This window comes from Geodermatophilus sp. TF02-6 (assembly GCF_003319115.1).
GTDB lineage: Bacteria > Actinomycetota > Actinomycetes > Mycobacteriales > Geodermatophilaceae > Geodermatophilus.
In genome coordinates this window covers 1-54,896 of the sequence record NZ_QOHF01000021.1, presented here as the reverse complement: position 1 = coordinate 54,896, position 54,896 = coordinate 1, and the positions used below count along the sequence as shown (strand labels likewise).

Sequence of the window (54,896 nt, the reverse complement as noted above, 5' to 3'; positions counted from 1 at the left end):
TGGCCAAGTCCGGCGGGAAGAGCGGGGAGTGGCGACGGTGAGCTCCGAGCTGCCCGCCGGCGCGCGCGCCGTCGTCGTCACCGCATCCAACCGCGCCGCGGCCGGGGTCTACGCCGACCGCAGTGGGCAGGCGCTGGCCGAGGGGCTGCGCGCGCTCGGGTTCACCGTCGAGGGGCCGCACGTGTGCCCGGACGACGTCGCCGAGCTCGAGGTGGTGCTCCAGCAGGCGACCGCCTCCGGCGCGGACGTCGTGCTGACCACCGGCGGCACCGGGCTGTCCCCCACCGACGTCACCCCCGAGGCCACCCGCCGGGTGCTCGAGCGCGAGGCCCCGGGGATCGCCGAGGCCGTGCGCCGGTACGGCGAGGGCAAGGTGGCGACGTCGGTGCTCTCCCGCGGGCTGGCCGGCACCGTCGGCCGCACGCTGGTCGTGAACCTGCCCGGCTCCACCGGCGGGGTCCGCGACGGGCTCGCCGTGCTCGGCCCGCTGCTGCCGCACGTGGTCAGCCAGCTGCGCGGCGGCGACCACTGAGCGCGGGCGTCGTCGGCCCACCGGACGACACCGCCTCGCGGGGGGGGGGAGCGCGCACTCGCCTTCCGCAGGAGCACCTCGACATCCGCGTCGACGACGTCGAGGCGCCCCCTGCAGGGTCCCGCCGCGGCCACTCACCCCGGCAGGACGATCCGCTCCGGGCAGGTGTAGACGTTGCAGCCGTCGCCGCGGAGGAAGCCGACCAGGGTGATCCCGACGTCGGCGGCGAGCTCCACGGCCAGGGACGACGGCGCCGACACCGCGGCCAGCACCGGGATGCCGGCCATCGCCGCCTTCTGGGTCAGCTCGAAGCTGGCCCGGCCGCTGACCATGAGCACGTGCCCGGCCAGGGGCAGCCGACCCGCACGCACCGCGTCGCCCACCACCTTGTCCACGGCGTTGTGCCGGCCCACGTCCTCCCGGAGCGCGACCAGCTCGCCGCCCGCGGTGAACAGGCCGGCCGCGTGCAGCCCGCCGGTCCGGTCGAACACCTGCTGGGCGGCGCGGAGCCGGTCGGGCAGCGCGAGCAGCGTCGCCAGAGGCAGCCGGGTGCCGTCGCCGGAGACGTCGTGCCGGGTCTTCGTGCGGAGGGCGTCGATGCTCGCCTTGCCGCAGACGCCGCACGAGCTCGACGTGTAGAAGTGCCGGTCCAGCGCGGTGTCCGGGGGTTGCACGCCGGGGGCGAGGTCGACGTCGACGACGTTGTAGGTGTTGCGCCCGTCGGCGTCGACCGAGTCGCAGTAGCGCAGCCCCAGGACGTCGTCGCGGCCGGAGATCACGCCCTCGGTGGCGAGGAAGCCGTGCACCAGGTCGAAGTCGTGCCCCGGCGTCCGCATGGTCACCGCCAGCGGGCTGCCGGACAGCCGGATCTCCAGTGGCTCCTCGGCCGCGACCGTGTCCGGGCGGTTGCTGTGCGCCGCGCCACGGATCCGCAGCACCGGCGTCCGGCTGGTCACTCGTCCCACGGGGCGACGTTACCCACGTCCGGCACCTACGGTCGGAGGGTGCCCGCGCTGCCGCCCTACGCCGCCGTCGTGCTGGCCGGGGGACGGGCGGCGCGGATGGGCGGGCAGGCCAAGCCGCAGCTCGACGTCGGCGGCCGGACGATCCTGGCCGCGGTGCTCGCCGCCGTCCCCGACGCCGCGCCGCGGATCGTCGTCGGCCCGCCCCAGCCGGTGCCGCCCGACGTCGTCGTGGTGCGGGAGGACCCGCCCCGCGGCGGCCCGGTGGCGGCGATGCGGGCCGGGTTGGCGCAGGTCCCCACCGAGGTGGTCGCCCTGCTCGCCGGCGACCTGCCGTTCCTCACCACCGGAGTGGTCCAGGCGCTGCGCGAGCGGCTGACCGGCGACGGCGTGCTCGTCGTCGACGACACCGACCGCGACCAGCTGTTGCTCGGGATCTGGCGCACCGCGGCCCTGCACGCCGCCGTCGCCGACGTCACCGGCCCCACCTCGGTCCGGAAGGCGTTCGCCCCGCTGGCGGTGCGCCGGCTGCACCCCGCGGTCGAGCCCGGCCGCCCGCCGCCCTGGACCGACTGCGACACCCCGGCCGACCTCGACCGCGCCCGGGCCGCCGCGGCTCGGCTCGGGACGCGCCGGGTACCGCGCCACCCCCGGGGGTAACCCCGCGCCGTGCGCGTCGCCATCGCCGGAGCCCACGGACAGGTCGCCCGCAGGCTCGGCTGCCTGCTGGCCGCCCGCGGGGACACCGTGGTCGGCATCGTCCGCAACCCCGCCCACGCGGCCGACCTGCGGGCCGACGGCGTGGAGCCGGTCGTCCTCGACCTCGAGCAGGCCACGGTCGACCAGGTCGCCGAGGTGGTCCGCGGCGCCGACGCGGTCGTCTTCGCCGCGGGCGCCGGGCCGGGCAGCGGCGCCGCCCGCAAGCACACCGTCGACAAGGGCGCCGCCCTGCTCCTGGCCGACGCGGCCGAGCGGGCCGGGGTCCGGCCCTACCTGCTGGTCTCCTCGATGGGCGTGGAGCAGGCCCGTCAGGGCACGCCCCCCGGCATGGACCCGGTCTTCGCCGTCTACCTGCAGGCCAAGCTGGCCGCCGAGGACGCGATCCTGCCCCGGCCCGGGCTGGGCACCGTCGTCCTGCGGCCCGGGCGGCTCACCGACGACCCGGGCACCGGACGGGTCACCCTCGCCCACGGGGTCGAGTACGGCGAGGTCCCTCGGGACGACGTCGCCGCCGTCCTGCTCGCCCTCCTCGACCGCGGCAAGACCGACGAGGTCGTGGAGCTCGTCAGCGGCGACACCCCGATCGACGAGGCGGTCGCCGCACTGCCCTGAGAAAGGACCCCGTCCCTCTCACCGCTCGCAAGCTCGCGGCAAGCCTCCGGACGGGGCCGTGCGGCGGGCGCGGGTGACCCGGGCCCGAGCCGCCAGCTCGGCGTCGGGCGGGTAGTCGACCGCGACGAGGGTGAGTCCCGCGGCCGGGGCGACGACCACCTCGCCGGCGCGGTCGGTGCGCGTCAGCAGCGTGGCCGGCCACTCCGGCGGACGGCGCCCCTCCCCCACGGCCAGCAGGGCGCCGACGAGGCTGCGCACCATCGAGTGGCAGAAGGCGTCGGCCGATGCGCGGATCGTGACCAGGTCGCCCTCCCGCGCCGCGGAGAGCGCGAGCAGGGTGCGCACCGTGGTCGCCCCCTCCCGCCGGCGGCAGTAGGCGGCGAAGTCGTGCTCACCGAGCAGCGGCCCGGCGGCGAACCCCATCGCCTCGACGTCCAGGCGCCGCGGCCAGCCGACGGTGTCGACACGGCGCAGGGGCGGAGGTCCGGAGGCGGCGTCGCTGCACCGGTAGACGTAGTGGCGGCGCAGGACGCCGAAGCGGGCGTCGAAGTCGGCCGGCGCCTCGTCGACCGCGGAGACCACGATGTCGGGCGCGAGGACGCCGCGCAGCCGGCGGACCAGTCCCCGCTGCTGCTCCCACGCCGGCCGGGGGACGTCGGCGTGGGCGACCTGCCCGGTGGCGTGCACGCCGGTGTCGGTGCGCCCGGCGACGGTGAGGTCGACCGGGCAGCGCAGCACGGTGGCCAGCGCCGCCTCGAGGTCGCCCTGGACGGTCCGCTGCCCCGGCTGGCGGGCCCACCCGTGCAGGGCCGTGCCGTCGTAGGCGATGCTCAACCGGAGACGGACGAGCCCGCCACCGGGGACGGTGACGGGCTCGTCGGTGCCGTGCGTGGTGCTCAGCCCAGCTTGGGGTCGGGTGCCGCGTCACCGCCCGGGGCGTGCGAGCCGGCCGTGGCAGCGTCGCTCAGCTCCGCGGCCTCCACCTCGGCCGCGGCCGCGGCGGCCAGCTCCGGGGAGAGGGCCGGGTCGTCGACGACCGCGAGGTTCTCCGCGGTCGGCTCGGGCGTGACGTCGCCGTCGTCCTGCCGCTCACCGTCGGGGGTGAAGACGTCGGTGACGATCTGCTGGGCCTCGGGGTCCACGTCGCCCGCCACCACGGCCGGGGAGGTGTCCCCGCCGGGGCCGGTGCTCTCGTCGTCGGGCTGGGCGGGGTCGGACTCGGTGTCGGTGACCGGGGTGGCGTCCTCGTCGGCGGTGTCGGCCGACTCGAGCGCGTCGGCGGTGACCTCGCCGGAGGCGGCCGCGGCACCGGCGCCGGGCACGAAACGCGTGCCGCGGGCGCGCTCGGCCTCACCGACCGCCTGCTGAGCCACGGTCAGCCCCTCCACCAGCTCGATGACCGCCATGGGCGCGTTGTCCCCCTTGCGCGAGCCCACCTTGGTGATCCGCGTGTAGCCGCCGGGCCGGTTCTCGTACCGGGGGCCGATCTCGGCGAACAGGTGGTGGACGACGTCCTTGTCCCGGATGACGCTCATCACCTGGCGACGGGCGTGCAGGTCACCCCGCTTGGCGAAGGTCACCAGCTTCTCGGCGAACGGGCGCAGCCGCTTCGCCTTGGTCTCGGTGGTGGTGATCCGCCCGTGCTCGAACAGCGCCGTGGCCAGGTTGGCCAGCATCAGCCGCTCGTGCGCGGGGGACCCGCCGAGACGGGGGCCCTTGGTCGGGGTGGGCATGTCGGTCCTTCCTCAGGCGGCCGGCGATCGGTGCACGGCTGCGGTTCCTTCTGCGTCCAGTGTGGCGGTGAGGCCTGAGCGGCCCCGCTGCAGGATCCCACGGCGAGCGTGCGAGTCATGGGGGGCGGCGGGGTCCCTTCTCAGAGCTGCTCGGTCTCCTGGTAGGACCCGTCGCTGTACTCGATGTCGCTGTACTCCGGGGTCCCGTGGTAGGCGTCGGTCTCGTAGCCCTCGTCGTAGCTCTCGACCGAGGTGGGGATGAACCCGGGCGGGCTGTCCTTGAGCGCGAGGCCCATCGCCGCCAGCTTCATCTTGACCTCGTCGATCGACTTGGCCCCGAAGTTGCGGATGTCCAGCAGGTCGGCCTCGGACCTGGTGACGAGCTCACCGACGGTGTGCACACCCTCGCGCTTGAGGCAGTTGTAGGACCGGACGGTGAGGTCCATGTCCTCGATCGGCATCGAGAAGTTGGCGATGTCGGCGGCCTCGGCCGGGCTCGGGCCGACCTCGATGCCCTCGGCGTCGACGTTGAGCTCGCGCAGCAGGCCGAACAGCTCGACCAACGTGGAGCCGGCGCTGGCGATCGCGTCGCGCGGGGCGATCGATGGCTTGGTCTCGACGTCGACCACCAGCCGGTCGAAGTCGGTGCGCTGCTCGACGCGGGTGGCCTCGACGCCGTAGGTGACCTTGAGGACCGGGGAGTAGATGGAGTCGACCGGGATCCGGCCGATCTCCTGACCCGGCTGCTTGTTCTGCGGCGCCGGGACGTAGCCGCGGCCCCGCTCGACGACCAGCTCGATCTCCAACCGGCCCTTGCCGTTCAGCGTGGCGATGTGCAGGTCGGGGTTGTGCACCTCGACACCGGCCGGCGGCGCGATGTCGGCGGCGGTGACCTCACCGGGGCCCTGCTTGCGCAGGTACATGGTCACCGGCTCGTCGGAGTCGGAGCTGACGACCAAGCCCTTGAGGTTGAGGATGATCTCGGTGACGTCCTCCTTGACCCCGGGCACGGTGGTGAACTCGTGCAGGGTGCCCTCGATCCGGATGCTGGTCACGGCAGCACCGGGGATGGAGGAGAGGAGGGTGCGGCGCAGCGAGTTGCCGAGGGTGTAGCCGAAACCGGGCTCCAACGGCTCGATGACGAACCGCGAGCGCTGCTCGGAGATGGTCTCCTCGGTCAACGTCGGACGCTGGGCGATGAGCATCGTGGTGTTCTCCTTGGGGTCCTCCGGCGCCCGCCATATGACGCCGTGAGGGGGTGGTGCAGGCCCCGGCGGACATCGGTCCGCCCGCCGGAGCCGTCGGCCCCTGCAGGGTCCGCCCCGTCCAGGGTCCCATCCTGAGCTTGCGAAGGGTGGGGAGGACGGGGTGTTTCACCGAGCGGGGGGCAGGGGGTCCTTCTGCTACTTGGAGTAGAGCTCGACGATCAGCTGCTCCTGGACCGGGGTGTCGATCACCTGGCGGGCCGGGATGTCGTGGACGAGCACGCGCAGCTGGTTGCTGATGACCTCCAGCCACGGCGGCACGGGGCGCTCGCCGGCGCGGGCCTGGGCGATCTGGAACGGCACCAGCGCCTTGGACTTCTCGGCGACCTCGATGATGTCGTTCCGGCTCACCCGGTAGCTCGGGATGTCGACCTTGCGGCCGTTGACCCGGATGTGGCCGTGGCGCACCAGCTGGCGGGCCATGTCGCGGGACTCGGCGAAGCCGGCCCGGTAGACCACGTTGTCCAGCCGCGACTCGAGGATCTGCAGGAGGACCTCACCGGTCTTGCCGGTCTTGCGGTTGGCCTCCTCATAGTAGCCGCGGAACTGCTTCTCCAGCACGCCGTAGATACGGCGGGCCTTCTGCTTCTCCCGCAGCTGCAGCAGGTACTCGCTGTCCTTGCTGCGTCCCCGGCCGTGCTCGCCCGGCGGGTACGGCCGGATCTCGATGGGGCACTTCGGGGACTCGCACTTGCTGCCCTTGAGGAACAGCTTCATCTTCTCGCGCCGGCACATCCGGCAGTCGGCTCCGGCGTAACGGGCCACGGTTCTCTACCTCGTTCGTCTCGTCAGTGGCCGGTCAGACCCGGCGGCGCTTCTTGGGGCGGCAGCCGTTGTGCGGCTGCGGGGTCACGTCCTGGATCTGGCCCACCTCCAGGCCGGTGGCCTGCAGCGACCGGATGGCGGTCTCGCGGCCGGAGCCGGGGCCCTTGACGAAGACGTCGACCTTGCGCATGCCGTGCTCCTGCGCCTTGCGGGCGGCGTTCTCGGCGGCCATCTGCGCGGCGAACGGCGTGGACTTGCGCGAGCCCTTGAAGCCGACGTGGCCGGCGGAGGCCCAGCTGATCACGTTCCCGTTGGGGTCGGTGATCGACACGATCGTGTTGTTGAAGGTGCTCTTGATGTGCGCGGCGCCGTGGGCGACGTTCTTCTTCTCCTTACGGCGGACCTTCTTGGCACCCGCCGCGGTACGAGCCCTGGGAGGCATGAGTCTGTGTCGTTCCTTATCTTTCGTGGCCTGGTGGAACGGCCACCCTTCAGGGGCCCTCCGCCTGAGCGTGCGGGGCGTGGGGGGAAGGGTGGTCCTTCTACTTCTTGCCGGCCTTCTTCTTGCCGGCGATGGTCTTGCGCGGGCCCTTGCTCGAGCGCGCGTTGGTGCGGGTGCGCTGACCGTGCACCGGTAGCCCGCGGCGGTGGCGCAGGCCCTGGTAGCAGCCGATCTCGACCTTGCGGCGGATGTCGGCGGCCACCTCGCGGCGCAGATCGCCCTCGACGCGGAAGTGCTCGTCGATGTAGTCGCGCAGCTTCAGCAGGTCCTCGTCGGTGAGGTCCCGGGCGCGCAGGTCGGGGCTGACCCCCGTCGCGGCCAGGGTCTCCTTGGCGTGGGCCTTGCCGATGCCGTAGATGTAGGTGAGCGCGATCTCCATCCGCTTCTCGCGGGGCAGGTCCACGCCGGCCAGTCGTGCCATGTCTCGGTACTCCCTCAGCCCTGCCGCTGCTTGTGGCGGGCGTTGTCGCAGATGACCATGACCCGGCCGTGCCGGCGGATCACCTTGCACTTGTCGCAGATCTTCTTCACCGACGGCTGGACCTTCACCGGTGCCGCCCCTCATTCCTGTCGCTCGTGTGCCGCGCGCGCCGGCGCCGTCCGGGCGCCGCGCAGCGGCGGTTACTTGTACCGGTAGACGATGCGACCGCGGGTCAGGTCGTAGGGCGAGAGCTCCACGACCACGCGGTCCTCGGGCAGGATGCGGATGTAGTGCTGGCGCATCTTGCCGCTGATGTGGGCGAGCACCCGGTGCCCGTTCTGCAGCTCCACCCGGAACATCGCGTTGGGCAGCGGCTCGACGACGCGACCCTCGACCTCGATGGCCCCGTCCTTCTTCGCCATGCCCGACACGGCCTCCCTGACTCGATGGTGCTGGTCGTCCTCACGCGGCCACACGGGGACTCGGCGGGCGCGCTCGGTTGTGTGCAGAACTGGTGGTGCGGACATCCGCGAGAGGGCGCCCTGCGTCGTACGGCCACAGCACGGCAACAGGACGGCGCGAACGCCAGCGGCTACTGTACCCCGCTCCCGCGCCCCTCTCCAACCGCCCGCGGTGGGGAAGGACCCCCGTGCTCCCCGCCACGCCTGAAAGGACCCCCTCCTCCCCTTGAAGGACCCCCTCGCCCCCGCCACTCGCAGGCTCGCGGCGGGACCCTGCGAGGGGACCATCAGGGCTCGGAGCGGGGCCCTGCACGGGACCCGCCGTCCGCCCTGGTCGCCGCAGGCTCAGGACCGGGTCGTCCGGGATCGGCTCCTCAGGTGCGCGGGGTGATCCCGTAGGGAGCCAACCCCGCGACGCCGCCGTCCTCGGCGGTGAGCACCCACGGGCCCTCGGGCGTGACGGCGACGGTGTGCTCGAAGTGGGCCGCGCGCGACCCGTCCTTGGTCACCACGGTCCAGCCGTCCTCGAGCTCGACGGTCGCCGGGTCCCCCACGGTGACCATCGGCTCGATGGCCAGGGCCAGGCCGGGCACCAGCCGCGGCCCGCGGCCGGGGCGGCCGTAGTTGAGCACGTGCGGGTCCTGGTGCATCTCGGTGCCGATGCCGTGCCCGCCGTAGTGGTCGACGATCCCGTAGGGGTGACCCTCGGCGGTGACGGTCCGCTCGACCGCGGAGCTGATGTCGGTCAGCCGGCCTCCGGCCACGGCCTTGGCCAGACCGGCCCACATGGACCGCTCGGTCACGTCGTTCAGTGCGGCGTCCGCGGCCGACGGCGGACCGACCGTCACCGTGACGGCGGAGTCACCGTGCCAGCCGTGCAGGATCGCGCCGCAGTCGATGGAGATGTTGTCCCCCGCGGCCAGCACTCGCCTGCTGGTGGGGATGCCGTGCACGATCTCGTCGTTGATCGACGCGCAGATGCTGCCGGTGAAACCGTGGTACCCGAGGAACGACGGGACGGCGCCGGCGCTGCGGATGTGGTCCTCGGCGATGGCGTCGAGCTCCCCGGTGGTCACCCCGGGCCGGACGGCGGCGCGGACCGCCGCGATGGCACCGGCCACGACGAGCCCGGCGGCACGCATGAGCTCGAGCTCGTGCGGCGTCTTGATCTGGATCATGCGTCCACTCCACTTCGCCAGCAGCGGGAGGCGGCCGAGGATGCCGGCGGCCGTCATCTGCGCCGCCCGTCCTCAGCCCGCGCTCGGCTGCCCGGTCGGGTCGGACCTCTCGGGCCCGGGCTGACCGAGGGCCGCCAACGCCCGCGCGGTGACCTCCTCCACCGAGCCGACGGCGGCGATGCGGGCCAGCAACCCCGCTGTCTCGTAGAAACCCGACAGGGGCGCGGTCTGTTCCTGGTACACGTGCAGCCGGCGCCGCACGGTCTCGGGATCGTCGTCGTCGCGCTGGACCCACTGCCCGTCGACCAGCATCCTCCGGCTCGACAGCCGGCGGACCAGCTCGTCCTCGTCGACGACCAGCTCCAGGACGCGGTCGAGGCCGTGGCCGAGCTCCTGCAGCGAGGAGCGCAGCCGTTCGGCCTGGGGGATCGTCCGGGGGAAGCCGTCGAGCAGGAAACCCACCTTGGCGTCGGGCTCGGCCAGCCGGTCCCTGACCATGGACACGGTGATCTCGTCGGGCACCAGTTCACCGGCGTCCATGAAACCCTTGGCCAGCAGGCCCAGCTCGGTCTGTCCGCTGACATTGGCGCGGAAGATGTCGCCGGTCGAGATCGCCGGCACGCCGCGCCGGCCGGCGATGATCTGCGCCTGGGTGCCCTTGCCCGCCCCGGGGGGGCCGAGCAGCACGACGCGCACTACTTCAGGAACCCTTCGTAGTTGCGCTGGTTGAGTTGCGTCTCGATCTGCTTCACCGTCTCCAACCCCACTCCCACCATGATCAGTACCGCGGTCCCGCCGAACGGGAAGTTCTGGTTCTGTCCCTGCTGCGTGATGGAGAGGAACAGGTTGGGCAGCACTGCCACCAGGCCCAGGTAGATCGACCCCGGCAGGGTGATCCGGGACAACACGTACTGCAGGTACTCCGCGGTCGGCCGGCCGGGACGGATGCCCGGGATGAAGCCGCCGTAGCGCTTCATGTCCTCGGCCCGCTCCTCGGGGTTGAAGGTGATCGACACGTAGAAGTACGTGAAGAAGACGATCAGGCCGAAGTAGATGGCGATGTGCGCGGGGCTGCTCTGGTTGATGACGTAGTTCTCGAAGAAGCGGCGGACCGGCCCGGTCTCGTCCCCCTGCAGCTGGGTGATCAGCTGCGGCAGGTACAGCAGCGACGAGGCGAAGATGACCGGGATGACGCCGGCCTGGTTGACCTTCAGCGGCAGGTAGGTCGACGTCCCGCCGTACATGCGGCGGCCGACCATGCGTTTGGCGTACTGCACCGGGATGCGCCGTTGGGCCTGTTCGACCCAGACCACGGTGCCGATGATGACGACGGCGATGACGCAGACGACGGCGAAGACGAAGCCGCCACGGGTCTGCAGGATCGAGCCGCCCTCGGCGGGGATCCGCGCGGCGATCGAGGTGAAGATCAGCACGGACATGCCGTTGCCGATCCCCTTCTCGGTGAGCAGCTCGCCCAGCCACATGATCACGGTGGTGCCGGCGGTGAGGGCGACGACCAGGACCACCGTCGTCCAGATGGAGCTCGACGGGATGATGTCCTGGGAGCAGCCCGGGAACAGCTGGCCGCTGCGGGCCAGGGCGATGATCCCGGTGCTCTGCAGGATGGCCAGCGCGATCGTCAGGTAGCGCGTGTACTGGGTCAGCTTCTGCTGCCCCGACTGCCCTTCCTTCTTCAGCTGCTCGAAGCGGGGGATCACCACGACCAGCAGCTGCACGATGATGCTCGCCGTGATGTAGGGCATGATCCCGAGCGCGAAGACCGACAGTCGCAGCAGCGCGCCGCCGGAGAAGAGGTTCACCAGCGAGTAGAGGTCCCGCTGGTCGGAGGCCTGGGCCTGCTCGAGGCAGCTGTTGATCGCCTCGACCGAGACGCCCGGGCCGGGGACCGCGGCGCCCAACCGGTAGACGGCGATGATCCCCAGGGAGAACAACAGCTTGCGCCGGAGGTCTGGCGTCCGGAACGCCGCGGCGAACGCCTGCAGCACGTGCCCTCCCCTGCTCGATCGGATGAGGTTAGCAACGGTGGGGTCGGCCGCGGCCGGGTCCCCGTCCGGACGGGCGTCGCGCTCGCGCCGTCCTCTGGCGGCCGGCGCCGGACGTCGGTCCGGACAGCAGAAGGCCCCCCTGCGGCCTCCTCCCGGGTCCCGCCCCGAGCCTGCGAGGGGTGGGGAGGAGGAGGTCCTTCTACAGAGGGGTCCTTCGTCAGATGCGGGTGGTGCTGCCCCCCGCAGCGCCGATCTTGTCCACGGCGGAGGCCGAGAAGGCGTGCGCGTGCACGTGCACCTGGACGCCGCCCAGGTCGCCGGTGCCGAGCACCTTCACCGGCTGGCCGCGGCGCACCGCGCCGGCCTCGGCCAGGGAGTCGGGGTTCACCGAACCGCCCTGGGGGAACAGGGCCACGATCCGGTCGAGGTTGACGACCTGGAAGACGACCTTGTTCGGGTTCTTGAAGCCCGAGAGCTTCGGCAGCCGCATGTGCAGCGGCGTCTGACCACCCTCGAAGCGCGCAGAGGTGGAGCTGCGCGCACCGGTGCCCTTGGTGCCGCGACCGGCGGTCTTGCCCTTGGAGCCCTCGCCGCGGCCCACGCGGGTCTTGGCGGTGCGGGCGCCCGGGGCCGGACGCAGGTGGTGGACCTTGAGAGTCATGGAAGCGTCCCTACTCAGCCGCAGTCCGGCTGATCTCTTCGACGGTCACCAGGTGCGGCACCGTCGCGATCATCCCGCGGATCTCGGGGCGGTCCTCCTGCACGACCGAGTCGTTGATCCGCTTGAGGCCCAGCGAGCGCAGCGTCTGGCGCTGGTTGGGCTTGGTCCCGATGGCCGACCGGATCTGGGTGACCTTGAGCTGCGCCACGTCAGGCCCCCTGACCCGCACGCGCCCGAAGCATGGCCGCCGGAGCGACGTCCTCGAGGGGTAGACCGCGGCGGGCCGCGATCTCCTCGGGGCGCACGAGCTCCTTCAGCGCCTGCATGGTGGCGTGCACGATGTTGATCGGGTTCGAGGACCCGAGGCTCTTGGACAGCACGTCGTGGATGCCGGCGCACTCCAGGACGGCGCGCACCGGGCCACCGGCGATGACACCGGTACCGGGGCTGGCCGGCTTGAGCAGCACGACGCCGGCGGCCGCCTCACCCTGCACCGGGTGCGGGATGGTGCTGCCGATGCGCGGCACCCGGTAGAAGTGCTTCTTGGCCTCCTCGACACCCTTGGCGATCGCCGCGGGCACCTCCTTGGCCTTGCCGTAGCCCACCCCCACGGTGCCGTCGCCGTCGCCCACGACCACCAGGGCGGTGAAGCTGAAGCGCCGGCCACCCTTGACGACCTTGGACACGCGGTTGATGGCCACCACGCGCTCGATGAAGTTGCTCTTCTCGGCAGGCGCGCTGCCGGGCCCCCGCCCGCCGTCACGACGGTCGCGGCGGTCGTTACCGCCACCGGCGCCGCCGCCGCGTCGCTGTGGTCCTGGCATCAGACGTCCCTCTCGATCTTCATCGTCTCGTGAACCCGTGTCGGCACCGAGTTCGGCTTGCGGTTGCTCGCGTCCATCAGAAGTCCAGACCACCCTCGCGGGCGCCGTCGGCCAGCGCCGCGATGCGGCCCTGGTAGCGGTTGCCGCCACGGTCGAACACGACCGCGGTGATGCCGGCGGCCTTCGCACGCTCGGCGACCAGGGCGCCGACCTGACGGGCCAGGGTGGACTTGTCGCCCTCGGCACCCCGCAGGCTGGCGTCCAGCGTCGACGCGCTGACCAGGGTCCGGCCGACGGTGTCGTCGACCACCTGCACGTGGATGTGCCGCGAGCTGCGGTTGACCACCAGGCGCGGCCGCTCCGGCGTGCCCCCGACCCGCTTGCGCAGCCGGTTGTGCCGGCGCAGGCGGGCGGCGCGTCGCGCGGTGCTGATGTCGGTGCCGACGGGCTTGTGCACCCGAGTAGGCGCCCCGCCCCGCGAAGTCGTTGTCTGTGCCATCACTTACCCGTCTTCCCGACCTTGCGCCTGATGGCCTCACCCTGGTAGCGCACGCCCTTGCCCTTGTAGGGGTCCGGACGGCGCAGTCTGCGGATGTTGGCCGCGACCTGTCCGACCTGCTGCTTGTCGATCCCGGTGACCGTGAGGCGGGTCGGGGTCTCGACGGTGAAGGTGATGCCCTCGGGGGCCCGCACCGGCACCGGGTGGCTGTAGCCCAGGGCGAACTCGAGGTCCGAGCCGCGGGCCTGCACGCGGTAGCCCACGCCGACGATCTCGAGGGTCTTGGTGTACCCGTCGGTGACGCCGGTGATCATGTTCGCGATGAGCGTGCGCGACAGCCCGTGCAGTGCGCGGCTGGACCGCTCGTCGTTGGGCCGCTGCACCGAGAGCGTGCCGTCCTCACCGCGCTCGACGGTGATCGGGGACGCGACGGTGTGCGCCAGGGAGCCCCGGGGGCCGGTCACCCGCACCATCTGACCGTCGATGGCGACGTCCACGCCACCGGGCACGGGGATCGGGAGTCGTCCGATCCGTGACATCTCACTCGCTCCTCACCAGACGTAGGCGAGGACTTCCCCACCCACGCCCTTCTTGTTCGCCTGCCGGTCGGTCAGCAGCCCGGTCGAGGTGGAGATGATGGCCACCCCGAGGCCGCCGAGCACCTTGGGCAGCGCGGTGGACTTGGCGTACACCCGCAGACCGGGCTTGGACACGCGCCGGACGCCGGCGATGCTCCGCTCGCGGTTGGGGCCGTACTTGAGGTCGACCACCAGCTCCCTGCGGGTGGCGCCGTCCTTCTCGACCTCGTTGACCTTCCAGCCGGCGATGTAGCCCTCCTGCTGGAGGATCTCGGCGATGTGCGTCTTCAGCTTCGACGACGGCATGGTCGTGGAGTCGTGGTACGCCTGGTTGGCGTTCCGGATCCGCGTCAGCATGTCCGCGATCGGGTCGGTCATCGTCATGGGTGTCGTGCCTCTCTCGCCGCGGTTCCTCGCGCGGTGCCGCGCGGGCCTCTCGGCGATCAGTAACGGAATGGAACGGCCCGGCTCAGGGCCACCGTGTGGCCCCGTCCCGGGTCCCGCCCTGAGCTCGCGAAGGGTGGAGAGGACGGGGTCCTCTCACCAGCTGGACTTGCTGACGCCCGGCAGCTCGCCGGCGTGGGCCATCTCCCGCAGGCAGATGCGGCACAGGCCGAACTTGCGGAAGACCGAGTGCGGGCGGCCGCACCGCTGGCAGCGGGTGTAGCCGCGAACCGCGAACTTGGGCTTGCGGGCCGCCTTGTTGATCAGCGCCTTCTTGGCCATGGAGTGTCTCCTCCCCCGGCTCAGCGGGTGGTGGTCACGACGGGCTGGCCGGCGAACGGAAAGCCCAGCAGGCGGAGGAGCTCGCGACCCTCCTCGTCGGTCGTGGCGGTGGTGACCAGCGTGATGTCCATGCCGCGCGGCCGGTCGATCTTGTCGACGTCGATCTCGCGGAACATCGACTGCTCGGTCAGGCCGAACGTGTAGTTGCCGTGCCCGTCGAACTGCCTGGCGTTCAGGCCGCGGAAGTCACGGATGCGGGGCAGGGCCAGCGACAGCAGCCGGTCCAGGAACTCCCACATGCGGTCACCGCGCAGGGTGACCTTGGCACCGATCGGCATGCCCTCGCGGAGCTTGAACTGCGCGATGGACCTGCGGGCCCGGACCACCGCCGGCTTCTGCCCGGTGATCGCGGTGAGGTCGCGGACCGCGCCGTCCATCAGCTTCGCGTCGCGGGTCGCCTCGCCGACGCCCATGTTGACGACGATCTTGGTCAGCCGCGGGATCTGCATGACGTTGGCGTAGCCGAACTCCTCCTGCAGGGCCGGCACGATGTCCTCGCGGTAGCGGGCCAGCAAGCGGGGCAGCTCACGGGTGGGTGCGCTCTCGGTCATCGACGACATGTCTCAGAGGTCCTTCCCGGTGCGCCGCGAGACCCGGATGCTGCGGCCGTCCTCGTCCTTGCGGTAGCCGACCCGGGTCGGCCTGCCCTCGGAGTCGATCACCATCACGTTGCTCACGTGGATGGGAGCCTCCTGGGTGACGATCCCGCCCGACTGGGCACCCCGCTGGTTGGTGCTGATCCGGGTGTGCTTCTTCACCCGGCCGATGCCCTCCACGAGGACCTTCTGCAGCTTGGGGTAGGCGGCGATCACCCGGCCCTTGGCGCCCTTGTCCTTGCCGGACAGCACGACGACGGTGTCGCCCTTCTTCACCTTCATCGACGGCGTCCTGGCGGCAGCCTTCTTGTTCGTCTTCGTCGCCATGGTCTAGAGCACCTCCGGAGCGAGCGAGATGATCCGCATGAACCGCTTGTCGCGCAGTTCACGGCCGACCGGGCCGAAGATGCGCGTACCCCGCGGGTCTCCGCTGTCACGGATGATGACGGCGGCGTTCTCGTCGAAGCGGATGTAGGAGCCGTCGGGACGACGCCGCTCCTTCGCCGTGCGGACGACGACGGCCTTGACCACGTCGCCCCGCTTGACCCCGGCACCGGGCAGTGCGTCCTTGACGGTGGCGACGATGACGTCGCCGATGCCCGCGTAGCGTCGCCCGGAACCGCCGAGCACCCGGATGCAGAGGATCTCCTTCGCACCCGTGTTGTCGGCGACCCGCAGTCGCGACTCCTGCTGGATCACGTCCTACTCCCAGATCTCTGTGTGACAGCCGGGCCGGATCGGTGAACCGGCTGTCCGGCACCCACGCGCGGACGCACCGACAGCAGGTGCCGCCGATGCGTCCGAAGCACGGGTACCGGGATGGGGCGCGCACCCGCGGGGCGCGCCAGTCGTCCAGGGTACTCGCTCCTGGACCCGCCCCGGAGGGGCACTGGTGTCACTCGGCGTTCTCTGCTACTCGGCCCTCTCGAGCTCTGTTACTTGGCCCTCTCGAGGACCTCGACCAGCCGCCACCGCTTGGTGGCCGACAACGGCCGGGTCTCCATGATCTGCACCCGGTCACCGATGCCGGCGACCTGCTGCTCGTCGTGGGCCTTCAGCTTGCTGGTGCGCCGGATGACCTTGCCGTAGAGGCCGTGCTTCACCCGGTCCTCGACCTCGACGACGATGGTCTTCTCCATCTTGTCGCTGACCACCAGGCCCTCCCGCACCTTGCGGTAGCCGCGCCCACCGGGGGCCCGGCCGGCGACCTGGCTGTTGGACCCCTGGCGCTCGTCGACCGCACCCTCGCTCATGCCACACCCTCGTTCGGGGCGACCGAGAGACCCAGCTCGCGCTCGCGCATGATCGTGTAGATCCGCGCGATGTCGCGGCGCACGGTCTGCAGCCGCCGGTTGTTGTCCAGCTGGCCGGTGGCCACCTGGAACCGCAGGTTGAACAGTTCTTCCTTGGACTCGCGCAGCCGCGTGGCGAGCTCCTCGGCGGAGAGCTCACGCAGCTCGGGAGCGGTCAGACCGGCGGCCATCACACCTCTCCTTCACGCGTGATGAAGCGGCACTTCATCGGCAGCTTGTGGATCGCGCGGCGCATGGCCTCGCGGGCCACCGGCTCGGCGACGCCGGACAGCTCGAACATGATCCGGCCGGGCTTGACGTTGGCGACCCACCACTCGGGCGATCCCTTGCCGGAGCCCATGCGGGTCTCGGCCGGCTTCTTGGTGAGCGGGCGGTCCGGATAGATCGAGATCCACACCTTGCCGCCGCGGCGGATGTGGCGGGTCATGGCGATACGAGCCGACTCGATCTGCCGGTTGGTCACGTACGCCGGCTCGAGGGCCTGGATGGCGTACTCACCGAAGTTGATCTCGGTCCCACCCTTGGCCCGACCCGAGCGGCTCGGGTGGTGCTGCTTGCGGTGCTTGACGCGCCGTGGGATCAGCACGGTGTCAGACCCCCTGCTCGGTCGACGTGGACTGGTTCTCGGTGGCCGTGGTCTCGGCGGAGCCGGCCTCGGCGCTCGTCTCGGCGGCTGCGGTCCCCTCGGGACCGGCGGCCTCGGCGACGGTCTGCTCGGGCGCGACCTCGCCGGAGGTCTGCACGAGCGTGTCGGTGGTGTCCGGGGCCGGGCCGGTCGAGGACTCGGCGGCGGCGCGCCCGGCCTCGGTCCCGCCGGCGGTCGTGCCGGAGGAGCCGGACCGCCGGGGGCGCTGGGACCGCTCGCGACGCTGCTGGCGGGCGGCGAGGGCCTCGAGGGCCTCCCGCTCGGCGCGCGAGCCGCTGACATCGCCCTTGTAGATCCAGACCTTGACGCCGATGCGGCCGAAGGTGGTCCGGGCCTCGTAGATGCCGTAGTCGATGTTCGCGCGCAGGGTGTGCAGCGGCACGCGACCCTCGCGGTAGAACTCCGACCGGCTCATCTCCGTACCGCCCAGCCGGCCGGAGCACTGCACCCGGATGCCCTTGACCTGCGGGCTGCGCTGCGCCGACTGCATCGCCTTGCGCATGGCGCGGCGGAAGCTGACCCGGCTGGACAGCTGCTCGGCGACGCCCTGGGCCACCAGCTGCGCGTCGGCCTCGGGGTTCTTGACCTCGAGGATGTTCAGCTGGACCTGCTTGCCGGTGAGCTTCTCCAGCTCGCCGCGGATGCGGTCGGCCTCCGCGCCGCGGCGGCCGATGACGATGCCCGGGCGGGCCGTGTGGATGTCGACGCGGACGCGGTCGCGGGTACGCTCGATCTCCACCTTGGAGATCCCGGCCCGTTCCATCCCCTTGCTCATCAGCTTGCGGATGGCCACGTCTTCCTTGACGTAGTCCTTGTACAGCTTGTCGGCGTACCACCGGGACTTGTAGTCGGTGGTGATGCCCAGTCGGAACCCGTGCGGGTTGACCTTCTGACCCACTAGCGGGTCCCTCCCCTCGTGTTGTTCTTCTGCTGGACGGCGTTCAACCGGCTGGCGCTGCCGGACCGGCCGGTGCGGCGGCGGGCTGACCGGGACTTGCCGGCCAGTTCCGTGCCGGACGAGACCTCGGTGACCTCGACGGTGATGTGGCAGGTCCGCTTGTTGATGCGGTACGCGCGGCCCTGGGCGCGCGGGCGGATCCGCTTGAGCGTCGGGCCCTCGTCCACGTAGGCCGCGCTGACGACCAGCGCGGCCGGGTCGAGGCGCAAGTTGTGCTCGGCGTTGGCGACCGCGCTGGCCACCACCTTGGCGACCGGCTCGCTGGCGGCCTGCGGCGCGAAGCGCAGCAGGGCCAGGGCCTCGTCGGCCGGCAGGTAGCGGACCAGGTCCACCACCCGGCGTGCCTTCATGGGGGTGACACGGACGAACCGGGCCGTGGCCCGGGCGACCGGCACCTCCTGTCCCACCTGGGATGTCATCGACGATCTCTCTCTACCTGGTCAGCGCTCTGTCAGCCCCGGCGGGACCGGCGGTCGTCCTTGACGTGCCCACGGAAGGTGCGGGTGGGCGCGAACTCGCCGAGCTTGTGCCCGACCATCGCCTCGGTCACGAAGACCGGGACGTGCTTGCGGCCGTCGTGGACGGCGATGGTGTGCCCGAGCATGTCGGGGATGATCGTGGAGCGGCGCGACCAGGTCCGGATGACGGTCTTGGTGCCCCTCTCGTTCTGCGCGTCCACCTTCTTGAGCAGGTGGTCGTCCACGAACGGGCCCTTCTTCAGGCTGCGTGGCATGTCTGTCGGACTCCTTGTCAGCCGCCGGGATACCCAGCTCAGCGCTTCTTGTTGGTGCGCCGGCGGCGCACGATCAGGGCGTCACTGGCCTTACGCCTGCGCGTACGGCCCTCGGGCTTGCCCTTCGGGTTCACCGGGTGGCGACCACCGGAGGTCTTGCCCTCACCACCACCGTGCGGGTGGTCGACCGGGTTCATGGCGACACCGCGGACGGTCGGGCGCTTGCCCTTCCACCGCATGCGGCCGGCCTTCCCCCAGTTGATGTTCGACTGCTCGGCGTTGCCCACCTCGCCGACGGTCGCCCGGCAGCGCACGTCGACGTTGCGGATCTCCCCCGACGGCATGCGCAGCTGCGCCAGCCGGCCCTCGCGGGCGACCAGCTGGACGCTGGTCCCCGCCGAGCGGGCGATCTTCGCGCCGCCACCGGGGCGCAGCTCGATGGCGTGAACGACCGTGCCGACCGGGATGTTCCGCAGCGGCAGGTTGTTACCCGGCTTGATGTCGGCCGAGGGACCGCACTCCACCGTGTCGCCCTGCTTGAGACGGGCCGGCGCGATGATGTAGCGCTTCTCCCCGTCGGCGTAGTGCAGCAGCGCGATGCGCGAGGTCCGGTTCGGGTCGTACTCGATGTGCGCGACCTTCGCCGGCACGCCGTCCTTGTCGGCCCGCCGGAAGTCGATCACCCGGTAGGCGCGCTTGTGCCCACCACCCTGGTGACGCGCGGTGACCTTCCCGTGGACGTTGCGCCCGCCGCGACCGTGCAGCGGCCGGACCAGCGACTTCTCGGGATGGTCTCTCGTGACCTCTGCGAAGTCGGCGACGCTTGCGCCTCTACGACCCGGCGTCGTCGGCTTGTACTTGCGGATAGCCATTGGAACTGGATCCCTTTGTCTTCTGTCTCTGGTCCGTCGATCGGTGCGCTCAGGCGCCCGGGCCGCCGAAGATCTCGATGCGGTCGCCCGGGGCGAGTGAGACGATCGCGCGCTTGGTGTCCTTGCGCTTGCCCATCCGGTTGCCCCGGCTCCGCTTGCGCTTGCCCGGACGGTTGACCGTGTTCACGCCGAGGACCTTCACGTTGAAGATCTGCTCGACAGCGATCTTGATCTGCGTCTTGTTGGCCTCGGGCAGGACGACGAACGTGTACTGGTTCTCGTCCAGCAGCCCGTAGCTCTTCTCCGAGATGACCGGGGACAGCAGGACGTCCCGGGGGTCGCGGACGCTCATGCCCTCTCCTCAGCGTCGTCGGTGGTGGTGTCGACGTCGACGGTGCCCTCACCCTCCGCCGGCGCGATCGACGGGACGGCACCCGGGATGTCCGGCGTGGTCAGGTCCGGCTTCACGGCGTCCACGTGCCTGCCCCTGGTCGGTCCGGCGACGAACTCGGCGAGGGCGGCTTCGGTGAAGACGACCTCGTCGGCGACCAGCACGTCGTAGGTGTTGAGCTGGCCGGCCTCGATGAGGTGCACCTGCGGCAGGTTGCGCAGGCTGACCCAGTTGAGGACGTCTGCGCGGTCGAGGACGACGAGCACTCGCTTGGCCTGCGTCACGGTGTTCAGCGCGGCGAGCGCGGCCTTGGTCTTCGGGGCGTCCCCGTCGACGAAGGTGCTCACCACGTGCACGCGGTCCTCGCGGGCCCGGTCGGAGAGTGCACCGCGCAGCGCGGCGGCCTTCATCTTCTTCGGGGTCTTCTTCGTGTAGTCGCGCGGCTGCGGGCCGTGGACCGTGCCACCGCCGGTGAACTGCGGAGCGCGGGTCGAACCCTGGCGCGCCCGACCGGTGCCCTTCTGCCGGTACGGCTTGGCGCCACCGCCGCTGACCTGGCCGCGGGTCTTCGTCGCGTGCGTGCCCTGGCGCGCGGCGGCCAGCTGGGCCACCACGACCTGGTGCATGAGCGCGACGTTGGCCGAGGCGTCGAAGAGCTCACCGGGCAGCGTCACGCTGCCGGCGACCTCTCCCGCCGGGGTCCGGACGTCGACCTGCCGGTCGGCCCGGGCCGGGATCGACCCTGCACGCGTAGACCCTGCACGCGTAGACCCTGCACTCGTAGACCCTGCACGCGTAGACGCTGTCACTGGTTGTCACTCCCCACGGGGCCGGCCTTGACGGCCGAGCGGACGAGCACGAGGCCGCCCTTCGGGCCGGGGATCGCGCCCTTGATCAGCAGCAGGCCCCGCTCGGTGTCGACCCTGTGCAGGTTGAGCGAGAGGGTCGTCGTCTTGACCGCGCCCATGCGGCCGGCCATGCGCAGGCCCTTGAAGACCCGAGCGGGGGTCGAGGCCCCACCGATGGAGCCGGGCGACCGGTGCTTGCGCTGGGTGCCGTGCGCGGCGCCGAGACCACGGAAGCCGTGGCGCTTCATGACGCCGGCGGTGCCCTTGCCCTTGCTGGTGCCGATGACGTCGACCTTGGCGACGCCGTCGAAGACCTCCGCGGTCAGCTCTTGGCCGACCGTGTAGTTCGAGGCGTCCTCGGTGCGCAGCTCCACCAGGTGTCGCCGCGGCGCAACCCCGGCCTTGGCGAAGTGCCCGCCCTCGGGCTTGTTCACCTTGCGGGGGTCGATCTCCCCGAAGCCGAGCTGGACGGCGGAGTAGCCGTCGACCTCGGGGGTGCGCACCTGGGTCACCACGCACGGACCCGCCTTGACGACGGTCACCGGCACGATGCGGTTGTTCTCGTCGAAGACCTGGGTCATGCCCAGCTTCTCGCCGAGGAGACCACGGAACGTGCTCGCCATGACTCCCCCTTACTGGATGTTCACGTCGACCGAGGCCGGCAGGTCGATGCGCATGAGCGCGTCGACCGTCTTCGGCGTCGGGTCGAGGATGTCGATGAGGCGCTTGTGCGTCCGCATCTCGAAGTGCTCCCGCGAGTCCTTGTACTTGTGCGGGGACCGGATGACGCAGTACACGTTCTTCTCCGTCGGCAGCGGCACCGGGCCGACGACGCGCGCACCGGTCTTGGTCACCGTGTCGACGATGCGCCGCGCCGAGGCGTCGATCGCCTCGTGGTCGTAGGCCTTCAGCCGGATGCGGATCTTCTGTCCCGCCATCGCTGTCCTCTGCTCCTGCCGATCGGTGTCTGTTCCTGGCTGGGGTGAACGCCGGGAGGTCCGAACCGTCATCCGGTCTGGCCCCAGCGGGGTGGGTGGCGGCGCGCACAGAGCACGGCCACCCGGGGACGGGCGGCGGCCGGGTCGACCGCCGCCCGTCGCGGGGTGCTACTTGATGATCTTCGTGACGCGACCGGCGCCGACGGTGCGGCCACCCTCGCGGATGGCGAACCGCAGGCCCTCCTCCATGGCGATCGGCTGGATCAGCTCGACCGTCATCTCGGTGTTGTCACCCGGCATGACCATCTCGGTGCCGGCTGGCAGGGTCACGACGCCCGTGACGTCCGTGGTCCGGAAGTAGAACTGCGGACGGTAGTTGTTGAAGAAGGGCGTGTGACGGCCACCCTCGTCCTTCGAGAGGATGTAGACCGAACCCTCGAAGTTGGTGTGCGGGGTGATCGAACCCGGCTTCACGACGACCTGACCGCGCTCGACGTCCTCGCGCTTGATGCCGCGCAGCAGCAGACCGACGTTGTCACCGGCCTGGCCCTGGTCGAGCAGCTTGCGGAACATCTCGACGCCGGTGACGGTGGTCTTGGTCGAGGACGGACGGATGCCGACGATCTCGACCTCCTCCGACACCTTGACGACGCCGCGCTCGACGCGACCGGTGACGACGGTGCCGCGACCGGTGATGGTGAAGACGTCCTCGACCGGCATGAGGAACGGCTTGTCGACCTCCCGCTGCGGCTCGGGGATGGCGGTGTCGACGGCGTTCATCAGCTCCATGAGCCGGTCGCCCCACTCCGCGTCGCCCTCGAGGGCCTTGAGCGCCGAGACGCGCACCACGGGGACGTCGTCACCGGGGAACTCGTACTCGGACAGCAGCTCGCGGACCTCCAGCTCGACGAGCTCGAGGATCTCCTCGTCGTCGACCATGTCGGCCTTGTTCAGCGCCACGACGATGTAGGGGACGCCGACCTGGCGGGCCAGGAGGACGTGCTCCTTGGTCTGCGGCATCGGGCCGTCGGTGGCGGCGACCACCAGGATGGCGCCGTCCATCTGCGCCGCACCGGTGATCATGTTCTTGATGTAGTCGGCGTGCCCGGGGCAGTCGACGTGCGCGTAGTGCCGGTTCTCGGTCTGGTACTCGACGTGCGCGATCGAGATCGTGATGCCGCGCGCCTTCTCCTCGGGCGCCTTGTCGATCTGGTCGAAGGCCGACACGGCGTTGAGGTCGGGGTACTTGTCGTGCAGCACCTTGGTGATCGCCGCGGTCAGCGTGGTCTTGCCGTGGTCGATGTGCCCGATGGTGCCGATGTTGACGTGCGGCTTGGTCCGCTCGAACTTGGCCTTGGCCACTGGTTCCTCTCCTCGTGGTCTCGCGTCGTGCGCGAACTCTGGGGTGGGCTTGCTGGGGGCCCGGGCGGGGCTGCCCCCGCCCGGCAGGTCACTCGCCGGTCGCCTCCGCGATCTGCACGGCTCGGCTCCGGACGAACTGCGCTCCTCGGTCGCTGACGCTCCCTGCGGTGCTCATTCGCCCGTCGCCTTCGCGATGATCTCCTTGGCGACGTTCTGCGGGACCTCGGCGTACGAGTCGAACACCATGGTGTAGCTCGCCCGCCCCTGGGTGCGGCTGCGCAGGTCGCCCACGTAGCCGAACATCTCCGAGAGCGGGACCAGGGCCCGGACGACGCGGGCGCCGGAGCGCTCCTCCATCGCCTGGATGATCCCGCGCCGGGAGTTCAGGTCGCCGATGACATCGCCCATGTAGTCCTCGGGCGTGACGACCTCGACGGCCATCATCGGCTCGAGCAGGGCCGGGTCGGCCTTGCGCGCGGCCTCCTTGAAGACCATCGAGCCGGCGATCTTGAAGGCCATCTCCGAGGAGTCGACCTCGTGGTACTGGCCATCGACGAGGGTGGCCTTCACACCCACCACCGGGTAGCCGGCCAGGATGCCGTACTGCATGGCGTCCTGGATGCCCTGGTCGACCGAGGGGATGTACTCCCTCGGGATGCGACCACCGGTGACGGCGTTCTCGAACTCGTAGGTGGCCGAGTCGCCGCTGACCGCCAGCGGCTCGAGGGTGACCTGCACCTTGGCGAACTGGCCGGACCCACCAGTCTGCTTCTTGTGGGTGTAGTCGACCTTCTGGACGGCCCTGCGGATCGTCTCCCGGTAGGCCACCTGCGGCTTGCCGACATTGGCCTCGACCTTGAACTCACGCCGCATGCGGTCGACGAGGATCTCCAGGTGGAGCTCACCCATGCCGGAGATGACCGTCTGACCGGTCTCCTCGTCGAGCTTGACGCGGAAGGTCGGGTCCTCCTCGGCCAGCTTCTGGATGGCCGTGGAGAGCTTCTCCTGGTCACCCTTCGTCTTCGGCTCGATGGCCACGTCGATGACCGGGTTCGGGAAGGTCATCGACTCGAGGATCACCGGGTTCTGCGGGTCGCAGAGGGTGTCACCCGTGGTGGTCTGCTTCAGGCCGACGACAGCGACGATCTGGCCGGCGCCCACGCCCTCGCGCTCCTCGCGCTTGTTGGCGTGCATCTGGTAGATCTTGCCGATCCGCTCCTTGCGGTCCTTGGTGCTGTTGAGCACCGGGGACCCGGAGGAGACCCTGCCCGAGTAGACGCGGACGTAGGTCAGCTTGCCGAGGTGCTGGTCGGTCTGGATCTTGAACGCCAGGGCCGAGAACGGCTCGGCCTCGTCGGCGTGCCGGACGACCTCGGTCTCGCCGTCGAGCGCGGTACCGACGATCGCCTCGATGTCCAGCGGGCTGGGCAGGTAGTCGACGACGGCGTCGAGCAGGGGCTGCACGCCCTTGTTCTTGAACGCCGAGCCGGTGAAGACCGGGTTGACCTGACCCGCGATGGTCGCCTTGCGGATGGCGGCCTTGAGGGTCTCGACGGAGATCTCCTCGCCGCCGAGGTAGGCCTCCATGATGGCGTCGTCGGTCTCGGCGACGGCCTCCAGCAGCTTCTCGCGGTACTCGGCGGCGGAGTCGGCGAGGTCGACCGGGACCGCCTCGACCGCGTAGTCCTCACCCTTCTGCGTCTCGCCGCGCCAGGTCAGGGCCCGCATCTCCACGAGGTCGACGACCCCGACGAAGTCGGACTCCGCGCCGATCGGCAGCTGCATGACCAGCGGGTTGGCGCCGAGCCGCTCGACCATCATGTCGACGCAGCGGAAGAAGTTCGCGCCGGTCCGGTCCAGCTTGTTGACGAAGCAGATGCGCGGGACGCCGTACTTCTCCGCCTGCCGCCAGACCTGCTCGGTCTGCGGCTCCACGCCGGCGACCCCGTCGTAGACGGCGACGGCACCGTCGAGCACCCGCAGGGACCGCTCCACCTCGACGGTGAAGTCGACGTGCCCCGGGGTGTCGATGATGTTGATGTCGTAGCCGTTCCAGGAGCACTTCGTCGCGGCGGACGTGATGGTGATGCCGCGCTCCTGCTCCTGCTCCATCCAGTCCATCGTGGCCGCGCCGTCGTGGACCTCACCGATCTTGTAGTTGATACCGGTGTAGAAGAGGATGCGCTCGGTCGTGGTGGTCTTACCGGCGTCGATGTGCGCCATGATCCCGATGTTGCGGGTCTTGGCGAGGGCGGCCTGGGTGTCGGCCATCAGTCTCTCCTCGTGGGTTCGCAGTGCACGTGCGGGTCGTCCAGGGGTGGCCCGGACCACCCGCCGGCCGCGGGGGCTGGCGGGGCCAGCGGAGTGCACTCAGCGGCGGTGCAGCGGCTGGGGATGCCGGGACGTCACCAGCGGTGTACCGGCGACCGTCGTGACGTCACCAGCGGTAATGGGCGAAGGCCTTGTTCGACTCGGCCATCTTGTGGGTGTCCTCGCGGCGCTTGACCGCAGCTCCCAGACCGTTGCTCGCGTCGAGCAGCTCGTTCATCAGGCGCTCGGTCATCGTCTTCTCGCGACGGGCCCGGCTGTACTGGATCAGCCAGCGCAGCCCGAGCGTGGTGCTCCGCGAGGCCCGGACCTCCACCGGCACCTGGTAGGTCGCACCACCGACGCGGCGGCTGCGGACCTCGAGGGCCGGCTTGACGTTGTCCAGCGCGCGCTTGAGCGTGACCACCGGGTCGGTGTCGGTCTTGGCCCGGCAACCCTCGAGGGCGTCGTAGACGATCGACTCGGCGACCGAGCGCTTGCCGTCGACGAGCACCTTGTTGATCAGCTGGGTGACCAGCGGCGACTGGTACACCGGGTCGGCGACCAGCGGCCGACGCGGCGCGGGGCCCTTGCGCGGCATGTCAGCTCTTCTCCTTCTTCGCGCCGTACCGGCTGCGAGCCTGCTTGCGGTTGCGGACACCCTGGGTGTCGAGCGAGCCGCGGATGATCTTGTAGCGCACGCCGGGGAGGTCCTTCACGCGGCCGCCGCGCACGAGCACCATGGAGTGCTCCTGCAGGTTGTGGCCGACGCCCGGGATGTAGGCGGTCACCTCGATGCCACTGGTGAGGCGGACGCGAGCGACCTTGCGCAGCGCCGAGTTCGGCTTCTTCGGCGTCGTCGTGTACACGCGGGTGCAGACCCCACGACGCTGAGGGGAGCCCTTCAGCGCCGGGGTCTTGGTCTTCTCGACCTTGTCCTCGCGGCCCTTGCGGACCAGCTGGTTGATCGTGGGCATGGGTGGCCTGGATCTCCTACCTGCGCTGGGTCGTGCTGTGGACGGTGCTCTGCTGTACCGGGTGCCGGTCCTGCCGGGGTCGAGTCCGTCCCCGGCCGCGGACCGCCACCGGTCCCCGCGGTCGGGCGTGTCGCCCTCCTCGGGACCGGCCGGCTGGTCGAACCGGATCGGTCGCCCCCCGCGACTCGGCGCCACCACCTACCGGCAGGCGCACCGCGAACGGGAGCAGGCCCAGGGCACCCTGGGCACGGCTGACCACGATACCCGCGTGCCCGGAGCCGGTCAAAGCCGGATCGGCCACACCGTGGCGGTCAGCAGACACCGTCCGCCGGGGTACGTGGAGGTCAACGGCGGCTCGTCCCGGGTTGTTCCCGGGCGGCCGGACCTGGCGGTGGGCCGACTCTACCGGCGTCCGCGGCGCGGCAGGCGCGCGGCGCGCACGACACCCCCGGACCGGACGCCCAGGGATCTCGCGGCGCACGTTCCTGTCGTACCCGGGCCCTACGGTCGGTGGCAGGACGCCCACCCAACGCCACCGGAGGATCTCGTGCACGTCGACCTGGCCCGCGAGCTCAAGGCCCAGCTGAGGGTGCGGGCGGCCGAGTCCGCCGGTCCGGTCACCGCCAGGGACCTCGACGGGCGGCGCTGGGTGCGACCGGCTCTTGGCCTGACCCCGGTCGGCCCCGACCAGGCCCACCTCGCCGTCCGCCTGGCGGCCAGGCAGGACGCCGACGTCCTGCTGTCCGGTCTGGACGACGCGGTGCTCGACCAGCTCGACGTCCGGGTGATCGGCGCCGTCCGCGCGCTCTCCTCCCCCGCCCCGGACGAGCTGCAGCAGCACGTCCGCCCGCTGCGCCCGGGGTCGTCGGTCGCCCACCCCGCGGTCACCGCCGGGACCCTCGGGGGCTTCGTGCGGTGCGGCGGGCGCCTGGCGGTGCTGTCGAACAACCACGTCCTGGCCGCGGGCGGCGCCGCCTCGGTCGGCGACCCGGTCCTGCAGCCGGGGCCGGCCGACGGCGGGGTCCTGTCCACCGACCGGGTGGCGACGCTGGCCGCCTTCGAGCGGTTCACCGCCGGCCGACGCAACCTGGTCGACGCCGCGGTGGCGGTCGTCGACCCGGAGGTCCCCGTGGAGCCGGGACGGCTGCCCGGCGGCCCGCTGGCCCACGAGCCGCTCCGGGTGGACGACGTGGACCCCGACGAGCGCGTGGAGAAGGTCGGCCGCACGACCGGGCACACCGCGGGCCGGGTCAGCGCCGTGGAGGTCGACGGCGTCACCGTGCAGTACGACGAGGCGGTGTACACCTTCGACGGCCAGGTGGAGGTCGACGGGCTCGACGGGGCGTTCAGCGCGGGCGGCGACAGCGGCTCGGTGATCTGGCGCAGCTCGGACCGGGCACCGCTCGGCCTGCTCTTCGCGGGCAGCGACACCGGGGGGCGCGACGGCGGCGGGGTCACCTTCGCCAACCCGCTGGTCACGGTCCTCTCCGTGCTCGACCTGCAGTGGGTCGCCTCGTGACCCCTCCCCGCGCCTGCCGGCCCTCCACCCCGTCGGAGGCCTGTCGCGGTGGGCTGATCGAGGGCACCATGGGGCCATGACCGACCGCGCCTCCGCCCGGGCCGCCAAGAGCGCTCTCAGCCAGCGGCTGGCCGCCGACCCGGGCGTCGTGGGCGTGGGCCTGGCCCGTCGGGACAGCGGGTACGTCGTCAAGGTCGACCTGGCCGACGTGCACGCGGCCGCCCGGGTCCCCGGCGACGTGGACGGCGTCCGCGTGGTCACCGAGGTCGTCGGGGTCGTCCGGCCGCTCTGAGCCCGGTCGCGCCCCCGGCCGGTGCCGATACGGTCGGCCCGGCGCCGACGGTGGCGCCGCCGAGCCTTGAGGAGTGGACGTGCGCATCGGCATCCAGGCCAGCTACAGCGGCGGGTTCCGCCAGACCGCCGCGGAGATCCGCGACCTCGAGTCCGCCGGGCTCGACCTCGCGATGGTCGCGGAGGTGTACACCTTCGACGCGGTGAGCCAGCTCGGCTACCTGGCCGCGGTGACCGACCGAGTCGAGCTCATGAGCGGCATCTTCCCCGTCTACAGCCGCACCCCGGCGCTGCTCGCGATGACCGCCGCGGGCCTGGACTTCGTGTCCGACGGCCGCTTCACCCTCGGTCTGGGCGCCTCCGGCCCGCAGGTCATCGAGGGGTGGCACGGCGTCCCCTACGACGCCCCGCTGCAGCGCACCCGCGAGATCGTCGACATCTGCCGGCAGGTGTGGCGCCGGGACCGGCTGGTCCACGAGGGCCCCAAGTACACGGTCCCGCTCCCACCCGAGCAGGGCACCGGCCTCGGCAAGCCGCTCAAGCTGATCAACACCCCGGTGCGGGACCGGATCCCAGTGCTGCTGGCCGCCATCGGCCCGAAGAACGTCGAACTGGTCGCGGAGGTCGCCGAGGCCTGGGAACCGATCTTCTTCGTCCCGGAGAAGGCGGCATCGGTCTGGGGCGGGTCGTTGGCCGCCGGCCGGGCCAGGCGCGACCCCGCCCTGGGTGAGCTGCAGGTCGTCGTCGGCGTCCCGGTGGCCATCGGGGACGACGTCGAGCCGATGGTGGACCTGGTCCGTCCCCAGCTGGCCCTCTACATCGGTGGCATGGGCGCGCGGGGCAAGAACTTCTACAACGACCTCGCCCGGCGCTACGGCTACGAGGACGAGGCCCGCACCATCCAGGACCTCTACCTCGACGGACAGAAGGACGAGGCCGCGGCCGCCGTCCCCGAGGACCTGATCCGCACCGCCTCGCTGATCGGGCCGGAGTCCCACGTGGCCGAGCGGATCGCCGCCTTCCGGGAGGCGGGGGTGACCACGCTGGTGCTCCAACCGCTCGACGGCAGTCCCGAGGGCCGCCTGCGCACGGTCGAGAGGATGCGCCGGCTGGCGGATCGGTAGATCGCAGGTCCCGTCACGTGGTGCGAGAGGCCCCGTAGACCCCCGGCACATGTGTCCTCGGTGCCTCCGCGCGTCGTCGTCCTGGCTCACCGTCGCGCGTCCCAGCTCACGGTCGCGCGTCCTGGCTCACCGTGGACCCTGAGCCAGGACGCCGGATGACCAGCTGACCTGATCATCCGGATACCCCACACACGGGAGGGCCCCGCAGACCTCGCGATCTGCGGGGCCCTCCCAGGTGACGTGCTGGAACGGCCGCCCCCTGCAGGGTCCCGCTACGAGCCTGCGAGTAGCGGGGAGCAGGGGGTGTTTTTCAGCCTCGCCAGTCGTACTCCTCCAGACGCACGGCCTCGCCGGTGCCGGAGCCGAAGACGTCCGGGCTGTAGTACTGCCCGTCGTCGTAGCCGGCCATCGTGTAGACGGCGGCGCGGGCCTCCTCGGTCGGCTCGACCGTGATGTTCCGGTAGCGGCTGATGCCGGTACCGGCCGGGATCAGCTTCCCGATGATCACGTTCTCCTTGAGGCCGAGCAGGCTGTCGCTCTTGCCCTGGATCGCCGCGTCGGTGAGCACCTTGGTCGTCTCCTGGAAGGAGGCGGCCGACAGCCACGACTCGGTCGCGAGTGAGGCCTTGGTGATGCCCATCAGGACCGGGCGGGCCGAGGCCGGCTCGCCGCCCTCGGCGACGACGCGGCGGTTCTCGGTCTCGAACAGGGTCCGCTCGACCAGCGCACCGGGCAGGAACTCCGTCGCACCCGAGTCGATGATGGTCACCCGCTTGAGCATCTGCCGGATGATCACCTCGATGTGCTTGTCGTGGATCGACACGCCCTGGCTGCGGTAGACCTCCTGGACCTCGCGGACCAGGTGCAGCTGCACCTCGCGCGGGCCCATGATCCGCAGCACCTCGTGCGGGTCGACCGCACCCTCGGTGAGCTGCTCGCCGACCTCGACGTGGCCGCCGTCCTCGACCCGCAGCCGCGAGCGACGCGACAGCCTGTCGTAGACGACCTCGTCGGAGCCGTCGTCCGGGACGATGGTCAGCTTGCGGAACTGCTCGCCGTCCTCGATGCGGACGGTGCCGGCCAGCTCGGCGATCGGCGCCTTGCCCTTGGGGACGCGGGCCTCGAAGAGCTCCACCACACGCGGCAGACCGTGGGTGATGTCCTCACCCGCGACACCACCGGTGTGGAAGGTGCGCATCGTCAGCTGGGTGCCGGGCTCACCGATCGACTGGGCGGCGATGATGCCGACCGCCTCGCCGACGTCCACCAGCTTGCCGGTCGCCAGCGAGCGGCCGTAGCAGGTGGCGCAGGTGCCGAGCAGCGACTCGCAGGTCAGGACGCAACGGACCTTGACCTCCGAGACGCCGGCGTCGATCAACTGACCGATCAGCACGTCACCGAGGTCCTGGCCGGCCTGTGCGATCAGCGTGCCGTCCTCGGCCACCACGTCGGCGGCCAGGGAGCGGGCGTACACGCTGGTGGCGACGTGCGCGTCCCGGGTGAGCTGCCCGTCGACCGCGGTCGCGATCGGCATGACCACGCCACGGTCGGTGCCGCAGTCCTCCTCGCGGATGATGACGTCCTGGGAGACGTCGACCAGCCGGCGGGTGAGGTACCCGGAGTCCGCCGTCCGCAGCGCGGTGTCGGCCAGACCCTTGCGGGCACCGTGCGTGGAGATGAAGTACTCCAGCACGGACAGACCCTCCCGGAAGTTGGCCTTGATCGGCCGCGGGATGATCTCGCCCTTCGGGTTGGCCACCAGGCCGCGCATACCGGCGATCTGGCTGATCTGCATCATGTTGCCCCGGGCACCCGAGTTGACCATGACCCAGACCGGGTTGGTGGTCGGGAAGTTGTCCACCATCGCCTGGCTGACCTCGGCCCGCGCGCGGGTCCAGATCTCGATCAGCTCGCCGCGCCGCTCGGCGTCGGTGATGACGCCGCGCTCGTACTGCCGCTCGATCTGGCGCGCCTCGGCCTCGTGCCGGTCGAGGATCTCCTGCTTCGCCGGCGGGGTGACCACGTCGTCGATGGCGATCGTGACGCCCGCGCGGGTGGCCCAGTGGAACCCGGCCGCCTTGAGGGCGTCCAGCGACGCCGCCACGTGCACCTTGGGGTAGCGCTCGGCGAGGTCGTTGACGATCGCCCCGAGCTCCTTCTTCGGCACCTGGTAGTTGACGAAGCGGTAGTCCTCGGGCAGGGCCTCGTTGAACAGCACCCGGCCCAGGCTGGTCAGCACCGTCGCCGGACCACCCGGCACCCAGTCCGCGGGCTGCTCCCACGGCTCGTTCACCGAGCCGTTGTCGACGCCGAAGACCTCGTCGAGGCGGATCCAGGCCCGCTCCTGCAGACCCAGGGCGCCCTTGTCGAAGGCCATGACCGCCTCGGCCGCCGACGAGAAGGACGCCGGCTGGCCACCGTCGGCCTCGTACCGGCTGGGCACCAGGGTGGTCAGGTGGTACAGGCCGAGCACCATGTCCTGGGTCGGCGCGGTGATCGGGCGACCATCGGCCGGGGACAGGATGTTGTTGCTCGACAGCATCAGGATCCGGGCCTCGGCCTGCGCCTCGGCCGACAGCGGCAGGTGCACCGCCATCTGGTCACCGTCGAAGTCGGCGTTGAACGCGGTGCAGACCAGCGGGTGGATCTGAATGGCCTTGCCCTCGACCAGCTGCGGCTCGAACGCCTGGATGCCCAGGCGGTGCAGCGTCGGCGCGCGGTTGAGCAGCACCGGGTGCTCGGTGATGACCTCCTCCAGCACGTCCCAGACGACGGGACGGGCGCGCTCGACCATCCGCTTGGCGGACTTGATGTTCTGCGCGTGGTTGAGGTCGACCAGCCGCTTCATGACGAAGGGCTTGAACAGCTCCAGCGCCATCTGCTTGGGCAGGCCGCACTGGTGCAGCTTCAGCTGCGGGCCGACGACGATGACCGAACGGCCCGAGTAGTCGACGCGCTTGCCGAGCAGGTTCTGCCGGAACCGGCCCTGCTTGCCCTTGAGCAGGTCCGACAGCGACTTCAGCGGGCGGTTGCCCGGGCCGGTGACCGGCCGGCCGCGACGGCCGTTGTCGAACAGCGCGTCCACGGATTCCTGCAGCATCCGCTTCTCGTTGTTCACGATGATCTCGGGCGCGCCGAGGTCGAGCAGCCGCTTGAGCCGGTTGTTCCGGTTGATGACCCGGCGGTACAGGTCGTTCATGTCGCTGGTGGCGAACCGCCCACCGTCGAGCTGGACCATCGGGCGCAGGTCCGGCGGGATGACCGGGACGCAGTCGAGCACCATGCCCATGGGCGAGTTGCGGGTCTGCTGGAACGCCGCGACGACCTTGAGCCGCTTGAGGGCCCGCAGCTTGCGCTGGCCCTTGCCGCTGCGGATGGTCTCGCGCAGCGCGGCGGCCTCGGCGTCGAGGTCGAAGTCGGCGAGCAGCTTCTGCAGCGCCGCGGCACCCATGCCGCCCTCGAAGTACTCACCGAAGCGGTCACGCAGCTCGCGGTAGAGGCCCTCGTCGGCGATGAGCTGCTTGACCTCGAGCTTGCGGAAGGTGTCGAGCACCTCCTCGAGGCGGTCGATCTCCCGCTGGGCGCGGTCGCGCAGCTGGCGCATCTCGCGCTCGCCGCCCTCGCGCACCTTGCGGCGGACGTCGGACTTCGCACCCTCGGCCTCGAGCTCGGCGAGGTCGGCCTCCAGCTTCTGCTGGCGGGCCTCCACGTCGGCGTCCCGGCGGGACTCCAGGTTGTGCTTCTCCGCGCTGATCTCGGCCTCGATGGTCGGCAGGTCGCGGTGACGCGCCTCCTCGTCGACCCCGGTGATCAGGTAGGCGGCGAAGTAGATGATCTTCTCGAGGTCCTTGGGCGCCAGGTCGAGCAGGTAGCCCAGGCGCGAGGGGACACCCTTGAAGAACCAGATGTGGGTGACCGGCGCGGCCAGCTCGATGTGGCCCATCCGCTCGCGGCGGACCTTGGCCCGGGTCACCTCGACGCCGCAGCGCTCGCAGATGATGCCCTTGAACCGGACCCGCTTGTACTTGCCGCAGTAGCACTCCCAGTCCCGCGTGGGACCGAAGATCTTCTCGCAGAAGAGACCGTCCTTCTCCGGACGCAGTGTCCGGTAGTTGATGGTCTCGGGCTTCTTCACCTCACCGTGGCTCCACTGGCGGATGTCGTCGCCGGTGGCCAGCCCGATGCGGAGCTCGTCGAAGAAGTTGACGTCGAGCAAAGGGACCCCTTTCCGGGGCTAGTTACTGGACTTCTAGATCAAGGTCTTGGTTGGAGGGCCCCCGTGCAGGGTCCCGCCGTCGGCCCCGTCTCGGGTCCCACCCTGAGCTTGCGAAGGGTGGGGAGGACGGGGTCCTTCCACGGCGGGGTGCACGGGGGCCCTCACTCACACGTCCTCGACGCTGGAGGGCTCGCGGCGGGACAGGTCGATGCCCAGCTCCTCGGCGGCCCGGAAGACCTCGTCGTCGGTGTCGCGCAGCTCGATCGCCTGACCGTCTCCGGAGAGGACCTCCACGTTCAGGCAGAGCGACTGCAGCTCCTTGAGCAACACCTTGAACGACTCCGGGATTCCCGGCTCCGGGATGTTCTCGCCCTTGACGATCGCCTCGTAGACCTTGACGCGGCCCAGGATGTCGTCGGACTTGATGGTGAGCAGCTCCTGCAGCGCGTAGGCCGCGCCGTAGGCCTGCATCGCCCAGCACTCCATCTCACCGAAGCGCTGGCCACCGAACTGCGCCTTACCACCCAGCGGCTGCTGCGTGATCATCGAGTAGGGGCCGGTCGACCGGGCGTGGATCTTGTCGTCGACCAGGTGCAGCAGCTTGAGGATGTAGACGTAGCCCACCGAGATCGGCTCCGGGAACGGCTCCCCGGAGCGGCCGTCGAACAGCCGGGCCTTGCCGGTCGGCGCGACCATCCGCTGACCGTCGCGGTTCGGGGTCGTCGAGCCGAGCAGGCCGACGATCTCCTCCTCGCGGGCGCCGTCGAACACCGGCGTCGCCGTCCGGGTGTCCGGCGCGGCCGAGCGGGCCACCTCGGGCAGGTTGGCCGCCCACTCCGGGTCGCCCTCGACCTGCCAGCCGGACCTGGCCACCCACCCGAGGTGGGTCTCCAGCACCTGGCCGACGTTCATCCGGCCGGGCACGCCCAGTGGGTTGAGCACGATGTCGACCGGGGTGCCGTCCTCGAGGAACGGCATGTCCTCCACCGGCAGGATCTTGGCGATGACGCCCTTGTTGCCGTGGCGGCCGGCGAGCTTGTCACCGTCGGAGATCTTGCGCATCTGGGCCACGTAGACCCGGATCAGCTCGTTGACGCCGGCGGGCAGCTCGTCGCCGTCCTCGCGGGAGAACACGCGGACGCCGATGACCTTGCCGGACTCGCCGTGCTTGACCTTCAGCGACGTGTCGCGGACCTCGCGGGCCTTCTCGCCGAAGATCGCCCGCAGCAGCCGCTCCTCGGGAGTCAGCTCGGTCTCGCCCTTGGGCGTGACCTTGCCGACGAGGATGTCGCCGGGGACGACCTCGGCGCCGATGCGGATGATGCCGCGCTCGTCGAGGTCGGCCAGCACCTCCTCGGAGACGTTCGGGATGTCCCGGGTGATCTCCTCGGCGCCGAGCTTGGTGTCGCGGGCGTCGACCTCGAACTCCTCGATGTGGATCGAGGACAGCACGTCGTCCTGCACGAGGCGCTGGGAGAGGATGATCGCGTCCTCGTAGTTGTGGCCCTCCCACGGCATGAAGGCGACGAGCAGGTTCTTGCCCAGCGCCATCTCACCCTGGTCGGTGCACGGCCCGTCGGCGATGACCTGGCCGGCCTCGACCCGCTGCCCCTCGTCCACGATCGGGGTCTGGTTGATCGAGGTGCCCTGGTTGGAGCGGCGGAACTTCAGCAGCCGGTAGGTCTGCCGGGTGCCGTCGTCGGCCATGACGGTGACGTAGTCGGCGGTGGCGTCCTCGACCACACCGGACTTCTCGGCCACGACCACGTCGCCGGCGTCCACGGCGGCCCGCAGCTCCATGCCGGTGCCCACCAGCGGGGCCTCGCTGCGCAGCAGCGGCACGGCCTGACGCTGCATGTTGGCGCCCATGAGCGCGCGGTTGGCGTCGTCGTGCTCGAGGAACGGGATCATCGCCGTGGCGACCGAGGTCATCTGCCGCGGGGAGACGTCCATGTAGTCGACGTCGGCCGGGGGCAGGTAGTCGACCTCACCGCCCTTGGTGCGGACCAGGACGCGGTCCTCGGCGAACCGGCCCTGGGCGTCCAGCGGCGAGTTGGCCTGGGCGACGACGAAGCGGTCCTCCTCGTCGGCGGTCAGGTAGTCGATGGAGTCGGTGACCACACCGTTCTCGACCCGGCGGTACGGGGTCTCGATGAAGCCGAACGCGTTGACCCGGCCGTAGGCCGACAGCGAGCCGATCAGGCCGATGTTCGGGCCCTCGGGGGTCTCGATCGGGCACATCCGGCCGTAGTGGCTCGGGTGCACGTCGCGGACCTCCATGCCGGCCCGCTCACGCGACAACCCACCCGGGCCCAGCGCCGACAGGCGGCGCTTGTGGGTCAGGCCCGCCAACGGGTTGGTCTGGTCCATGAACTGCGACAGCTGGCTGGTGCCGAAGAACTCCTTGATGGAGGCGACGACCGGCCGGATGTTGATCAGGGTCTGCGGCGTGATCGCCTCGACGTCCTGGGTGGTCATCCGCTCGCGGACCACGCGCTCCATGCGGGAGAGGCCGACCCGGATCTGGTTCTGGATCAGCTCGCCGACGGTGCGCAGCCGGCGGTTGCCGAAGTGGTCGATGTCGTCGACGCCGTGGTCGGGCTCGCCGGCGTGCAACCGGACGACGTACTCGATGGTGGCGACGATGTCGTCCTCGGTCAGCGTCAGGGTGCTCTGCGGCACGTCGACGCCGAGCTTCTTGTTGACCTTGTAGCGGCCGACCTTGGCCAGGTCGTAGCGCTTGGGGTTGAAGAAGAGGTTCTCCAGCAGCGCCTGGGCGCTCTCCCGCGTCGGCGGCTCGCCCGGCCGCAGCTTGCGGTAGATGTCGAGCAGCGCCTCGTCCTGGCCCGCGATGTGGTCCTTCTCGAGGGTGGCCAGCACCGTGGGCGACCAGCCGAAGTGCTCGCGGATGCGGTCCTCGGTCCAGCCGAGGGCCTTGAGCAGGACGGTCACCGGCTGGCGGCGCTTGCGGTCGATGCGGACGCCCACGGTGTCGCGCTTGTCGACGTCGAACTCCAGCCACGCACCGCGGCTGGGGATCACCTTGGCGCTGAAGACGTCCTTGTCCGACGTCTTGTCCAGGGTCTTGTCGAAGTAGACCCCGGGGCTGCGGACCAGCTGGGAGACGACGACGCGCTCGGTGCCGTTGATGACGAACGTGCCCTTGTTCGTCATGATCGGGAAGTCGCCCATGAACACCGTCTGGCTCTTGATCTCGCCGGTGGTGTTGTTCATGAACTCGGCGGTGACGAACAGCGGCGCAGCGTAGGTCATGTCCTTGTCCTTGCACTCCTCGAGGGACGCCTTGACGTCCTCGAAGCGCGGGTTGGAGAAGGACAGCGACATCGAGCCGCTGAAGTCCTCGATCGGGGAGATCTCCTCGAGGATCTCGGCGAGGCCGCCGACGGCGGTGGCCTGCTCCGCGGGCGGGAGGGTGGCTCGCCACTCGGGGCTGCCGATCAGCCAGTCGAACGACGCGGTCTGCAGGGCCAGCAGATCCGGCACCTCGAGCGGCTCGGAGATCTTGGCGAACGAGACGCGCAGCGGCGCGCCGGGGATCTTCTGCTGGTCGGCCTCACCGGTGCGGGGGCCGGACTGCGGGGCCTGCGGGGTGGTCTGGGTGGTGGGTGACTCGGTGGGGCTGGCGGAGATGCTGGTGGGGCGAGAGCCTGCCAAGATGCGTCCTTCCAAGGACCTCACGACGTGCGGGCGGGGTTCTGGTCGTCCTGGGTCGTCGTCGGTGGTGGCGGCGCCGTCCCGCTGGCCTGCGAGGAGGTCCTGCACGGACGGTCGGGGGCGTCCTGGGCGGTGTTCCCGGGCACCCCAGGCGACCCGTCTACAGCGGGCAAGCAGGCAGAGGGCAGCGCAACAGAGAATCCTACCCCTGCACGGGCGGGCTGTCCACGTCGGGTGGCCGGTGGCGACCAGGACCACACCCGGGAAGGTCAGCCGGCCCGGCGGGGCGGGCCGGGGCCGTCCGCGACGGCAGGGCCATCATGCCAGCCCGAGGGCGCCTGTGGGGCTGCCACGCCCGGAAGGACCCCGCTGCCCCCCGCGCCTCGTGAGAGGACCCCCTGCCCCCGCCACTCGCGAGCTCGCGGCGGGGCCCTGCAGCGGGGCCGCCCGAGACGCCGCAGGGGCCGCCCTCCGGGTGGAGGACGGCCCCTGGTGAACGCGGTGGAACGGCCCCGGCGCAGTAACAGGACCTCGTCCCCCTCAGCCCTCGCAAGCTCGGGCCGAGCCTCCGGACGAGGCCGGGGGGCGCCGGGGTCCTCTACTTGACGGTGACGGTGGCGCCGGCGCCCTCGAGAGCGGCCCGGGCCTTGTCCGCGGCGTCCTTGGCGACCTTCTCCAGGACCGGCTTCGGCGCGCCGTCGACCAGGTCCTTGGCCTCCTTGAGGCCCAGCGAGGTCAGGCCGCGCACCTCCTTGATGACCTGGATCTTCTTGTCACCGGCGCTCTCGAGGATGACGTCGAACTCGTCCTGCTCCTCGGCGGCGGCCGCACCGGCGTCGCCACCGCCGCCACCGGCGGCCGGGGCGGCCGCGACGGCGACCGGAGCAGCGGCGGTGACCTCGAAGGTCTCCTCGAACTGCTTCACGAAGTCGGACAGCTCGAGCAGCGTCATCTCCTTGAACGCGTCGAGCAGCTCCTGGGTGGACAGCTTGGCCATGATCTCTCCTCGGGTGGGTCAGTCGGTGCCGGCCGCGGCGGGGGCGGCGTCGGCGGTGTCGGGGGTGGTGTCAGCAGCAGCGGGCGCGCCCTCGGACCGCTTGTCCTCGAGCGCCGCGGCCAGCCGGGCGACCTGGGCCAGCGGGGCCTGGAACAGACCCGCGGCCTTGCTGAGGTTGCCCTGCATCGCGCCGGCCAGCCTGGCCAGGAGCACCTCACGAGGCTCGACGTCGGCGAGGGCGGTGACCTCACCGGCATCGACCGTGCGGCCCTCGACCACGCCGCCCTTGACGACGAGCAGCGGGTTGGCGCGTGCGAAGTCACGGATGGCCTTGGCGGCGTTCACCGGGTCGCCCTCGATGAAGGCGATCGCGGTCGGCCCGCTGAGCAGCGGGGCCAGGTCGGCGAACCCGACCTGCTCCGCGGCCCGCTTCGTCAGGGTGTTCTTGACGACGGCGTAGCTGCTGCCCTCACCGAGGGAACGGCGCAGCTGGGTCAGCTGGGCCACGGTCAGCCCGCGGTACTCGGTGAGCACCGCCGCGCTGGACGACTGGAACCGCTCGGTGATCTCGTCGATCACCGCGGCCTTCGCCTGCGTGGGCATGGGCCTCCTCTCGTCTGTCGGGCGACCACCGGCCGGCGCCCTGGGGCTCGACCGGCCCCGGAGACGAGGAACGCCCCGGCGCAGGGCGCACGGGGCGAGGGACGCAGCACGGGTGCCGCGTCGATCGGACCGTCCTCCTGCGCGGGCCGCCCGTGAATCCGGGACCTTCGATCACACGCGGACGTGCGACGACCAGCGGTCTTGGGGGAACGCCGAGCAGCATACGCCACAGCGGGTGGACGCCGCTGCCGCCGTCCTCCCCGGGCCCGGTCCCCGACCGACCCGGTGACGCGCGAGGGCCCCGCAGCGCCGATGCGCTGCGGGGCCCTCGTCGACCCCGTCCCGGGTCCCGCTCCGAGCCTGCGAGGAGTGGGGAGGACGGGGTCCTTGGACGGTGGGGAGCAGGGGTCCTTCCTCAGGCGGTCGGCTCGTCCGCCGTCAGGTTGCGGGTGCGGTTCGGGTCGACCGGGATGCCCGGCCCCATGGTCGTGGAGACGGTGACCTTCTTCAGGTACCGGCCCTTGGCCGCCGCCGGCTTGGCCCGCAGGACCTCGTCCAGCGCCGCGGCGTAGTTCTCCACCAGCTTGGTCTCGTCGAACGAGGTCTTGCCGATGACCAGGTGCAGATTGGCCTGCTTGTCGACGCGGAAGTTGATCTTCCCGCCCTTGATGTCGCTGACGGCCTTGGCGACGTCGGGGGTCACCGTGCCGGTCTTCGGGTTCGGCATCAGGCCGCGCGGACCGAGGATGCGGGCGATCCGGCCGACCTTGGCCATCTGGTCCGGCGTGGCGATCGCCGCGTCGAAGTCCAGGAAGCCGCCCTGGATGCGCTCGATCAGGTCGTCGGAGCCGACGACGTCGGCGCCGGCCGCCTCGGCCTCGGCGGCCTTGGGTCCGGTCGCGAAGACGATGACACGGGCGGTCTTGCCGGTGCCGTGCGGCAGGTTCACCGTGCCGCGGACCATCTGGTCGGCCTTGCGCGGGTCGACGCCCAGGCGCATGGCCACCTCGACGGTGGCGTCGTAGGACGTCGGCGACGTCTCCTTGGCCAGGGTGGCCGCCTGCAGCGGGGTGTACAGGGCGTCGCGGTCGACCTTGGCGGCCGCCTCGAGGAACTTCTTGCCGTGCTTCGCCATGGTGGTGTCCTCCCTCCGGCACGTCGGCCGGGAGTCGTGGTGCGCGGGCCCGGCGGGAGGCCCTCCCACAGATGAACAGATGAAGGACCCTTTCCTGCCCGCCCCTCGTAGAAGGACCCCGTCCTCCCCGTCCTTCGCAGGCTCAGGACGGGGCCCGGGACGGGGCCGGCGGTGCCCGGGAGAGGGCCGAAGGGCTCGGCGGACGCCGGACCCGTGGTGCGCAACGCCGTCAGGACGACGACGCTTTCCGCCTCACTGGACGGTGATGCCCATCGACCGGGCGGTGCCCTCGATGATCTTCTCCGCCTGCTCGAGGGAGTTGGCGTTGAGGTCGGCCATCTTGGTCTGGGCGATCTCGCGGACCTGGTCGCGGGTCACGGTGGCGACCTTGGTCTTGTGCGGCTCGCCGGAGCCCTTCTCGACACCGGCGGCCTTGAGCAGCATCCTCGCCGCCGGCGGGGTCTTGGTGACGAAGGTGAACGAGCGGTCCTCGTAGACCGAGATCTCGACCGGGATCACGTTGCCGCGCTGCGACTCCGTGGCGGCGTTGTACGCCTTGCAGAACTCCATGATGTTGACGCCGTGCTGACCGAGCGCCGGACCCACGGGCGGGGCGGGGGTGGCCGCACCGGCGTTGATCTGGAGCTTGATGACCGCGGTCAACCGCTTCCTGGGGGGCATGACTTCCTTCTTGACGACGGGGTGGAACGGCCCCGGTGCAGTAGTAGAAGGACCTCGTCCCTCTCAGCCCTGGCAAGCTCGGGCCGAGCCTCCGGACGAGGCCACTCTACGAGTGGGGCGCAACGGGGTCGCCTTACAGCTTCTGCACCTGGTTGAACGACAGCTCGACCGGCGTCTCCCGGCCGAAGATGGAGACGAGCACCTGCAGCTTCTGCTGCTCGGCGTTGATCTCGTTGATCGTCGCCGGCAGGGTGGCGAACGGGCCGTCCATGACGGTGACCGACTCGCCGACCTCGAAGTCGACGACCGCGGTGGGCGCGGCCGTGGTCGTCGCCGCCACCTCGGTCGTCCTGGCCGCCTGCGGGGTGGCGGCCGGGGCGAGGATCTTGACGACCTCGTCGAGGGTGAGCGGCGAGGGACGCGAGGTGGCACCCACGAAGCCGGTCACGCCCGGGGTGTTGCGGACCGCGCCCCACGACTCGTCGTTGAGCTCCATCCGCACCAGCAGGTAGCCGGGGAAGACCTTCCGGTTGACCTGGGTGCGCTTGCCGTTCTTGATCTCGGTGACCTCCTCGGTGGGCACCTCGATCTGGTAGATGTAGTCCTCCATGTCCAGCGACTGGATGCGGGACTCGAGGTTGGTCTTCACCTTGTTCTCGTAGCCCGCGTAGGAGTGCACGACGTACCAGTCGCCGGGGGCGGTCCGCAGCGCCTTGTGCAGCGCCTCGACCGGGTCCTCGTCCTCCTCCTCGTCGAGGTCGGAGGAGGGCGCCGGGGCGGCCAGCGGGTCGCTGGCCAGCGTGTCGGGGTCGCCGCTCTCCACCTCGGGCACCTCGTCGGCCACCTCGGTCTCGGTGTCGAGGTCGGCGGTGTCGACGGAGCCCTCGGCGGCGCCGAGCTCGCCGGCACCGGTCTCGACGTCGACGCTGCCGCGAACGTCGAAGCGGGCGTCGTCGAGGTCGATCGGGCCGACGTCGCTGTCGGTGTCGAAGGGCTCGCGGGGGTCGGTCACGGGGGATCTCTTCCTGGTCGGGGGCGGGCCGGCGCGGGCGGGCTCAGCCGAAGACGGCGAGCACGGCCTGGGCGAAGAGGAGGTCGAGGCCGGCCACCAGGGCGACGATGAAGGCCACGAAGACGATGACGACGGTCGTGTAGGTGATCAGCTCCCGCCGGCCCGGCCAGATGACCTTGCGCAGCTCGGCGACCACCTCACGCAGGAACCGCCGGACGCTGCGGCGCTGCCGGGCCTCCGCCGTACGGGCCCGCTGTGCGGCGGCGCGGGACCGGGTGCTGCCGCCGTCGGTGCGCCCGGCGGGACGGGAGGCGGTGCGCTCGCGGACGGGCCGGCGGGTACCGGCGGCCGACTCGTCGTCGTCCTCGTCGTCCCCGGCGGTGTCGTCCCCGGCGGTGATCCGGCGCCCGCGGCGGGCTCCACCGGCCCGGCCGGCCACGACCTTGTCCTCGTCGGTCTCGGCCTCGGCGGCGAGGTCGGCCTCCGCGGCCTCGAGCTCGGCGGCGTCCTCGACGCCCGGCGCCTCGCGGTCGAGCTGCTCGGCGTCGGAGGCGGCGCGACGGGCGTCCTCACGTGCCGGCTTCTCGTCGCTCACTGCGCCTCGCTCGCTGTCGCTGGTGGTGGCCGCCGCTCTCGGGTCGACGGTCGGTGGGTCGTGCTGCCGTACGGGTCCTGCACGTCGCCGGCGGGACGCCGGCGACACGGGCAGGGGTGACAGGACTTGAACCTGCAGCCTGCGGTTTTGGAGACCGCTGCTCTGCCAGTTGAGCTACACCCCTCCGCCCGGGGCGACTGCCCCGGGCTGGGCCTGGGACGGCGTGGCCCGCCCCGGTCGGCACCGTGCCCGTAGGGGATCCGGGGCACGCCGGTGGCGGGGTCACTGCCCCAGGACAGCCAGTGTACGGGACCGCCGCACCCGGCAGCCAACGTGCTCGGGACGGGGCGCCGGGCGGCACCGATGAGTCCGCCTCCGCGGCGGCGTCTGCTCGGCGACTCGACCCGACCCGGGACGACGGAGGACGACGGTGACCGAGCTGCGGGTGCACGACTTCGCGATCTCCCTGGACGGCTACGGCGCCGGACCCGCCCAGGCGGTCGACGCACCGCTGGGCGTCGGCGGGGAGCGCCTGCACGAGTGGCTGTTCCCGCCCGGTGGGCGCCATCCCGTGGACGAGCGGTTCGTGGCGGCCGGGGTGGACGACGTCGGCGCCACGATCAGGGAGTGAGGACCTCCCTCCCCCACCGCTCGCATGCTCGCGACGGGCCCCTGAGGGAGGCCGGAGTTCGTCGCCTCACCGTCGGTCGCCCACGTGCGGCTGCGGCGGGACGCAGGCGCCCCGGCCCCGGGAACGGGGGCGACCCCGGGTGCGCTCCTTTGACACGATTGACCCATGCCTGCCCACCCCGTGCCCGCCGTCTCCGCGCCGGAGCCCACCGCGCCCGCTGCCACCGCATCCGACGACACGGCCCCGTCCACCGAGCTGCCGCCGGCCGAGCGCCGCGTCTCCCGCCGGATCGCCGCCATCGCCGAGTCGGCGACCCTGGCGGTGGACGCCAAGGCCAAGGCGCTCAAGGCCGCAGGCAAGCCGGTGATCGGTTTCGGCGCCGGCGAGCCGGACTTCCCGACGCCGGACTACATCGTCGAGGCCGCCGTCGCCGCCTGCCGGCAGCCGGCGATGCACCGCTACACCCCCGCGGGCGGGCTGCCGGCGCTCAAGGAGGCGATCGTGGCCAAGACCGCCCGCGACTCCGGCCTGCAGGTGACGCCGGCCAACGTGCTGGTCACCAACGGGGGCAAGCAGGCGGTCTACGAGGCCTTCGCCACGATGCTCGACCCCGGCGACGAGGTGCTGCTGCCCGCGCCGTACTGGACGACCTACCCCGAGGCGATCGCCCTGGCCGGCGGGGTGCCGGTGCCCGTGGTGGCCGACGAGGGAAGCGGTTACCTGGTGTCGGTGGCCCAGCTGGAGGCGGCCCGGACGCCGCGCACCAAGGTGCTGCTGTTCTGCTCGCCGTCCAACCCGACCGGCGCGGTGTACCCGCCCGAGCTCGTCGAGGAGATCGGCCGCTGGGCGCTCGACAACGGGCTGTGGGTGCTCACCGACGAGATCTACGAGCACCTGACCTACGACGGGGCGACCGCCGCCTCGATGCCGGTCGTGGTCCCCGAGCTGGCCGACCGCTGCGTCGTCGTCAACGGGGTCGCCAAGACCTACGCGATGACCGGCTGGCGGGTCGGCTGGGTGCTCGGGCCGGCCGACGTCGTCAAGGCCGCGACCAACCTGCAGTCGCACGCCACCTCCAACGTGGCCAACGTGTCGCAGGCCGCGGCCGTCGCCGCGCTCGACGGCGACCTGTCGGCGGTGGCGACGATGCGCGAGGCCTTCGACCGTCGGCGCCGGACGATCGTGTCGATGCTGCGCGAGATCCCCGGCGTGGACTGCCCCGAGCCGCGGGGCGCCTTCTACGTCTACCCGTCGGTCAAGGCGCTGCTGGGGCGCCCGATCGCCGGGCGGACGGCCGGCGACAGCGTCGAGCTGGCCGAGATCGTCCTGGAGGAGGCCGAGGTCGCCGTCGTCCCGGGCGAGGCCTTCGGCACCCCGGGCTACCTGCGGATGTCCTACGCCCTCGGCGACGACGACCTGGTCGAGGGCGTGCGCCGGATGCAGCGCCTGCTGGGGTCGGCGGCCGGCTGAGCTCGGTCGGGGGCGCCGGGGCCCGGGTCCGGCGCCGCGCCTCACGCCAGCTGGACGGTGGCGCGGGCCAGGGAGAGGACCTTCTCGCCGCCGCTGGTGACGGTCAGGTCGACCCGGGCGCGCCCGTCCTCGCCCACCGCGCCGACCCTCCCGCGGACGGTGACCCGGGCACCGGTGTCGTCGTCGGGGACGGCGACCGGGCGGCCGAAGCGCACGTGGTACTCGACCAGCGCGGCCGGGTCCCCGACCCAGGCGGTGACGGCGCGCGCGGCCAATGCCATGGTGAGCATGCCGTGGGCGATGACCCCCGGCAGGCCGACCTCGGTGGCCACCCGCTCGGACCAGTGGATCGGGTTGAAGTCGCCGGAGGCCCCGGCGTAGCGGACCAGGTCGGCGCGGGTCACCTGGTGGGTCTGCTCGGGGAGCTCGGTGCCGACGGCGACGTCGATGGCTCGCACGGTCGCGGTCACGCGGCCTCCTCGCGGTCGCTCGTCGGCTCCGCGCCCGACGGTGCGCCGTCCCGGCGTGACCTCGCGAGCTCGCTCACGCCGTACCCCGGGCCACGAGTACGGAGGTGGCCGAGCAGACCGGCTCGCCGTCCTCGGTGGTGACGTCGACCCGCGTGGTGAGCAGGTCGTTGCCGCCGACGCTGCGCACCGCGTCGATGGTGGGAGTGGCCACCAGCCGGTCGCCGGCGCGGATCGACCGGTGGTGGGTGAACCGCTGCTCGCCGTGTACGACGCGGCTGTAGTCGAGTGCGACGTCGGGGTCCTCGACCACGACGCCGGCTGCCGACAGCGTCAGCACGATGGCGAAGGTGGGGGGCGCGACGACCTCGGCGTGCCCGGCCGCGCGGGCGGCCTCGGCGTCGGTGTGCACCGGGTCGGTCGCGCCGATGGCGGCGGCGAACTCGGCGATCTTCTCCCGGCCGACCTCGTAGACGGCGGAGGGCGGGTAGCTGCGCCCGACCAGTGCCGGATCGAGCGCCATGCTCCCGCCCTCCCTCTCCCGCGGACCGCTGCGCCGGCGCGGCCCTGCGGTGGCTCGAGACCGCGTCAGCGGGTCTCGCGGTGGATCGTGTGCCGGCGGTCCTTGGGGCAGAACTTCTTCAGCTCGAGCCGGTCGGGGTCGTTGCGCCGGTTCTTGCGGGTGATGTAGTTGCGGCTCTTGCACTCCTGGCAGGCCAGGGTGATCTTGGGGCGGATGTCGGTGGCTGCCATGGAGCTCTCCTCGCCTTGTCGGGACGGGCCGGCCGGCCCGGTTGTGCGGGCGGGTGCCCGGCACACCGACGGACCCCGGGGTGCGGGGTCCGTCGAGAGTAGCGGTGACCGGATTTGAACCGGTGACACAGCGATTATGAGCCGCTTGCTCTGCCAGGCTGAGCTACACCGCCGGGACGACCGTGCGGCCCGGTCTCACGACTGGACCGGTCGGTCAGCCTACCTGTGTCGGAGCCCCTTTACGGAATCGAACCGTAGACCTTCTCCTTACCATGGAGACGCTCTGCCGACTGAGCTAAAGGGGCGGGCTTCGAGCCGTCGGGAACTCTACCCGACGCCTCCCGGGCCTGCCGCGGGGGGCCTGGCGCGTCAGGTGCGCATGAACAGCCGGCGGTGGGGGATGCCGGGTACCGCCGACCGCACGCCGGTACGGGCCAGCAGCCAGGCCTCCAGCCGCTCGTCGGGCAGCGGCCGGCTGACCAGGAAGCCCTGCAGCTTGTCGCAGCCCATGTCGGCCAGCAGGTTGCGGGTCAGCTCGTCCTCGACGCCCTCGGCGACCACCCGCAGCCCCAGGTTGTGCGCCAACTCGATGATCGAGCGGGCGATGAACGACTCGCCCTGGCTGGTGGACATGCCCAGCACGAAGGACTTGTCGATCTTCACCTCGTCGATCGGCAGCTGCCGCAGCTGGGACAGCGACGAGTAGCCGGTGCCGAAGTCGTCCATCGACAGCCGCAGGCCCAGGGCGTGCAGGTCGGCCAGGACGGTGCTGCTGCGGACCGAGTCGTCGACGACGCTGCCCTCGGTCAGCTCCAGGGTGAGCAGCTCGCCGGGGACGCCGTGGCGTCGCAGCGCCCGCCGCACGCGGTCGACCAGGTCCGGCTCGGTCAGGCACCGCGCGGAGAGGTTGACCGCCACCGACAGCGCGATGTCCTGGTCCAACCAGCGGCGGCAGCGGGCCAGCGCGAGGTCGAGGACGTGGTCGGTGAGCGGGCCGATCCGGCCGATCTGCTCGGCCAGGTGGATGAAGTCGTCCGGCGCGACCGAGCCGTAGCGGGGGTGCGCCCAGCGGACCAGCGTCTCGACCGAGACGATGTCGGAGGTCCGGGCGTCGATGATCGGCTGGAAGACGACGCCGATCTGGCCGTCGGTCATCGCCTGCTCGAGCTCGGTGCCCAGCTGCAGGCGGCGCAGGCTCTGCTGGTCGAGCACCGGGTGGTAGCTGGCCACGCCGCTGGATCCGGCGGCCAGCAGGGCGACGTCGGCCCGTTGCATGAGCGTGCCGACGTCGGCGCCGTGCACCGGGGCCGCCGCGACGCCGATGGTGAGCGTGACCTCGAGGTCCAGACCGGCCACCCGGGCGCGGGTCGACGTCGCCTCGCGCAGCCGGCGGGCGGCCCGCTCGGTGGCCTGCAGGGAGAGCCCGGGCAGGAGGACGGCGAACTGGTCGCCCTCCATGCGGGCGACCAGGGCCTGGGGCGGGGCGTGCTCGCGCAGCAGGCCGGCCGTCACGAGCAGCAGCTCGTCGCTGGCCGCGTGCCCGAGGGTGTCGGTGACCTCGGTGTAGTTGTCGAGCGCGGCGAGGATCAGCCCAGCCCGTCCGGCGACCGGGTCCGCGGCCAGCAGTTGCTCGATCTCCACGGCGAGACGCTGCCGGTTGGGCAGCCCGGTGAGCCGGTCGTGGTCGGCGTCGTGGCGGATCTGGGCGAGCAGCTGCTGCTGCCGGATCGCCGCGTTGACGTGGGTCAGCATCGAGTCCAGGGCGGCGCGGTCGCCGTCGGCGAAGGAGACGAGGTCGCTGCGGCGGTCGCAGACCTCGAGGTAGCCCGGCTCCCCCGCGGCGGTGGTCACCGGGGCGGCGAGGAGGTCCTCGGCTCCGCGGCGGGTCAGCGCGGCCGCCTCCTCCTCGGTCGCCCGCGCCAGGGAGAGCAGCACCGGGCCGTCGACCGTCCCGTCGGTGGCGCGCCGGCGGATGGGGTCGTCGGGGTCGCTGGGGCCGTCGTACCAGTCGCGGCCGTCGTCGGACGCGACCACCAGCCGGGGCCCCTCGTCCAGGTAGGGCGGCAGCCACAGGGCCACGCGCTCGGCGTTGAGCAGCTCCTTGACCGCCTCGACGATCCGGCCGGTGCCGTCCTCGTCGGAGCCGACCTGCTCCACGCGACGGGCGAACTCGTAGACCCGCTCGAGTGTCTTCGACTCGCGGGCGACGCCGGCGAACCGTCGGAACAGCAGGATGACCGCCGCGGCCGCCGGCAGCATGAGCACGGAGGCCCACGGGGTCTGGGAGGTGAGCATCAGAGCGACGATGGCCACCGACACGGCGAAGGGGCCGACGACGGCCACCGGGAGGAGGAGCTCCTGCCACATGCGCCGGTTCGGATTGCCCCCACTGAGTCGGATCGCCGCCATGACAGGAGGCGTCCCGACCACGTCGGCGACGAGGACGGCGATCATCAGGGACAGCCAGCTGCCCGGTTCGGCGAGGTCGTCGAAGGGCAGGACCTCGAGGACGGCGACGGCCACGGCGACCTCGAGGACGGCGACCGCGATGTTGAAGAGGGCCTTCGCCGGGGCATACCGCTGCACCAACAGGCTGAGCCCGAGTCCCACGGCGCGGGCGACGGCAGCCCACAGACCGCCGACCTCGACCAGGGCGATCGTCAGTGCGAACTCACTGACCGACCACAGCCACGTCTGACGCCTGAACTCCACGTGCAACGAGACCGACTCGGTGACGAAGAACGCGGCCGTGACGATCAGGAAGGCGACCGGATCGAACCTCGTCTCGGCACCGGGGAGGACCAGGGCAGCCGCGAGGGCCGCCATGAGGGTCCCACCTCCGGCGATGAGCCATGGATGCAGTGGCGCGGTCCATGCTGATGGCGCACGCGGCTCGGGACTGGGCAACGTCACCCGGATTCTGGGAGGGAGTCCTGCGGCGGGAGGAGAGCGCGCCGAGGCTAACAGCGGGTCGACCCTGCAGAGCCGCGACCGACCCGAAAGGGGCAACCGGTCCCGACCCGGAGTGGGCGGCCGGTCCGTCTCGGGACCGGCCGCCCTGGATGACCGGATTCGGCTCAGCAGCCCCACTTGGAGCCGCGACCCCACTTCGAGCCCCGACCCCACTTCGAGCCCCGACCCCACTTGGACCCACGCTGCGTGTTCATGACGCCTCCTCAGGCATGAAGGACTGCTCGATGGCGCAGTCGTCCAGGCGCGGGGGCAGAGCGTTGGGTACGGACCGCGCCCGAGAGATTGCTGCCCGTCACCCGATCGGGACAAGCGCCGAAGATCACAACGCGGTCGACGCCCGTCATGTCGTCACTCTCCGTCGCCACACGTGGCATCCCGTCACCCGGTGAGGGGACACCCGACACGGGTGGGCCGGGTGGGGCGCCCGAGCGTCCTGCCGTGTCGCGAGCCGGCTGTGTCGAGCGGGGTCCACAGGCCGGCACCGCTGCGACCGGCGTTCCCCCGATCGGGTCCACAACCGTCCACACCGCCGTCCACAGGTCGTGGAGAGGCCGGCGCCGCCCCTACGCTGCGCCGCGTGCGACGGGACGGGGACGCCGCCGAGCGGGGCTCGACGCTGCCGCTGGTCCTGGTGTGCTGGCTGGTGGCCGCGCTGATGGCCTTCGGCGCCGTGGCGGCGTCCGACGCCTTCCTCGAGCAGCAGCAGGTGCAGTCGGTCTGCGACGGCGCGGCGCTGGCGGCGGCCAACGCGACCGACGAGGCAGCGGTCTACGCGACGGGGGTCGGGACGGCGTTGCCGCTCACCCGCGTGAGCACCCAGGCCGCCGTGGCCGACCAGCTGGCCGACGGTGGCACCGCGCTCGACTCCTGGTCGACCGCGACCGACGGGGTGGAGGTCACCGTGCGGTGCACGCGGTACGTGCAGATCGCGTTCGGCTGGCTGTTCCTGGGCGGGGAGCCGCTGGAGCGCACCGCCGTCGCCAGTGCCCGCGCACCGACCGCCCCCTGAGAAGCGGTGCGGCCCCCGACCTCGTCGAGGTCGGGGGCCGCGGGTACCAGGCGTGGCGGGTGAAGGATTCGAACCTTCGTAGGCTGTGCCGACGGATTTACAGTCCGCTCCCATTGGCCACTCGGGCAACCCGCCGTGGTTGGTACCGCACGAGCGTACAAGACGGCGGGGACCGGCCTGCGCCGGTGTCCCGGGTGGCGCGCGGACCGACAGGGAGGAGCAGATCGGACATGGCCGACTCGTCGTTCGACGTGGTGAGCAAGGTCGACCGCCAGGAGGTCGACAACGCCCTCAACCAGGCCGCCAAGGAGCTGGCGCAGCGTTTCGACTTCCGGGGCACCAACGCGAGCATCGCCTGGGCCGGTGAGGACGGCGTGACGCTGTCAGCGGACACCGAGGAACGCGTCACCGCGGCCCTGGACGTCTTCAAGGACAAGCTGGTCAAGCGGAAGATCTCGCTCAAGGCGCTGGACGCCGGCGAGCCGCAGTCGTCGGGGAAGAGCTACAAGATCTCCGCCCGCATCAAGCAGGGCATCGCGTCCGACACCGCGAAGAAGATCGCCAAGATCATCCGGGACGAGGGGCCGAAGGGCGTCCAGGCGCAGGTCCAGGGTGACCAGTTGCGGGTGAGCGGCAAGAAGCGGGACGACCTGCAGGCGGTCCAGCAGCTGCTGCGCGGCAAGGACCTCGACGTCGCGCTGCAGTTCGACAACTACCGCTGAGCAACCGGACCAGCCGCAGGGCCGCCCGACCGGCCACGGCCGGTGAGGGTGGGGCGCTCCCTGCACCAGCTGTCGTCACCGGCGCACACGACCGAGAGCACTGAGCCAGGCGGACAGCCGACACCGAGGACGTGCGGCGCGGACGGCTGGGTGATCCCGGTGGCCGGCGGATCACCGCAGCGGACACAGCACGACCCGGGTGACGGGCTGCACCGCCCCGGCCGGGGCGTGCTGTCCCTCCCGCGGGAGCTCAGGCCTGGCCGAGCTCCCGGGCCATCTGCTCCAGCCGGGCGATGCGGTCGGGCATCGGCGGGTGGGTGGCGAACAGCGACGCCAGCCCCTGCCCGCGGAACGGGTTGGCGATCATCAGGTGGCTCTGGGTGACCAGCCGATCATCCTGCGGCAGGGGGTGGGCCGCCGTCCCCCGAGCGATCTTGCGCAGCGCGGAGGCCAGCGCCAGCGGGTCGTGCGAGAGCACCGCGCCCGAGGCGTCGGCCTGGTACTCCCGGCTGCGGCTGACCGCCATCTGCACCAGGCCCGCGGCCAGCGGGCCGAGGAACACCAGCAGCAGGCTGCCCAACGCGTTGCCGCCGCCGCGGTCGTCGGAGCGGCCGCCGAACAACGAGGCGAACATCGCCATGTGCGCGAGGTAGGTGATCACCGTCGCCATCGCGCCGGCGACCGAGCTGATCAGGATGTCGCGGTTGTAGACGTGGGACAGCTCGTGGGCCAGGACGCCGCGCAGCTCGCGCCGGTCGAGCAGCTCGAGGATGCCCTGGGTGACGCAGACGGCCGCGTTGCGCGGGTTGCGCCCGGTGGCGAAGGCGTTGGGCTGGTCGGTGGGGCTCACGTACAGCCGCGGCATGGGCTGGCGGGCCTCGGTGGCCAGCTCGCGCACGATCGCGTAGAACTGCGGCGCCTGCGTCTCGGTCACCGGGAAGGCGCGCATGGCGCGCAGGGCCAGCTTGTCGCTGTTGAAGTAGGCGTAGCCGTTGACGCCCAGCGCGACCAGCAGCCCGATGAACAGCCCGGGCCCTCGGCCGATGAGGTAACCGGCGGCCAGGATGATCCCGCCCATCAGGCCGAGGAGCACGGCGGTCTTCAGTCCGTTGTTCCACCGTTGCACGCCCGGATCAACGCCGGCACCGGGAGCGCCGTTCCCCGCAATCGGGCCGGTGGTCTGCGAGCGTGGTCACGGAGCGGAACGACACCGCCCGGGGTTGCAAGGGGGGACGCGGGGGCAGTCGTCCGTCCCTGATTGTCGTCCCCATCACTGGCCCGCGGGATGTGACGGCCACGTAACCTCGGTCGGTGGAGGTGCACCAGTGATGACCACGACCAACCCGTCCGTCGCCGCCAGCACGGTGGGGGGCTCGGCACCAGGCGGCCTCGTCAAGAGCGTCGTCGAACTCGACCGCGTCGTCATCCGGCTCGCCGGCGACTCCGGGGACGGCATGCAGCTGACCGGGAACCGGTTCACCAGCGAGACGGCGTCCTTCGGCAACGACCTCTCGACGCTGCCCAACTTCCCCGCCGAGATCCGGGCCCCGACGGGGACTCTGCCGGGCGTCAGCTCCTTCCAGCTGCACTTCGCCGACCACGACATCATGACGCCCGGCGACGCCCCGGACGTGCTGGTCGCCATGAACCCGGCCGCGCTCAAGGCCAACCTCGCCGACCTCCCCGGCGGCGGCCTGCTCATCGTCGACTCCGACGAGTTCACCCCGCGCAACCTGGCCAAGGTCGGCTACGCCACCAACCCGCTCGAGGACGGCTCCCTCGACGGCTGGCAGACCGTCAGCGTGCCGCTGACCAGCCTGACCCTCGAGGCGCTCGCCGACTCCGGCCTCGGCAAGAAGGAGGCCGAGCGCTCGAAGAACATGTTCACCCTCGGCCTGCTGAGCTGGATGTACCACCGGCCCACCGAGGGCACGGTCCGCTTCCTCGAGCGGCAGTTCCGCCGCAAGCCGGAGGTCGCCGCGGCCAACACGGCCGCCTTCCGGGCCGGCTACAACTACGGCGAGACGACGGAGGCCTTCGCGGTCTCCTACGAGATCAAGCCCGCGCCGATGGCGCCGGGCCGCTACCGCAACATCTCCGGCAACCAGGCTCTCGCCCTGGGGATCGTCGCCGCCGGGCAGCGCTCCGGCCTGCCGGTCTTCCTCGGCGCCTACCCGATCACCCCGGCGTCGGACATCCTGCACGAGCTGTCCCGGCACAAGGCCTTCGGTGTCCGGACGTTCCAGGCCGAGGACGAGATCGCCGGCATCACCTCGGCGATCGGCGCCTCGTTCGGGGGCGCGCTGGGCGTGACGACGACGTCCGGCCCCGGTGTCTCGCTGAAGTCCGAGGCCCTGGGCCTCGCGGTGATGATCGAGCTGCCCCTGGTCGTCGTGGACGTGCAGCGCGGTGGTCCGTCCACCGGGCTGCCCACCAAGACCGAGCAGTCGGACCTGCTGCAGGCCGTGTTCGGCCGCAACGGCGAGGCGCCGGTGCCGGTGATCGCCCCGCGCTCCCCCGGCGACTGCTTCGACGCGGCGCTGGAGGCCGCACGGATCGCGCTGACCTACCGCACCCCGGTGATCCTGCTGTCCGACGGCTACCTGGCCAACGGCGCCGAGCCGTGGGCCATCCCGGCCGTCGACGACCTGCCCGACCTGCGGGTGCAGTTCGCCACCGAGCCCAACGGTGCCGACGGCGAGTTCCTCCCCTACCTGCGCGATCCGGAGACCCTCGCCCGCCCGTGGGCCATCCCGGGGACGGCGGGGATGCAGCACCGCATCGGCGGCCTGGAGAAGGCCGACAAGACCGGCAACATCTCCTACGACCCGGCCAACCACGACCTGATGACCCGGCTGCGGCAGGCCAAGGTCGACGGCATCGCCGCGACGATCCCGCCCACCGAGGTCGACGACCCCGATGGCGACGCGACGGTCGCCGTCATCGGGTGGGGCTCGACCTATGGGCCGATCGGGGCCGCCTGCCGCCGGATCCGCCGCTCCGGGCGCTCGGTGGCGCAGATCCACCTGCGCCACGTCAACCCGATGCCGACCGACCTCGGCGACGTCCTGCGCCGCTACGAGCGGGTGGTCTGCCCCGAGATGAACCTCGGGCAGCTGGCCCTGCTGCTGCGCGCCAAGTACCTCGTCGACGTCCAGAGCCACACCCAGGTGCGCGGGCTGCCCTTCCGGGCCGCCGAACTCGCCGCCGTCGTCCAGGACGTCATCGACTCCACCACCGGAGGCACCCAGTGACCACGATCGACCTCGGCATGCCGGCCGACGGTCCCATCGCCGACGCGATCGCCGCCTCGGTCGAGGCCCACGGCGAGAAGCGGTCCGACCTCAAGGCCAAGGACCTCAAGACCGACCAGGAGGTCCGCTGGTGCCCCGGTTGCGGGGACTACGTCATCCTCAACGCGGTCCAGAGCTTCCTGCCCAGCCTGGGGATCGCGCGCGAGGACATGGTCATCGTCTCCGGCATCGGCTGCTCCTCGCGCTTCCCGTACTACATGAACACCTACGGGATGCACTCGATCCACGGCCGCGCGCCGGCGATCGCCACCGGCCTGGCCGCCTCGCGACCGGACCTGTCGGTGTGGGTGGTGACCGGGGACGGCGACGCGCTGTCCATCGGCGGCAACCACCTGATCCACACGCTGCGCCGCAACGTCAACCTGAAGATCCTGCTGTTCAACAACCGGATCTACGGGCTGACCAAGGGCCAGTACTCGCCCACCAGCGAGGTCGGCAAGGTCACCAAGTCCACCCCGATGGGCTCGCTGGACCACCCGTTCAACCCGGTGTCGCTGGCGCTGGGCGCCGACGCCACCTTCGTCGGGCGGGCCATGGACTCCGACCGCAAGGGCCTCACCGACGTGCTGCGCCAGGCCGCCGAGCACCAGGGCACCGCGCTGGTGGAGATCTACCAGAACTGCAACATCTTCAACGACGGCGCCTTCGACCTGCTCAAGGACCCGGCCACCGGCAGGCAGTGGACGATCCCGCTGGTCCACGGCGAGCCGCTGGTGTTCGGTCCGGACGGCGCCTCGTGCGTGGTCCGCGACGAGTTCGGCGGCCTGCGGATCGCCGAGACCAACCAGGTCGCCGCGGAGGACATCGTCGTCCACGACGTCACGCGGACCGACCCGTCGTACGCGTTCGCGCTCTCCCGGCTGTCCGGCCAGGACCTGCGCTACACGCCGATGGGCGTCTTCCGGGCGGTGCAGAAGCCGACCTACGACCGGATGATGGCCGACCAGCTCGAGCAGGCCCGCACCTCCTCCCCGGCCGACCTGGGCGCGGTGCTCGCCGGCGGTGACACCTGGACCGTGCAGTGACATCGTCGTCCTACCGGACGACACCGCGGCCAGGAGCCGTCCCCCGCCGCCGTGGAGCCCCACGCCCCCGTCCCTGCTCGGGGGAGCCTCCGGCCCCCCACTCACAGGGACCGACACCGCGGCCAGGAGCCGTCCCCCGCCGCCGTGGAGCCCCACGCCCCCGTCCCTGCTCGGGGGAGCCTCCGGCCCCCCACTCACAGGGACCGACACCGCGGCCAGGAGCCGTCCCCCGCCGCCG

61 protein-coding genes, 4 tRNA genes and 2 pseudogenes (1 of these 67 running past the window's edge) are annotated in these 54,896 nt (G+C 71.5%); 13 read left to right on the top strand and 54 right to left on the bottom strand.

Going from position 1 to position 54,896, the window contains the following annotated elements; genetic code table 11:
• A protein-coding gene (gene moaC, locus DQ238_RS17745; protein WP_113782575.1) for a cyclic pyranopterin monophosphate synthase MoaC crosses the window boundary here: on the top strand, positions 1–41 show its end. 433 nt of this gene lie to the left of the window's left edge; 41 of the gene's 474 nt are visible here — the last part of the coding sequence; the start codon falls outside the window, past its left edge; it ends in the stop codon at positions 39–41.
• A complete protein-coding gene (locus DQ238_RS17740; protein WP_113782574.1) occupies positions 38–532 on the top strand; it encodes a molybdenum cofactor biosynthesis protein B in 495 nt (164 codons plus the stop codon). The genes moaC and DQ238_RS17740 overlap by 4 nt, the downstream gene beginning before the upstream one ends.
• A gap of 134 nt (positions 533–666) precedes the next feature.
• Here the strand turns inward: DQ238_RS17740 and fdhD are convergent, their stop codons facing one another.
• Positions 667–1,497: a formate dehydrogenase accessory sulfurtransferase FdhD gene (gene fdhD, locus DQ238_RS17735; protein ID WP_113782573.1), complete on the bottom strand. Its 831-nt coding sequence runs from the start codon at positions 1,495–1,497 to the stop codon at positions 667–669.
• A 39-nt stretch (positions 1,498–1,536) separates the two neighbouring features.
• On the opposite strand from fdhD, the gene DQ238_RS17730 reads away from it, so the two are divergent.
• Both DQ238_RS17730 and DQ238_RS17725 read left to right on the top strand, forming a co-directional pair.
• Positions 1,537–2,154: a molybdenum cofactor guanylyltransferase gene (locus tag DQ238_RS17730; protein WP_113782572.1), complete on the top strand. Its 618-nt coding sequence runs from the start codon at positions 1,537–1,539 to the stop codon at positions 2,152–2,154.
• A 9-nt stretch (positions 2,155–2,163) separates the two neighbouring features.
• Positions 2,164–2,826 (top strand): NAD(P)-binding oxidoreductase, encoded by a 663-nt coding sequence (locus DQ238_RS17725; protein WP_113782571.1) that lies wholly within the window; start codon positions 2,164–2,166, stop codon positions 2,824–2,826.
• A gap of 18 nt (positions 2,827–2,844) precedes the next feature.
• Here DQ238_RS17725 and truA read toward each other — a convergent pair whose 3' ends face one another.
• The 36 genes and pseudogenes from truA to rpsL form a co-directional block, all read right to left on the bottom strand.
• Positions 2,845–3,660: a tRNA pseudouridine(38-40) synthase TruA gene (truA, locus tag DQ238_RS17720; RefSeq protein WP_233496061.1), complete on the bottom strand. Its 816-nt coding sequence runs from the start codon at positions 3,658–3,660 to the stop codon at positions 2,845–2,847.
• 551 nt (positions 3,661–4,211) lie between these two features.
• Positions 4,212–4,559: pseudogene (rplQ, locus tag DQ238_RS24460) on the bottom strand (50S ribosomal protein L17); the annotation flags it as partial.
• Between the two features lie 140 nt (positions 4,560–4,699).
• A complete protein-coding gene (locus tag DQ238_RS17710; protein WP_113782568.1) occupies positions 4,700–5,764 on the bottom strand; it encodes a DNA-directed RNA polymerase subunit alpha in 1,065 nt (354 codons plus the stop codon).
• Positions 5,765–5,962: 198 nt separating this feature from the next.
• The gene (rpsD, locus tag DQ238_RS17705; protein ID WP_113782567.1) at positions 5,963–6,589 is read right to left on the bottom strand and encodes a 30S ribosomal protein S4; all 627 of its coding nucleotides are present in this window, start codon (positions 6,587–6,589) and stop codon (positions 5,963–5,965) included.
• Between the two features lie 34 nt (positions 6,590–6,623).
• Positions 6,624–7,031 carry a 30S ribosomal protein S11 gene (gene rpsK, locus DQ238_RS17700; protein ID WP_026857037.1) on the bottom strand — a complete coding sequence of 136 codons (408 nt, stop codon included), beginning with the start codon at positions 7,029–7,031 and terminating at the stop codon, positions 6,624–6,626.
• 100 nt (positions 7,032–7,131) lie between these two features.
• Complete coding sequence (gene rpsM, locus DQ238_RS17695; protein ID WP_113782566.1) at positions 7,132–7,512, bottom strand: 30S ribosomal protein S13; 381 nt, start codon at positions 7,510–7,512, stop codon at positions 7,132–7,134.
• Between the two features lie 14 nt (positions 7,513–7,526).
• Positions 7,527–7,640 (bottom strand): 50S ribosomal protein L36, encoded by a 114-nt coding sequence (gene rpmJ / locus DQ238_RS17690; protein WP_012950458.1) that lies wholly within the window; start codon positions 7,638–7,640, stop codon positions 7,527–7,529.
• 72 nt (positions 7,641–7,712) lie between these two features.
• On the bottom strand, positions 7,713–7,934 hold the full coding sequence (gene infA, locus DQ238_RS17685; protein WP_012950459.1) for a translation initiation factor IF-1: 222 nt from the start codon (positions 7,932–7,934) through the stop codon (positions 7,713–7,715).
• A 413-nt stretch (positions 7,935–8,347) separates the two neighbouring features.
• Entirely contained in the window at positions 8,348–9,151 is an 804-nt protein-coding gene (gene map / locus DQ238_RS17680; protein WP_113782609.1) for a type I methionyl aminopeptidase, read from the bottom strand.
• 72 nt (positions 9,152–9,223) lie between these two features.
• Positions 9,224–9,847: an adenylate kinase gene (locus DQ238_RS17675; RefSeq protein WP_113782565.1), complete on the bottom strand. Its 624-nt coding sequence runs from the start codon at positions 9,845–9,847 to the stop codon at positions 9,224–9,226.
• Entirely contained in the window at positions 9,847–11,157 is a 1,311-nt protein-coding gene (secY, locus tag DQ238_RS17670) for a preprotein translocase subunit SecY (RefSeq protein WP_113782564.1), read from the bottom strand. The genes DQ238_RS17675 and secY overlap by 1 nt, the downstream gene beginning before the upstream one ends.
• 217 nt (positions 11,158–11,374) lie before the next feature.
• Positions 11,375–11,818, bottom strand: a complete 444-nt coding sequence (gene rplO, locus DQ238_RS17665) for a 50S ribosomal protein L15 (protein WP_113782563.1) — start codon at positions 11,816–11,818, stop codon at positions 11,375–11,377.
• Positions 11,819–11,828: 10 nt separating this feature from the next.
• Positions 11,829–12,026: a 50S ribosomal protein L30 gene (gene rpmD, locus DQ238_RS17660; RefSeq protein WP_113782608.1), complete on the bottom strand. Its 198-nt coding sequence runs from the start codon at positions 12,024–12,026 to the stop codon at positions 11,829–11,831.
• Between the two features lies 1 nt (position 12,027).
• Positions 12,028–12,642: a 30S ribosomal protein S5 gene (gene rpsE, locus DQ238_RS17655; protein WP_113782562.1), complete on the bottom strand. Its 615-nt coding sequence runs from the start codon at positions 12,640–12,642 to the stop codon at positions 12,028–12,030.
• 76 nt (positions 12,643–12,718) lie between these two features.
• Positions 12,719–13,141, bottom strand: coding sequence for a 50S ribosomal protein L18 (gene rplR, locus DQ238_RS17650; protein ID WP_113782607.1), 423 nt, complete (start codon positions 13,139–13,141; stop codon positions 12,719–12,721).
• A complete protein-coding gene (gene rplF, locus DQ238_RS17645; protein WP_113782561.1) occupies positions 13,141–13,680 on the bottom strand; it encodes a 50S ribosomal protein L6 in 540 nt (179 codons plus the stop codon). Before rplF ends, rplR begins: the two co-directional genes overlap by 1 nt.
• Positions 13,681–13,692: 12 nt before the next feature.
• Positions 13,693–14,103, bottom strand: a complete 411-nt coding sequence (gene rpsH, locus DQ238_RS17640) for a 30S ribosomal protein S8 (RefSeq protein ID WP_113782560.1) — start codon at positions 14,101–14,103, stop codon at positions 13,693–13,695.
• Positions 14,104–14,259: 156 nt separating this feature from the next.
• A complete protein-coding gene (locus DQ238_RS17635) occupies positions 14,260–14,445 on the bottom strand; it encodes a type Z 30S ribosomal protein S14 (protein ID WP_012950469.1) in 186 nt (61 codons plus the stop codon).
• Between the two features lie 20 nt (positions 14,446–14,465).
• The gene (rplE, locus tag DQ238_RS17630) at positions 14,466–15,056 is read right to left on the bottom strand and encodes a 50S ribosomal protein L5 (protein ID WP_113782606.1); all 591 of its coding nucleotides are present in this window, start codon (positions 15,054–15,056) and stop codon (positions 14,466–14,468) included.
• A gap of 12 nt (positions 15,057–15,068) precedes the next feature.
• The gene (gene rplX / locus DQ238_RS17625) at positions 15,069–15,383 is read right to left on the bottom strand and encodes a 50S ribosomal protein L24 (protein ID WP_113782559.1); all 315 of its coding nucleotides are present in this window, start codon (positions 15,381–15,383) and stop codon (positions 15,069–15,071) included.
• A 48-nt stretch (positions 15,384–15,431) separates the two neighbouring features.
• On the bottom strand, positions 15,432–15,800 hold the full coding sequence (gene rplN / locus DQ238_RS17620; protein WP_072919076.1) for a 50S ribosomal protein L14: 369 nt from the start codon (positions 15,798–15,800) through the stop codon (positions 15,432–15,434).
• Positions 15,801–16,036: 236 nt separating this feature from the next.
• A complete protein-coding gene (gene rpsQ / locus DQ238_RS17615; RefSeq protein WP_305037576.1) occupies positions 16,037–16,354 on the bottom strand; it encodes a 30S ribosomal protein S17 in 318 nt (105 codons plus the stop codon).
• Positions 16,351–16,584, bottom strand: a complete 234-nt coding sequence (rpmC, locus tag DQ238_RS17610) for a 50S ribosomal protein L29 (protein ID WP_072919070.1) — start codon at positions 16,582–16,584, stop codon at positions 16,351–16,353. Before rpmC ends, rpsQ begins: the two co-directional genes overlap by 4 nt.
• Entirely contained in the window at positions 16,584–17,000 is a 417-nt protein-coding gene (gene rplP / locus DQ238_RS17605) for a 50S ribosomal protein L16 (protein ID WP_012950475.1), read from the bottom strand. The genes rpmC and rplP overlap by 1 nt, the downstream gene beginning before the upstream one ends.
• Before the next feature lie 4 nt (positions 17,001–17,004).
• Positions 17,005–17,958 carry a 30S ribosomal protein S3 gene (rpsC, locus tag DQ238_RS17600; protein ID WP_113782558.1) on the bottom strand — a complete coding sequence of 318 codons (954 nt, stop codon included), beginning with the start codon at positions 17,956–17,958 and terminating at the stop codon, positions 17,005–17,007.
• A 131-nt stretch (positions 17,959–18,089) separates the two neighbouring features.
• Positions 18,090–18,437 (bottom strand): annotated as a pseudogene (rplV, locus tag DQ238_RS17595) (50S ribosomal protein L22); the annotation flags it as partial.
• Between the two features lie 32 nt (positions 18,438–18,469).
• Entirely contained in the window at positions 18,470–18,751 is a 282-nt protein-coding gene (gene rpsS / locus DQ238_RS17590; protein WP_113782556.1) for a 30S ribosomal protein S19, read from the bottom strand.
• A 38-nt stretch (positions 18,752–18,789) separates the two neighbouring features.
• Positions 18,790–19,623, bottom strand: coding sequence for a 50S ribosomal protein L2 (gene rplB, locus DQ238_RS17585; protein ID WP_113782555.1), 834 nt, complete (start codon positions 19,621–19,623; stop codon positions 18,790–18,792).
• 49 nt (positions 19,624–19,672) lie between these two features.
• Complete coding sequence (gene rplW, locus DQ238_RS17580) at positions 19,673–19,975, bottom strand: 50S ribosomal protein L23 (protein WP_113782554.1); 303 nt, start codon at positions 19,973–19,975, stop codon at positions 19,673–19,675.
• Positions 19,972–20,688 (bottom strand): 50S ribosomal protein L4, encoded by a 717-nt coding sequence (gene rplD / locus DQ238_RS17575; protein WP_233496058.1) that lies wholly within the window; start codon positions 20,686–20,688, stop codon positions 19,972–19,974. The genes rplW and rplD overlap by 4 nt, the downstream gene beginning before the upstream one ends.
• Before the next feature lie 131 nt (positions 20,689–20,819).
• Entirely contained in the window at positions 20,820–21,485 is a 666-nt protein-coding gene (gene rplC / locus DQ238_RS17570; protein ID WP_113782553.1) for a 50S ribosomal protein L3, read from the bottom strand.
• 9 nt (positions 21,486–21,494) lie between these two features.
• Positions 21,495–21,800 carry a 30S ribosomal protein S10 gene (gene rpsJ / locus DQ238_RS17565; protein WP_014742859.1) on the bottom strand — a complete coding sequence of 102 codons (306 nt, stop codon included), beginning with the start codon at positions 21,798–21,800 and terminating at the stop codon, positions 21,495–21,497.
• 168 nt (positions 21,801–21,968) lie between these two features.
• The gene (gene tuf / locus DQ238_RS17560) at positions 21,969–23,162 is read right to left on the bottom strand and encodes an elongation factor Tu (protein ID WP_113782552.1); all 1,194 of its coding nucleotides are present in this window, start codon (positions 23,160–23,162) and stop codon (positions 21,969–21,971) included.
• 171 nt (positions 23,163–23,333) lie between these two features.
• A complete protein-coding gene (fusA, locus tag DQ238_RS17555; protein WP_113782551.1) occupies positions 23,334–25,433 on the bottom strand; it encodes an elongation factor G in 2,100 nt (699 codons plus the stop codon).
• Positions 25,434–25,599: 166 nt separating this feature from the next.
• A complete protein-coding gene (gene rpsG, locus DQ238_RS17550) occupies positions 25,600–26,070 on the bottom strand; it encodes a 30S ribosomal protein S7 (RefSeq protein ID WP_113782550.1) in 471 nt (156 codons plus the stop codon).
• Position 26,071: 1 nt separating this feature from the next.
• Entirely contained in the window at positions 26,072–26,446 is a 375-nt protein-coding gene (gene rpsL / locus DQ238_RS17545) for a 30S ribosomal protein S12 (protein ID WP_012950487.1), read from the bottom strand.
• A gap of 547 nt (positions 26,447–26,993) precedes the next feature.
• Between rpsL and DQ238_RS17540 the strand changes: the two genes are divergently transcribed.
• From DQ238_RS17540 to DQ238_RS17530, 3 genes are all read left to right on the top strand, one after another.
• Positions 26,994–27,965 (top strand): hypothetical protein, encoded by a 972-nt coding sequence (locus DQ238_RS17540; protein WP_113782549.1) that lies wholly within the window; start codon positions 26,994–26,996, stop codon positions 27,963–27,965.
• Positions 27,966–28,041: 76 nt separating this feature from the next.
• Positions 28,042–28,257, top strand: coding sequence for a hypothetical protein (locus DQ238_RS17535; protein ID WP_113782548.1), 216 nt, complete (start codon positions 28,042–28,044; stop codon positions 28,255–28,257).
• A gap of 79 nt (positions 28,258–28,336) precedes the next feature.
• Positions 28,337–29,380, top strand: a complete 1,044-nt coding sequence (locus DQ238_RS17530; RefSeq protein WP_113782547.1) for an LLM class F420-dependent oxidoreductase — start codon at positions 28,337–28,339, stop codon at positions 29,378–29,380.
• Positions 29,381–29,690: 310 nt separating this feature from the next.
• On the opposite strand, the gene DQ238_RS17525 is transcribed toward DQ238_RS17530, so the two are convergent.
• The 9 genes from DQ238_RS17525 to DQ238_RS17485 form a co-directional block, all read right to left on the bottom strand.
• Positions 29,691–33,596, bottom strand: a complete 3,906-nt coding sequence (locus DQ238_RS17525) for a DNA-directed RNA polymerase subunit beta' (RefSeq protein WP_113782546.1) — start codon at positions 33,594–33,596, stop codon at positions 29,691–29,693.
• 165 nt (positions 33,597–33,761) lie between these two features.
• Positions 33,762–37,154 (bottom strand): DNA-directed RNA polymerase subunit beta, encoded by a 3,393-nt coding sequence (gene rpoB / locus DQ238_RS17520; protein ID WP_113782603.1) that lies wholly within the window; start codon positions 37,152–37,154, stop codon positions 33,762–33,764.
• Positions 37,155–37,869: 715 nt separating this feature from the next.
• On the bottom strand, positions 37,870–38,268 hold the full coding sequence (gene rplL, locus DQ238_RS17515) for a 50S ribosomal protein L7/L12 (protein ID WP_113782545.1): 399 nt from the start codon (positions 38,266–38,268) through the stop codon (positions 37,870–37,872).
• Between the two features lie 18 nt (positions 38,269–38,286).
• Entirely contained in the window at positions 38,287–38,871 is a 585-nt protein-coding gene (rplJ, locus tag DQ238_RS17510) for a 50S ribosomal protein L10 (RefSeq protein WP_113782544.1), read from the bottom strand.
• A gap of 415 nt (positions 38,872–39,286) precedes the next feature.
• Complete coding sequence (gene rplA / locus DQ238_RS17505; RefSeq protein WP_113782543.1) at positions 39,287–40,006, bottom strand: 50S ribosomal protein L1; 720 nt, start codon at positions 40,004–40,006, stop codon at positions 39,287–39,289.
• A gap of 252 nt (positions 40,007–40,258) precedes the next feature.
• Complete coding sequence (gene rplK / locus DQ238_RS17500; RefSeq protein ID WP_113782542.1) at positions 40,259–40,687, bottom strand: 50S ribosomal protein L11; 429 nt, start codon at positions 40,685–40,687, stop codon at positions 40,259–40,261.
• Positions 40,688–40,820: 133 nt separating this feature from the next.
• Positions 40,821–41,699 carry a transcription termination/antitermination protein NusG gene (gene nusG / locus DQ238_RS17495; protein ID WP_233496056.1) on the bottom strand — a complete coding sequence of 293 codons (879 nt, stop codon included), beginning with the start codon at positions 41,697–41,699 and terminating at the stop codon, positions 40,821–40,823.
• A 43-nt stretch (positions 41,700–41,742) separates the two neighbouring features.
• Positions 41,743–42,294, bottom strand: a complete 552-nt coding sequence (gene secE, locus DQ238_RS17490; RefSeq protein ID WP_113782541.1) for a preprotein translocase subunit SecE — start codon at positions 42,292–42,294, stop codon at positions 41,743–41,745.
• 111 nt (positions 42,295–42,405) lie between these two features.
• Positions 42,406–42,478, bottom strand: a tRNA-Trp gene (locus tag DQ238_RS17485).
• Positions 42,479–42,724: 246 nt separating this feature from the next.
• Here DQ238_RS17485 and DQ238_RS23355 point away from each other — a divergent pair.
• Together DQ238_RS23355 and DQ238_RS17475 are read left to right on the top strand one after the other, a co-directional pair.
• A complete protein-coding gene (locus DQ238_RS23355; protein ID WP_199506423.1) occupies positions 42,725–42,925 on the top strand; it encodes a hypothetical protein in 201 nt (66 codons plus the stop codon).
• A gap of 165 nt (positions 42,926–43,090) precedes the next feature.
• Positions 43,091–44,395 (top strand): pyridoxal phosphate-dependent aminotransferase, encoded by a 1,305-nt coding sequence (locus DQ238_RS17475; protein ID WP_233496055.1) that lies wholly within the window; start codon positions 43,091–43,093, stop codon positions 44,393–44,395.
• Between the two features lie 41 nt (positions 44,396–44,436).
• Here the strand turns inward: DQ238_RS17475 and DQ238_RS17470 are convergent, their stop codons facing one another.
• The 6 genes from DQ238_RS17470 to DQ238_RS17440 all read right to left on the bottom strand — a co-directional run bounded on the left by DQ238_RS17470 (position 44,437) and on the right by DQ238_RS17440 (position 48,441).
• Positions 44,437–44,865 carry a MaoC/PaaZ C-terminal domain-containing protein gene (locus DQ238_RS17470; protein ID WP_113782540.1) on the bottom strand — a complete coding sequence of 143 codons (429 nt, stop codon included), beginning with the start codon at positions 44,863–44,865 and terminating at the stop codon, positions 44,437–44,439.
• A 73-nt stretch (positions 44,866–44,938) separates the two neighbouring features.
• Positions 44,939–45,385: a MaoC family dehydratase N-terminal domain-containing protein gene (locus DQ238_RS17465; protein WP_113782539.1), complete on the bottom strand. Its 447-nt coding sequence runs from the start codon at positions 45,383–45,385 to the stop codon at positions 44,939–44,941.
• Positions 45,386–45,450: 65 nt separating this feature from the next.
• Complete coding sequence (gene rpmG / locus DQ238_RS17460; RefSeq protein WP_113782538.1) at positions 45,451–45,615, bottom strand: 50S ribosomal protein L33; 165 nt, start codon at positions 45,613–45,615, stop codon at positions 45,451–45,453.
• A 99-nt stretch (positions 45,616–45,714) separates the two neighbouring features.
• Positions 45,715–45,788, bottom strand: a tRNA-Met gene (locus DQ238_RS17455).
• A 59-nt stretch (positions 45,789–45,847) separates the two neighbouring features.
• Positions 45,848–45,920 (bottom strand) — tRNA-Thr (locus DQ238_RS17450).
• A gap of 64 nt (positions 45,921–45,984) precedes the next feature.
• A complete protein-coding gene (locus DQ238_RS17440) occupies positions 45,985–48,441 on the bottom strand; it encodes a bifunctional diguanylate cyclase/phosphodiesterase (RefSeq protein ID WP_113782537.1) in 2,457 nt (818 codons plus the stop codon).
• A 724-nt stretch (positions 48,442–49,165) separates the two neighbouring features.
• Between DQ238_RS17440 and DQ238_RS17435 the strand changes: the two genes are divergently transcribed.
• Complete coding sequence (locus DQ238_RS17435; RefSeq protein WP_113782536.1) at positions 49,166–49,597, top strand: pilus assembly protein TadG-related protein; 432 nt, start codon at positions 49,166–49,168, stop codon at positions 49,595–49,597.
• Positions 49,598–49,650: 53 nt separating this feature from the next.
• Here the strand turns inward: DQ238_RS17435 and DQ238_RS17430 are convergent.
• A tRNA-Tyr gene (locus DQ238_RS17430) sits at positions 49,651–49,732 on the bottom strand.
• Positions 49,733–49,827: 95 nt separating this feature from the next.
• Here DQ238_RS17430 and DQ238_RS17425 point away from each other — a divergent pair.
• Positions 49,828–50,319, top strand: a complete 492-nt coding sequence (locus tag DQ238_RS17425) for a YajQ family cyclic di-GMP-binding protein (protein WP_113782535.1) — start codon at positions 49,828–49,830, stop codon at positions 50,317–50,319.
• Between the two features lie 250 nt (positions 50,320–50,569).
• On the opposite strand, the gene htpX is transcribed toward DQ238_RS17425, so the two are convergent.
• Positions 50,570–51,445 (bottom strand): zinc metalloprotease HtpX, encoded by an 876-nt coding sequence (gene htpX, locus DQ238_RS17420; RefSeq protein ID WP_113782534.1) that lies wholly within the window; start codon positions 51,443–51,445, stop codon positions 50,570–50,572.
• Between the two features lie 202 nt (positions 51,446–51,647).
• Between htpX and DQ238_RS17415 the strand changes: the two genes are divergently transcribed.
• Together DQ238_RS17415 and DQ238_RS17410 are read left to right on the top strand one after the other, a co-directional pair.
• On the top strand, positions 51,648–53,573 hold the full coding sequence (locus tag DQ238_RS17415) for a 2-oxoacid:acceptor oxidoreductase subunit alpha (protein ID WP_113782600.1): 1,926 nt from the start codon (positions 51,648–51,650) through the stop codon (positions 53,571–53,573).
• On the top strand, positions 53,570–54,658 hold the full coding sequence (locus DQ238_RS17410; protein WP_113782533.1) for a 2-oxoacid:ferredoxin oxidoreductase subunit beta: 1,089 nt from the start codon (positions 53,570–53,572) through the stop codon (positions 54,656–54,658). The genes DQ238_RS17415 and DQ238_RS17410 overlap by 4 nt, the downstream gene beginning before the upstream one ends.
• The last annotated feature ends 238 nt before the right edge of the window (positions 54,659–54,896 follow it).

Coding starts and splice junctions, on each gene's coding strand:
- DQ238_RS17475 (WP_233496055.1), top strand. CDS start 43,091: ATGCCTGCCCACCCCGTGCCCGCCGTCTCCGCGCCGGAGCCCACCGCG.
- rplW (WP_113782554.1), bottom strand. CDS start 19,975: ATGAGCGTCCGCGACCCCCGGGACGTCCTGCTGTCCCCGGTCATCTCG.
- rplR (WP_113782607.1), bottom strand. CDS start 13,141: ATGGCACAGACAACGACTTCGCGGGGCGGGGCGCCTACTCGGGTGCAC.
- rpsS (WP_113782556.1), bottom strand. CDS start 18,751: ATGCCACGCAGCCTGAAGAAGGGCCCGTTCGTGGACGACCACCTGCTC.
- rplF (WP_113782561.1), bottom strand. CDS start 13,680: ATGTCACGGATCGGACGACTCCCGATCCCCGTGCCCGGTGGCGTGGAC.
- rpsG (WP_113782550.1), bottom strand. CDS start 26,070: ATGCCGCGCAAGGGCCCCGCGCCGCGTCGGCCGCTGGTCGCCGACCCG.
- rplX (WP_113782559.1), bottom strand. CDS start 15,383: ATGAAGGTGAAGAAGGGCGACACCGTCGTCGTGCTGTCCGGCAAGGAC.
- DQ238_RS17710 (WP_113782568.1), bottom strand. CDS start 5,764: ATGCTCATCGCCCAGCGTCCGACGTTGACCGAGGAGACCATCTCCGAG.
- rpmG (WP_113782538.1), bottom strand. CDS start 45,615: ATGGCAGCCACCGACATCCGCCCCAAGATCACCCTGGCCTGCCAGGAG.
- DQ238_RS17440 (WP_113782537.1), bottom strand. CDS start 48,441: ATGGCGGCCCTCGCGGCTGCCCTGGTCCTCCCCGGTGCCGAGACGAGG.
- map (WP_113782609.1), bottom strand. CDS start 9,151: ATGATCCAGATCAAGACGCCGCACGAGCTCGAGCTCATGCGTGCCGCC.
- rpsH (WP_113782560.1), bottom strand. CDS start 14,103: ATGACGATGACCGACCCGATCGCGGACATGCTGACGCGGATCCGGAAC.
- rplJ (WP_113782544.1), bottom strand. CDS start 38,871: ATGCCCACGCAGGCGAAGGCCGCGGTGATCGACGAGATCACCGAGCGG.
- DQ238_RS17415 (WP_113782600.1), top strand. CDS start 51,648: ATGACCACGACCAACCCGTCCGTCGCCGCCAGCACGGTGGGGGGCTCG.
- rpsL (WP_012950487.1), bottom strand. CDS start 26,446: ATGCCCACGATCAACCAGCTGGTCCGCAAGGGCCGCGAGGACAAGGTC.
- DQ238_RS17425 (WP_113782535.1), top strand. CDS start 49,828: ATGGCCGACTCGTCGTTCGACGTGGTGAGCAAGGTCGACCGCCAGGAG.
- DQ238_RS17635 (WP_012950469.1), bottom strand. CDS start 14,445: ATGGCCAAGAAGGCGCTGATCAACAAGGCGGCCCGCAAGCCCAAGTTC.
- infA (WP_012950459.1), bottom strand. CDS start 7,934: ATGGCGAAGAAGGACGGGGCCATCGAGGTCGAGGGTCGCGTCGTCGAG.
- rplC (WP_113782553.1), bottom strand. CDS start 21,485: ATGGCGAGCACGTTCCGTGGTCTCCTCGGCGAGAAGCTGGGCATGACC.
- rpsE (WP_113782562.1), bottom strand. CDS start 12,642: ATGCCAGGACCACAGCGACGCGGCGGCGGCGCCGGTGGCGGTAACGAC.
- rplK (WP_113782542.1), bottom strand. CDS start 40,687: ATGCCCCCCAGGAAGCGGTTGACCGCGGTCATCAAGCTCCAGATCAAC.
- rpsK (WP_026857037.1), bottom strand. CDS start 7,031: ATGCCTCCCAGGGCTCGTACCGCGGCGGGTGCCAAGAAGGTCCGCCGT.
- rpmC (WP_072919070.1), bottom strand. CDS start 16,584: ATGGCCGCCGGTCTGACCGCTCCCGAGCTGCGTGAGCTCTCCGCCGAG.
- rplO (WP_113782563.1), bottom strand. CDS start 11,818: ATGACTCTCAAGGTCCACCACCTGCGTCCGGCCCCGGGCGCCCGCACC.
- rpsQ (WP_305037576.1), bottom strand. CDS start 16,354: ATGAGCGAGGGTGCGGTCGACGAGCGCCAGGGGTCCAACAGCCAGGTC.
- DQ238_RS17535 (WP_113782548.1), top strand. CDS start 28,042: ATGACCGACCGCGCCTCCGCCCGGGCCGCCAAGAGCGCTCTCAGCCAG.
- rplL (WP_113782545.1), bottom strand. CDS start 38,268: ATGGCCAAGCTGTCCACCCAGGAGCTGCTCGACGCGTTCAAGGAGATG.
- rplE (WP_113782606.1), bottom strand. CDS start 15,056: ATGACCGAGAGCGCACCCACCCGTGAGCTGCCCCGCTTGCTGGCCCGC.
- fusA (WP_113782551.1), bottom strand. CDS start 25,433: ATGGCCGACACCCAGGCCGCCCTCGCCAAGACCCGCAACATCGGGATC.
- rpsM (WP_113782566.1), bottom strand. CDS start 7,512: ATGGCACGACTGGCCGGCGTGGACCTGCCCCGCGAGAAGCGGATGGAG.
- rplA (WP_113782543.1), bottom strand. CDS start 40,006: ATGGCGAAGCACGGCAAGAAGTTCCTCGAGGCGGCCGCCAAGGTCGAC.
- DQ238_RS17465 (WP_113782539.1), bottom strand. CDS start 45,385: ATGGCGCTCGATCCGGCACTGGTCGGGCGCAGCTACCCGCCCTCCGCC.
- rpsJ (WP_014742859.1), bottom strand. CDS start 21,800: ATGGCGGGACAGAAGATCCGCATCCGGCTGAAGGCCTACGACCACGAG.
- rplB (WP_113782555.1), bottom strand. CDS start 19,623: ATGGCTATCCGCAAGTACAAGCCGACGACGCCGGGTCGTAGAGGCGCA.